Origin of the sequence: Phenylobacterium sp., from assembly GCF_035309685.1 — a bacterium.
Lineage (GTDB): Bacteria > Pseudomonadota > Alphaproteobacteria > Caulobacterales > Caulobacteraceae > Phenylobacterium.
The window spans coordinates 1-47,161 of sequence record NZ_DATGEX010000033.1 but is presented as its reverse complement, the minus strand read 5'-3'; the positions used below and the strand labels follow the sequence as shown (position 1 = coordinate 47,161).

48 protein-coding genes and 1 tRNA gene are annotated in these 47,161 nt (G+C 67.1%); 11 read left to right on the top strand and 38 right to left on the bottom strand.

Annotated features, from left to right (window positions below; translation table 11 throughout):
• From hisD to VKQ35_RS10995, 13 genes are all read right to left on the bottom strand, one after another.
• Positions 1-896: histidinol dehydrogenase (hisD, locus tag VKQ35_RS11055; protein WP_324361511.1), on the bottom strand; the 896-nt coding region annotated here is incomplete at its 3' end.
• Positions 897-945: 49 nt separating this feature from the next.
• Positions 946-1,392: a DUF2948 family protein gene (locus VKQ35_RS11050; RefSeq protein ID WP_324361509.1), complete on the bottom strand. Its 447-nt coding sequence runs from the start codon at positions 1,390-1,392 to the stop codon at positions 946-948.
• 4 nt (positions 1,393-1,396) lie between these two features.
• Positions 1,397-2,689, bottom strand: a complete 1,293-nt coding sequence (gene murA / locus VKQ35_RS11045) for a UDP-N-acetylglucosamine 1-carboxyvinyltransferase (RefSeq protein WP_324361507.1) — start codon at positions 2,687-2,689, stop codon at positions 1,397-1,399.
• Positions 2,690-3,003: 314 nt separating this feature from the next.
• Positions 3,004-3,078, bottom strand: a tRNA-Thr gene (locus tag VKQ35_RS11040).
• A gap of 97 nt (positions 3,079-3,175) precedes the next feature.
• Positions 3,176-3,748, bottom strand: coding sequence for a HupE/UreJ family protein (locus tag VKQ35_RS11035; protein ID WP_324361504.1), 573 nt, complete (start codon positions 3,746-3,748; stop codon positions 3,176-3,178).
• A 47-nt stretch (positions 3,749-3,795) separates the two neighbouring features.
• Positions 3,796-4,803, bottom strand: a complete 1,008-nt coding sequence (locus VKQ35_RS11030) for a HupE/UreJ family protein (protein WP_324361502.1) — start codon at positions 4,801-4,803, stop codon at positions 3,796-3,798.
• Complete coding sequence (locus VKQ35_RS11025; protein ID WP_324361500.1) at positions 4,800-5,660, bottom strand: peptidylprolyl isomerase; 861 nt, start codon at positions 5,658-5,660, stop codon at positions 4,800-4,802. The genes VKQ35_RS11030 and VKQ35_RS11025 overlap by 4 nt, the downstream gene beginning before the upstream one ends.
• Before the next feature lie 96 nt (positions 5,661-5,756).
• The gene (locus VKQ35_RS11020; RefSeq protein ID WP_324361498.1) at positions 5,757-6,002 is read right to left on the bottom strand and encodes a hypothetical protein; all 246 of its coding nucleotides are present in this window, start codon (positions 6,000-6,002) and stop codon (positions 5,757-5,759) included.
• Entirely contained in the window at positions 5,999-6,277 is a 279-nt protein-coding gene (locus VKQ35_RS11015) for a hypothetical protein (RefSeq protein WP_324361496.1), read from the bottom strand. Before VKQ35_RS11015 ends, VKQ35_RS11020 begins: the two co-directional genes overlap by 4 nt.
• 639 nt (positions 6,278-6,916) lie before the next feature.
• Positions 6,917-8,170, bottom strand: a complete 1,254-nt coding sequence (locus tag VKQ35_RS11010) for a cytochrome P450 (RefSeq protein WP_324361494.1) — start codon at positions 8,168-8,170, stop codon at positions 6,917-6,919.
• Positions 8,171-8,320: 150 nt separating this feature from the next.
• Positions 8,321-8,896: a hypothetical protein gene (locus VKQ35_RS11005; protein ID WP_324361492.1), complete on the bottom strand. Its 576-nt coding sequence runs from the start codon at positions 8,894-8,896 to the stop codon at positions 8,321-8,323.
• Positions 8,893-9,648 (bottom strand): HEAT repeat domain-containing protein, encoded by a 756-nt coding sequence (locus VKQ35_RS11000; RefSeq protein WP_324361490.1) that lies wholly within the window; start codon positions 9,646-9,648, stop codon positions 8,893-8,895. The genes VKQ35_RS11005 and VKQ35_RS11000 overlap by 4 nt, the downstream gene beginning before the upstream one ends.
• Positions 9,635-10,369 carry a hypothetical protein gene (locus tag VKQ35_RS10995; protein ID WP_324361488.1) on the bottom strand — a complete coding sequence of 245 codons (735 nt, stop codon included), beginning with the start codon at positions 10,367-10,369 and terminating at the stop codon, positions 9,635-9,637. Before VKQ35_RS10995 ends, VKQ35_RS11000 begins: the two co-directional genes overlap by 14 nt.
• Positions 10,370-10,624: 255 nt before the next feature.
• Here VKQ35_RS10995 and VKQ35_RS10990 point away from each other — a divergent pair, with 255 nt between their 5' ends.
• Positions 10,625-12,139 (top strand): carboxylesterase/lipase family protein, encoded by a 1,515-nt coding sequence (locus VKQ35_RS10990; RefSeq protein WP_324361486.1) that lies wholly within the window; start codon positions 10,625-10,627, stop codon positions 12,137-12,139.
• A 22-nt stretch (positions 12,140-12,161) separates the two neighbouring features.
• Here VKQ35_RS10990 and VKQ35_RS10985 read toward each other — a convergent pair whose 3' ends face one another.
• Positions 12,162-12,302, bottom strand: a complete 141-nt coding sequence (locus tag VKQ35_RS10985; protein ID WP_324361483.1) for a hypothetical protein — start codon at positions 12,300-12,302, stop codon at positions 12,162-12,164.
• A 209-nt stretch (positions 12,303-12,511) separates the two neighbouring features.
• Complete coding sequence (locus VKQ35_RS10980; RefSeq protein WP_324361481.1) at positions 12,512-12,787, bottom strand: hypothetical protein; 276 nt, start codon at positions 12,785-12,787, stop codon at positions 12,512-12,514.
• A 290-nt stretch (positions 12,788-13,077) separates the two neighbouring features.
• Here VKQ35_RS10980 and VKQ35_RS10975 point away from each other — a divergent pair, with 290 nt between their 5' ends.
• Positions 13,078-14,151 (top strand): HWE histidine kinase domain-containing protein, encoded by a 1,074-nt coding sequence (locus VKQ35_RS10975; protein ID WP_324361478.1) that lies wholly within the window; start codon positions 13,078-13,080, stop codon positions 14,149-14,151.
• Here VKQ35_RS10975 and VKQ35_RS10970 read toward each other — a convergent pair.
• Together VKQ35_RS10970 and VKQ35_RS10965 are read right to left on the bottom strand one after the other, a co-directional pair.
• Positions 14,148-14,735, bottom strand: a complete 588-nt coding sequence (locus VKQ35_RS10970; protein WP_324361475.1) for a hypothetical protein — start codon at positions 14,733-14,735, stop codon at positions 14,148-14,150. The two genes, VKQ35_RS10975 and VKQ35_RS10970, sit on opposite strands and share 4 nt — an antisense overlap.
• A 46-nt stretch (positions 14,736-14,781) precedes the next feature.
• Complete coding sequence (locus VKQ35_RS10965) at positions 14,782-14,979, bottom strand: hypothetical protein (protein ID WP_324361473.1); 198 nt, start codon at positions 14,977-14,979, stop codon at positions 14,782-14,784.
• Between the two features lie 262 nt (positions 14,980-15,241).
• Between VKQ35_RS10965 and VKQ35_RS10960 the strand changes: the two genes are divergently transcribed.
• On the top strand, positions 15,242-15,886 hold the full coding sequence (locus tag VKQ35_RS10960) for a S24 family peptidase (RefSeq protein WP_324361471.1): 645 nt from the start codon (positions 15,242-15,244) through the stop codon (positions 15,884-15,886).
• A 111-nt stretch (positions 15,887-15,997) separates the two neighbouring features.
• On the opposite strand, the gene VKQ35_RS10955 is transcribed toward VKQ35_RS10960, so the two are convergent.
• Positions 15,998-17,185 (bottom strand): right-handed parallel beta-helix repeat-containing protein, encoded by a 1,188-nt coding sequence (locus VKQ35_RS10955; RefSeq protein ID WP_324361469.1) that lies wholly within the window; start codon positions 17,183-17,185, stop codon positions 15,998-16,000.
• 216 nt (positions 17,186-17,401) lie between these two features.
• Between VKQ35_RS10955 and VKQ35_RS10950 the strand changes: the two genes are divergently transcribed.
• Positions 17,402-17,953: an SOS response-associated peptidase gene (locus tag VKQ35_RS10950; protein ID WP_324361466.1), complete on the top strand. Its 552-nt coding sequence runs from the start codon at positions 17,402-17,404 to the stop codon at positions 17,951-17,953.
• A gap of 1 nt (position 17,954) precedes the next feature.
• Here the strand turns inward: VKQ35_RS10950 and VKQ35_RS10945 are convergent, their stop codons facing one another.
• The 3 genes from VKQ35_RS10945 to VKQ35_RS10935 all read right to left on the bottom strand — a co-directional run bounded on the left by VKQ35_RS10945 (position 17,955) and on the right by VKQ35_RS10935 (position 19,715).
• Positions 17,955-18,149, bottom strand: a complete 195-nt coding sequence (locus tag VKQ35_RS10945) for a DUF3126 family protein (protein ID WP_414692332.1) — start codon at positions 18,147-18,149, stop codon at positions 17,955-17,957.
• Between the two features lie 92 nt (positions 18,150-18,241).
• Entirely contained in the window at positions 18,242-19,069 is an 828-nt protein-coding gene (cysE, locus tag VKQ35_RS10940; RefSeq protein WP_324361462.1) for a serine O-acetyltransferase, read from the bottom strand.
• 31 nt (positions 19,070-19,100) lie between these two features.
• Positions 19,101-19,715 (bottom strand): NUDIX hydrolase, encoded by a 615-nt coding sequence (locus tag VKQ35_RS10935; RefSeq protein WP_324361459.1) that lies wholly within the window; start codon positions 19,713-19,715, stop codon positions 19,101-19,103.
• 86 nt (positions 19,716-19,801) lie between these two features.
• Here VKQ35_RS10935 and VKQ35_RS10930 point away from each other — a divergent pair, with 86 nt between their 5' ends.
• Entirely contained in the window at positions 19,802-20,413 is a 612-nt protein-coding gene (locus VKQ35_RS10930; protein WP_324361457.1) for a nitroreductase, read from the top strand.
• A 31-nt stretch (positions 20,414-20,444) separates the two neighbouring features.
• Here the strand turns inward: VKQ35_RS10930 and VKQ35_RS10925 are convergent, their stop codons facing one another.
• The 4 genes from VKQ35_RS10925 to VKQ35_RS10910 all read right to left on the bottom strand — a co-directional run bounded on the left by VKQ35_RS10925 (position 20,445) and on the right by VKQ35_RS10910 (position 24,023).
• Positions 20,445-21,173: a nuclear transport factor 2 family protein gene (locus VKQ35_RS10925; protein ID WP_324361456.1), complete on the bottom strand. Its 729-nt coding sequence runs from the start codon at positions 21,171-21,173 to the stop codon at positions 20,445-20,447.
• Between the two features lie 464 nt (positions 21,174-21,637).
• Positions 21,638-22,093 (bottom strand): preQ(1) synthase, encoded by a 456-nt coding sequence (queF, locus tag VKQ35_RS10920; protein ID WP_324361454.1) that lies wholly within the window; start codon positions 22,091-22,093, stop codon positions 21,638-21,640.
• A gap of 57 nt (positions 22,094-22,150) precedes the next feature.
• Positions 22,151-22,633 (bottom strand): response regulator transcription factor, encoded by a 483-nt coding sequence (locus tag VKQ35_RS10915; RefSeq protein WP_324361452.1) that lies wholly within the window; start codon positions 22,631-22,633, stop codon positions 22,151-22,153.
• 166 nt (positions 22,634-22,799) lie between these two features.
• On the bottom strand, positions 22,800-24,023 hold the full coding sequence (locus tag VKQ35_RS10910) for a hypothetical protein (protein ID WP_324361450.1): 1,224 nt from the start codon (positions 24,021-24,023) through the stop codon (positions 22,800-22,802).
• 145 nt (positions 24,024-24,168) lie between these two features.
• Here VKQ35_RS10910 and VKQ35_RS10905 point away from each other — a divergent pair, with 145 nt between their 5' ends.
• Positions 24,169-24,558: a response regulator gene (locus VKQ35_RS10905; RefSeq protein ID WP_324361448.1), complete on the top strand. Its 390-nt coding sequence runs from the start codon at positions 24,169-24,171 to the stop codon at positions 24,556-24,558.
• A 2-nt stretch (positions 24,559-24,560) separates the two neighbouring features.
• Here the strand turns inward: VKQ35_RS10905 and VKQ35_RS10900 are convergent, their stop codons facing one another.
• A complete protein-coding gene (locus VKQ35_RS10900) occupies positions 24,561-25,064 on the bottom strand; it encodes a hypothetical protein (RefSeq protein WP_324361446.1) in 504 nt (167 codons plus the stop codon).
• Between the two features lie 298 nt (positions 25,065-25,362).
• On the opposite strand from VKQ35_RS10900, the gene VKQ35_RS10895 reads away from it, so the two are divergent.
• The 3 genes from VKQ35_RS10895 (at position 25,363) to VKQ35_RS10885 (ending at position 29,908) form a co-directional block, all read left to right on the top strand.
• Positions 25,363-26,163 (top strand): SDR family NAD(P)-dependent oxidoreductase, encoded by an 801-nt coding sequence (locus tag VKQ35_RS10895; RefSeq protein WP_324361444.1) that lies wholly within the window; start codon positions 25,363-25,365, stop codon positions 26,161-26,163.
• A gap of 370 nt (positions 26,164-26,533) precedes the next feature.
• A complete protein-coding gene (locus tag VKQ35_RS10890; RefSeq protein ID WP_324361441.1) occupies positions 26,534-27,721 on the top strand; it encodes an outer membrane beta-barrel protein in 1,188 nt (395 codons plus the stop codon).
• 249 nt (positions 27,722-27,970) lie between these two features.
• Positions 27,971-29,908: a nucleoside-diphosphate sugar epimerase/dehydratase gene (locus tag VKQ35_RS10885; protein ID WP_324361440.1), complete on the top strand. Its 1,938-nt coding sequence runs from the start codon at positions 27,971-27,973 to the stop codon at positions 29,906-29,908.
• A gap of 80 nt (positions 29,909-29,988) precedes the next feature.
• On the opposite strand, the gene VKQ35_RS10880 is transcribed toward VKQ35_RS10885, so the two are convergent.
• Positions 29,989-31,845, bottom strand: coding sequence for a phosphoenolpyruvate carboxykinase (GTP) (locus tag VKQ35_RS10880; protein WP_324361437.1), 1,857 nt, complete (start codon positions 31,843-31,845; stop codon positions 29,989-29,991).
• Positions 31,846-32,022: 177 nt separating this feature from the next.
• Entirely contained in the window at positions 32,023-34,155 is a 2,133-nt protein-coding gene (locus tag VKQ35_RS10875; RefSeq protein ID WP_324361435.1) for a S9 family peptidase, read from the bottom strand.
• 111 nt (positions 34,156-34,266) lie between these two features.
• On the opposite strand from VKQ35_RS10875, the gene VKQ35_RS10870 reads away from it, so the two are divergent.
• Positions 34,267-35,277, top strand: a complete 1,011-nt coding sequence (locus VKQ35_RS10870) for an NAD-dependent epimerase (RefSeq protein ID WP_324361433.1) — start codon at positions 34,267-34,269, stop codon at positions 35,275-35,277.
• Positions 35,278-35,280: 3 nt separating this feature from the next.
• Here the strand turns inward: VKQ35_RS10870 and VKQ35_RS10865 are convergent, their stop codons facing one another.
• Together VKQ35_RS10865 and VKQ35_RS10860 are read right to left on the bottom strand one after the other, a co-directional pair.
• Positions 35,281-36,081, bottom strand: a complete 801-nt coding sequence (locus VKQ35_RS10865; protein ID WP_324361431.1) for a DUF2334 domain-containing protein — start codon at positions 36,079-36,081, stop codon at positions 35,281-35,283.
• Positions 36,082-36,091: 10 nt separating this feature from the next.
• Entirely contained in the window at positions 36,092-37,381 is a 1,290-nt protein-coding gene (locus VKQ35_RS10860; RefSeq protein WP_324361429.1) for a nucleotide sugar dehydrogenase, read from the bottom strand.
• 216 nt (positions 37,382-37,597) lie between these two features.
• Between VKQ35_RS10860 and VKQ35_RS10855 the strand changes: the two genes are divergently transcribed.
• Positions 37,598-38,836 carry a polysaccharide pyruvyl transferase family protein gene (locus tag VKQ35_RS10855; RefSeq protein ID WP_324361427.1) on the top strand — a complete coding sequence of 413 codons (1,239 nt, stop codon included), beginning with the start codon at positions 37,598-37,600 and terminating at the stop codon, positions 38,834-38,836.
• Positions 38,837-38,860: 24 nt separating this feature from the next.
• Here VKQ35_RS10855 and epsI read toward each other — a convergent pair whose 3' ends face one another.
• The 8 genes from epsI to VKQ35_RS10815 form a co-directional block, all read right to left on the bottom strand.
• On the bottom strand, positions 38,861-39,553 hold the full coding sequence (epsI, locus tag VKQ35_RS10850) for an exosortase-associated protein EpsI, V-type (RefSeq protein ID WP_331681806.1): 693 nt from the start codon (positions 39,551-39,553) through the stop codon (positions 38,861-38,863).
• Entirely contained in the window at positions 39,550-40,380 is an 831-nt protein-coding gene (xrtV, locus tag VKQ35_RS10845) for an exosortase V (protein ID WP_324361423.1), read from the bottom strand. Before xrtV ends, epsI begins: the two co-directional genes overlap by 4 nt.
• A gap of 47 nt (positions 40,381-40,427) precedes the next feature.
• A complete protein-coding gene (locus VKQ35_RS10840) occupies positions 40,428-41,129 on the bottom strand; it encodes a CpsD/CapB family tyrosine-protein kinase (RefSeq protein ID WP_324361420.1) in 702 nt (233 codons plus the stop codon).
• Between the two features lie 18 nt (positions 41,130-41,147).
• Positions 41,148-42,509: a Wzz/FepE/Etk N-terminal domain-containing protein gene (locus VKQ35_RS10835; protein ID WP_324361418.1), complete on the bottom strand. Its 1,362-nt coding sequence runs from the start codon at positions 42,507-42,509 to the stop codon at positions 41,148-41,150.
• A 21-nt stretch (positions 42,510-42,530) separates the two neighbouring features.
• The gene (locus tag VKQ35_RS10830; RefSeq protein WP_324361416.1) at positions 42,531-43,424 is read right to left on the bottom strand and encodes an SLBB domain-containing protein; all 894 of its coding nucleotides are present in this window, start codon (positions 43,422-43,424) and stop codon (positions 42,531-42,533) included.
• Between the two features lie 3 nt (positions 43,425-43,427).
• The gene (locus VKQ35_RS10825) at positions 43,428-44,699 is read right to left on the bottom strand and encodes an outer membrane beta-barrel protein (RefSeq protein ID WP_324361414.1); all 1,272 of its coding nucleotides are present in this window, start codon (positions 44,697-44,699) and stop codon (positions 43,428-43,430) included.
• Positions 44,700-44,796: 97 nt separating this feature from the next.
• Complete coding sequence (locus VKQ35_RS10820) at positions 44,797-46,086, bottom strand: Coenzyme F420 hydrogenase/dehydrogenase, beta subunit C-terminal domain (RefSeq protein ID WP_324361412.1); 1,290 nt, start codon at positions 46,084-46,086, stop codon at positions 44,797-44,799.
• A gap of 210 nt (positions 46,087-46,296) precedes the next feature.
• The coding region (locus VKQ35_RS10815) for a calcium-binding protein (RefSeq protein ID WP_324361410.1) at positions 46,297-47,161 on the bottom strand (865 nt) is incomplete at its 5' end.

Below are 47,161 nucleotides of genomic sequence, written 5' to 3'. Positions count from 1 at the left end.
CAGGACGCGGCGGCGTCCTCGCCGGTGGAGAGTGTGTTGAGCTGTTCGGCGATTGAAGCCTCGACCTTCGCGGCGAAGGCTTCGTCGTCGGTGATCAGGATGGATTGGGCGGCCGGATCGTGCTCGGCCTGCGACAACAGGTCGGCGGCGATCCAGTCGGGCCTGTTCGCCCCGTCCGCCACCACCACGATCTCTGAGGGACCAGCGAGCGCGTCGATGCCGACCGCGCCATAGACCCGGCGCTTGGCCGCCGTCACAAAGGCGTTGCCAGGGCCCACGATCTTGTCGACCGGCCGGATCGGCCCGGCGCCATAGGCCAGCGCGGCCACCGCCTGGGCGCCGCCAACGCGCCAGATCTCATGGACGCCTGCCGCCTTGGCCGCCGCCAGCACCGCCGGCTGCAGTCGCCCGGGCGGGGTGACCATGGCGATCCGCTCGACGCCGGCGACCGCGGCTGGCACGGCGTTCATCAGGACGGTGGAGGGATAGGCGGCGCGGCCGCCCGGGACGTAGATGCCGACGGCCTCTATTGGCGTCCAGCGCCAGCCCAGCTCGACCCCGGCCTCATCTGTGAAGCGCAGGTCCGCGGGCCGCTGGCGTGCGTGATAGCTGCGGATACGTTCCGCGGCGAAGGCGATGGCGTCGCGCACCGCTTGCGGACAGGCCGCGGCGCCGCCCTCGATCTCCGCCTCGCTGACCCTGATGGACGTCTCGTCCAGCTCCACGCGGTCGAAATCCTTCGCAAAGCGCAGCAGCGCCGCCAGGCCCTCCGCGCGCACGGCGGCGATCACATCGCGCACCACCGCGTCAACCTCTTCCGGGGTCTCGCGCCGCTCTTCGATGAAGGCGGTGAAGGCCGTCTCAAAATCGGGGTCTGTAAAGCGGAAGCGGCGCATGGCGCGGCCTCTTTAGCCGCGCGCGGCCCCGAGCGCCATGCCGCGCAGTCTAGTCCTTGTGGGTCGGCGCCCTGGGCGTTGGCCACGGTTCGGAGATGTCGGCGAGCACCGCGTCGACGCACTCCACCACCGCGCGCAGATCGCCGCCGCCGGCGCAGCTGATGGTCACGATGCCGCCGGGCGCCTCGCCTTCGTCGAAGGTGACCGCCAGGACCTCGAGCACGGCGTCGCGCGCATTGCGGCGGATCCGGCGCGCCTGGACGTTCAGCACGCCGCCTAATTGCAGGCCCGAGCGCACCCGAGCGCCGCCATCGACCTCCCAGCAATAGCGGTTGAAAGCGATGGTCAGCCGCCGCGCCTTGGCCTCGTATTTGATGTCGCCGACCTTGGCGACAGCGTCCTGCATGGCGGCCGAGAGGATCGCGAGGTCGTCGGCGTCCTGGGCCAGCAGGCGGAGCGGCCCGATCTTTTGCTTCGGCTCAACCTCCTTGCCCATCGGCTTAGTCCTCGTCGCCGTCGCCGTCGCCCTTGATGCGGCGGATCTGGGCGCCGCAGGCCCCGAGCTTCTCCTCCAACCGCTCAAACCCGCGGTCGAGGTGGTAGACGCGGTTGACCATGGTCTCGCCGCGGGCCGCCAGACCCGCGATCACCAGGCAGACGGAGGCCCGAAGGTCGGTGGCCATCACCTGGGCGCCTTCCAAGGACGCCACGCCGCGGACCCGCGCCTCGCCGCCCTGCACGCTGATATCGGCGCCCATGCGCCGCAATTCCGGCGCGTGCATCAGGCGGTTCTCGAAGATCGTTTCCCGGATGACGCTCTCACCATCGGCCAACGTCATCAGCGCCATGAAAGGCGCCTGCAGATCGGTCGGGAACCCCGGATAGACGCCGGTTTCGAATTCCACCGCCTTCAGGAGCGCCCCGTTGCGGCGCACGGTCAGCCCGTCGTTGTGCGGGGTCACCTCGACGCCGGCCTCGATCATCTTGTCGATCATCGCCTGAATAAAGTCGCTGCGCGTTCCGGTCAGCCGCACCTCGCCGCCGGCCATGGCCGCGGCCAGGGCATAGGTGCCGGTCTCAATCCGGTCGGGCATCACCGCATGGGTCGCGCCGTGCAGGCGGCTGACCCCCTGGATGCGGATGGTGGAGGTCCCCGCCCCGCTGACCTTGGCGCCCATCGCATTGAGGCAGTCAGCGAGGTCGATCATCTCCGGTTCGCAGGCAGAATTGGTCAGCAGCGTCTCGCCCTCGGCCAGCACGGCCGCCAGCATGGCGTGCTCGGTGGCGCCGACGGAGGCGAAGGGGAAATCGATGACCGCGCCCTTCAGGCCGCGCGGCGCCTGGGCGTAGACGTAGCCCTCGTGCAGGTCGATCCGCGCGCCAAGCGCCTCGAGCGCCTTCAGGTGGAGGTCGACGGGCCGCGCCCCGATGGTGCAACCGCCCGGCAGCGAGACCTTGGCCTGGCCCGTGCGCGCCAGCAGCGGACCCAGCACATTGAATGAGGCCCGCATCTGCCGGACCAGGTCGTAGGGCGCGAAGCCGCTGGTGATCTCCGGCGTGCGAAGCAGGGTCTCCGGGCCGTCCTCACCGACCGATTCCACGACCTCGGTCCCCAGGCGCTGCAGCAGCTTGCCGAGGAAGCGGGTGTCGGCCAGGCGCGGCATGTTGGTGAGGCGCAGCGCCTCTTCGGTCAGCAGGCTCGCCGCCATCAGCTTGATGGCCGAGTTCTTGGCGCCGCTGATCGGGATTTCCCCCTGCAGCCGCGCGCCGCCGGTGATGGCGATGCGGTCCAATCCCAATCCTTCGAAACGGCCGCGCTTTTCGGGGAGTCGTCGAGGCGGCGCGACCCTCGATATCTAGCGTGCGCCACGGCAGGCGCAAAGGCCCGCTCAGGTCTCGTCCACGGATTTCGGTTTTGCCAGGGGCGGCGTCTTGGACGCAGCGCCCGCCTTCCGCCGCCGCAGGTTCGCGCGCAGCGCCTCGGCGAGCTTCGCCTCACGCGACGGCGGGACGGGCTTTGGACCTTTGTCAGAGGGCGGCATGGGCCAATGCAGGGTCGGGGAAAAATTGGTGGTTCCCCAAGCGTCGGAAAACGCCTGGGGAACCATGGTGCCACGACAGGGATTCGAACCCTGGACCTCAGCCTTACCAAGGATGCGCTCTACCACTGAGCTATCGCGGCGAAAGGCGAGGCGCGGCTATAGCCAACGCCGGGGGCTGCGTGAAGCCCCAATCCGCGCTCACCGCTGTCGAGTACGTGGACGCAGCGCCGCACCTCGTCAGAACGCGCGTGCGCCGTAGCGCCAGGCCCATCCGGCCAACAGCAGGCCCAGCGCGGCGAGCCAGCTGCCGCCAACACGGATGGCGATGATCATCCAGAATCGCTTCAGCGGCAGGGTCAGCGATGCGGCAAGCGCAAAGACAACGAACACGCTGGCCCCCATGCCGGCCAGCGTCAGCAGATGCCCGCCGCTGAATGCCGTCCCCGATAGATCGGCGAATCCTCGCAAGAGGCCGAGGCCAATCGCGGCCGCCGCGCTGACAGCCGGCGGCAGTCTCACATTGGCCGCGAGCAGCCCGCCGATGGCCAGGAACGCCACCGCCGTCGCCACCGACAAACCTGCCGCGGGAATGGCCACTCCGCTGAGCGCGATCAGCCCGCCCGCCAGCCACGCCAGCGGCAGGGCTGCGAGCAACAGCCGCGCCGTCGCCGCCCCTCGCAGCCCCGCGAAGAAGGCCAGCGCCACCACCGGAACCGAGTCCTCGGGGCTCAGGCCGAAGTGGTCGATCCCGTCATAGATCGGCCCCATGCCCGTCACCACGAGGTGCGCCTGAGCCACCGCTGGGATCAAGGCGACGCATGTGGCTGCGGCCAGGGAGCGAAGGAACCGCCGAGCCATTATGTGGCTCCGAACACGATCGTGGCGTACTGGATCGTCCACATCGCGCCCAGCGCCCCGATGGCGTAGCTCGGGATCAGGGCTATCGGCCGCGCCCACTCGATGGCCATCAGCCTGAAGGCTCGGCGCAGCGCCAACACCACGGCGATGAAGGCGATCTGACCAATCTCGACGCCGATGTTGAACAGCACCAGCGCCGCCAGCAGCGCGCCCTTGTCCAGGCCCAGCGTCGACAAGCCGTTGGCGAAGCCCATCCCGTGCAGCAACCCGAACGCGAAGGCGACGACCCACGGATAGCGTGTGGTCAGGCTGTCTTCGCCCCGCTGCGCGCGGATCGCCTCGGGCGCCACGAACAGGATGGAAAGCGCGATCAGCGCATTCAGCACCGGCGTCGAGAGCTGGATGTGTCCCAGCGTCGCCACGGCGAGCGTGAGGCTGTGGGCCAGGGTGAAGGCGCTGACCGTCTTCAGCAGCGACCAGCGGTCGCGCACGATCAGCAACAGACCCAGGACGAACAGCAGGTGGTCCGGGCCGGTCAGGATGTGCTCGATCCCCAGCAGCAGGAAGGCCGGGACCGTGGTTGGCGCGCCCTTGCCGAGCACCAGCCGCGCCTGCGGCGCCTCTGGGCGCACGATGGTGTCGAGGCCCGTCCGGTTCTGCAGCCTCACGCGGACAAAGACGTCGGTGATGGTGTCCCGCAGCCCCTCGATGGAGACGGTCTGACCGTCCAGTGGCGAGGCCTTGCCGCTGCGGATCACCCAGCGGCGGATCAGGAACCCGTCGGCCGCGTACTGGTCGACCGGCGTCTCCTCCAGCCAGCCGTTGGAGAGGTGCGGGACGAGGTGGATCGCCACATCGCCCATGGTGGGCTGCTTCCAGATCGCCTGGTAGACGCCGGGCCCAGTCTGATCGATCTCCAGATAAGCGGGCCGAACCTCATGGGCGGCGGTCGCCCCGGCGATCGCCAGGCCGAAGAGCATCGTCAGGGCCAACAACAGCCGCCTCATGGCCGCGTCCCCACATCCTGACGCACCACTGTGAAACGCCGTGCGATCTTATCGAACGCCTGTGCGTTCGCCCGGTCGCTGGCCGCCTGCAGATAATCGCTGCGCACCCGGTCGGCGATCTCGGACAGCGGCGCCTGGCCGCCGGCTGCGCGAGCGTCGACGTGGATCAGGTGCCAGCCGTAGGCCGAGCGGAACGGGCCGGACCAACGGCCGACGGGCGCCGAATATACCGCCTGCGATAGCTGGGTGTGACCAAACAGCCGCTCAACCTGCTCCGGCTCGAAGGCGGAAAAGTCGTAGAGGTCGGGAAAGGCGTCGCCTAACTCCGGCCCGCGCGTCGTCCCGGTCGAAAGCTTGGCGAGCACCGCCTTCGCCCGCGCCTCCGCCGCCGCGTCGCCACCCGGCCCGACGGCGAAATAGATGTGGCTGAAAGTCACTCGCGGCGGCGCGGCGTAGAGATCGCGGTGGGCGGCGTAGTAGGCCGTCAGCTGGGCGTCGGTCGGCTCCGCGGGCGCGCTCAGGTTCTGCAGCAGGAACTGCTCCTTCTGCACGATCCGCCGGCGCACGATCTCATCGTCCTGGTCGAGCTTCAGCGCCATGCCCTGCCGGAACAGGATCTCGTCGTGGACGTCGTCGCGAACCAGCCGGTCCAGGGTCCGCGGATCGGGCGGGCCGCCGAACTGGAGCGCATACTTGTGCGAGAGCTGCGCCACGTGGGCCGGCGTGATCTCGATCCGGAAGACGTTGGTGCGGGCGGCGTAGATCTGGCCGCACGCGAACAGGATCGCCCCCAGAATCACGAAATGGGTCAAGGGCTCGGACAGCAGGCGGCGCAATCCGGCGCGTGGTCCAGTCAATGCGTACAACCTCCCGGCCTTGGGGAGATCGCCCTCCGCCGACGCCCCCGTTGGTGATAGATGGCTCGAAGCCGCGCCGACAGGCCAGACGCATCTTCATTCCGCATCGCGGAAACCCGTCGCGTCACGGCCTAGGGCTTGGCCGGCCCTGGCGCGGCGACGGTCGGGAGAGCGGCAGGATTGCCCTTGCAGTCGACGCTGCCGCTCACCTGCGCGCCGGGGATCGCCACGCCGACCCCGGCCTGAAACGATGTCCGCCCGCAGCCCGCCGTTCTCCAGGTAGGCCAGCAGCGGCTTCTGGTAGTCGCGGGCCTCCCAGCGCCCGGACATCAGCGTCTTCATTCGAAGAGCGCCTGCGTCGCGTCGTGCTCGGCTTCATCCTCCGGCGTGACGTCGCTGTAGCGCTTTACGATCACGGTCATGCCGCCGGCCTTTGGCGGCGCCTTGGCCTTCTCCTTCGCCGCCGGCTTCGGCTTGCCGTGCCCACGGTCCAGCACCTCCCGGGCCGCCGCCAGCTTGGCGCTGTCCTGCCCGTCGCCCCGCATGATCGCCGCCAGGGTCTCCAGCGCCAGGTCGCTCATTTGCCGAGCCGACGCCTGCAGGACCTTCGCGGACATGGGTTTGCCAGCGCGCCCGTCGCTCGCAGCGGACAGCGGCTGCGGCCCGCGCGTCGATGTGCCTTTAGCCATCGGAACCTCCTTCAGTTGTGGAAAATGCACAGGGGCCTCAGCCCCCGGCCTTGATCTTTCCCTTACGCCGGCAGGCGAAAGCCGCATCGAACCCTTGCGGGCCTTTGTGGGAGACTTCTCGTGCGGACCTTGGAGGCCCGCGCTTGAGATCAGTTCCCAATGTCCCAGTCGATGACCGGCGGCGTGATTGACACCGACCCCCTCGCCGCGCCGCCCATGCTGCGGCCCGCCTGACCATGGCCGGGTACCCCATCGACCTCTGGTGCGGCCTGGCCATGGCCCGATGCCGCGGGAACGAAGCGGAAAGCCCTTCGCTGGCGTCGGCGTCCGCGCTCAGCAAGATCCCGCTTCAGCGGCTTCCGCCGACCCACGATGGCCTCCTGGCCCGGCATCGTCGCCTGCGTCTCGGCGGCGGGCCTGGCGAAGCGCCTCCGGACCGCGGCTGAGGCCTCGCAATGCCGACCCGCATGTCTTGGCGGCCGGGCCGCGACGGACCCACGCTGTACAACTATTCGCCGCTTCGCGCCGGGACGGCGGCGGCGGTTGGGCCCCAGGCGCCGAAGAGCCTCAGCCCGTCTGCACGATCAGCTCGCGATAGCGGTCATGGCGGCGCGGATCCTTCACCGGCGCCGTAGTGATCAGCGTCAGGTCCGGCCAGCGGTCGGCGATGGCCTCGATGGCCAGCCGCGCCTCGAACCTCGCCAGCGCCGCGCCGATGCAGAAATGCGGGCCCGCGCCGAACGACAACGGCGGCACGGCCATCTTCCGGGCGATGTCGAACCGCTCAGGGTCCGGAAACGCTTCGGGGTCGCGGTTGGCGGCGCCCAGGCCCACGCGCACCGTGTCGCCGGCCTTCAGCCGCTTGCCGCGAAGTTCGACGTCTTCCGTGCACCGACGATTGGTCGAGGTGGACTGGGTCGGGTGATGGAACCGCAGGATCTCCTCCAGCGCCGAAGCCACCAAGCCGCGGTCGGCGACCAGCGCCCGCCATTGTTCCGGATGCGACAGCAAGAGGTATAGCCCGCTGGAGATCATCCGCTCCGTCGTGGTCCCGGCCGCCGTGTAGATCGTGCTGATCGCCGACGACAGCTCCGGATCGCTCAGCGCGCCCCGCTCATCCTCCGCGGCGATCAGCGCGCTGATCAGGTCGTCGCGCGGCTCGGCCCGCCGCTGCGCGATCAGGTCGCGCGTGTAGCGGCCCACGAACCGCCCCGCCTCCAGCGCCTGCGCCCACTCCTCCTCCGAGCGCTTGGGCGCCATCAGCCGGCCGGTCAGCTCGAAGGCCGCGCGGAAACGCTCCCGATCCTCAGTCGGTATGCCGATGATCTCGCTCGCCACGATGATCGGCACGTGAAAGGCGAAATCGGTGATCAGGTCGAACCGGCCCTTGGCGCCCGCCGCGTCCAGCAGACCGTCGATCACCTCGACGATCCGCTCCCGCCGCGCCTCGACGCTGCGCCGCGAGAAGGCCGAGACCACCAGCGCGCGGACCCGGCTGTGGTCCGGCGCATCCATCTGGTTGAACGACTGCGCCAGCGTCCGGCTCAGCCCGCGCTCGGTCTCCGACGCGCCGGCGGCGTCGCCGCCCGCCCGGGCCAGCGGGTTGCCGCCGCCCCAGCCGGCCGCCGCGCTGGAGAACCGCACCGGGTCCTTCAGCACCATGGCGCAGTCGTCATAGCGGGTCAGGTACCAGACCCCATGCCGCGACCAGTGCACCGGATCCTCCGCGCGCAGCCGCGCCAGCGTCGCCACCGGATCGTTCTCGAAGTCATAGTCATAGAGGTCGGGCGCCAGGGGCGCGCTGTCAGCGGCAAGCGTCATGGCCGGATCATCCTCCGCCGCGAAGACCCCGAATGTCGACCCACCTTGCCGCGGAAGTAAAGCCGCCGGACGTCCTTGCGCACGACCTTGAGCGCGGAGCCTCAGGCTCGCTTGCGGACCGACGGCCCCAGGAGTAAGGCGCGCTGCGGCTTACGCCGCAGCCGCTTCAGGTGGCTGAACAATGAGATGTTTTGTGGCAACGAGGCTCAGGGCGCTCTCACAGATTGCCCGCGGATTACCCGACTTGCGACGCGCATACGCGATCGCTGCAAAATCATAGTGGCCAGCAAGCGCTAACGTCTGCACCGCCCGTCGCACTTGATCGAGCTCAACGATTATCGGCTCTGAATTGATGAAATGGCTGGCGACAAGTGCCAGTGCCCCCTGATTGGGAACACCAAGGTTCCGATGCAACGCATCGACTGGCGGGACGTGAGTCTCGCCGGCTGTCTTTTGAATTTTCAACCCGCCCGCAGCCAGCAATTCAATCTGCGCCGTCGCAAACACTGTCCTTGTCGGCCCCATGCCGCTGACCATGGCGAGCGCTGCGGCGACCACAGCGGCTTTCTCTTCGTCCTCAACCTCGTAGATTGAAAAGTGGTCGACCTCCTCGGCGGATGGGGTCAATTCCGCCAACATCGGGAGGGGAGGATTGGCCGCATCCACGCCGCGCTCTAACTTTGGCATCCAAACCTTGGGAGCCATGATTTTGCGCAGTGCGATCAACCCGCCGCACCCCTCAACGCACTCGTGATTGTGCGCGCCACAAGAGAGTTCGGCTCGCGCTCGACGGCCTGACGCACCTTCTCGACGAGCGCGACCTCGCCAGAAGCCACTAGGGCACGCGCTGCCACGCTGCGCACCGCCGGGTCGTCTGAATTCAATCCCTTCTCAGCGGCTAGCAGCACCACCGAGGGAATTTGCGTCTCTGCTTCGGCCGCGAAGTCGAACAAATCTAACCAAGCATCACCGGAAATCTCCGTTCCCAAATCGACCTTCAGCTCGTCTAACGATGCCGCCTGGTAGCCGCGGGGAGCGGATGGACTAAGTTCCGGCATCGAAAGTCGTGGCTCACCAGCTGAGAGCTTTCGAACCTCAGAGGCCAATAACTCGAAATCCTTGCGCAGTTGCTGGACTTCCAATGACGTTGCCACGGGAAATTCGACCCTCTCTAGAGGCTGAAAACCGTAGCTCGAGTAAGTAAAGAAATTCTCCGCGGATTTAGGAGACAATGCATTCATCTGCATCGCACCGATGGCCTGCGGATAATTCCCGACGAAGTAGGTGTTCCAGCTATTGGCGATGCCAATGCCAGCCGCGCCCATATTCGCGGATATCGTCTCCGTGACGATCCGGGTTTGAGGCAGCTTGTTGCCACTCCATCCCTCCGGAGGAGGCTCGATTGTGCGCTCGGCGGTCGCGACAGCGACCATCCCACCAGCCATTTCCATCAGGACTGCGGCGTCAACTGAGCTCATTGATGCCCCCGCTTGCCAATATCGCCGCGCGTTCAGAGACCTCCTTCAGCGCCGCTAGAGCTGCCTCGTCGTCCATCACCTCTAGATCTTTGCCAAAAACATCAATGTAAACGACCGCGACGAAGGCACCTGAGACAGGCTTGGAGGGCATCGCTGTGCCAATTTGAAATTGGATCATCTGCATTTGGACGGATTGCCACCGGCACAACTGATTGATCAGCCGCCCATCTCGCACGGTCGAGGCCCGAGGAACGGTCACCTGATATGTAACGTCAGTTGACTGATCCGGTATTTTAAGCGTCGGGAGCCACCCTCTAATTACCTCGATCGACTTCTCGTCGCTTTCCGTCGCGGTGTGGCCCTGCACGACCATCGCCGCGCGACCAACCTTTAGATTCGGGAGAAGCTTCGCCATTCGAGCGATAGCGAAATCTATCGCAGTTTGGAGATCGCCCACAGACGGAGGAGGCACCATCGGTTGCGTTGGGTTCGGGGCCGAAATGTTTATGTCTACTCGCGCCGATTGCACACCCAGAGTAACGGCATAGCCGTCGACGTTTCCTTGCACCAAGGCTTGGTTGTGGATCGGAGACAGACCCGGCGGAGGCGTCTGATAACCCGTCGGCTCCTCATCGAAAGCCGCACTCCACAGCTTCAGGGCGCCTGGCGGCGGAACGTGGAGGAACGCCACGAGCAGGACGTTTTCAAACGCTTCGACCATGCAACTCCACTTTCTGGCGCGTCCCGTCCTAGTTATCCACCCTATCAGCCCTTCGCAATGATCCCCGCCCAAGAGCCGACATCATTGAATCCCACCTGCCGTCTCTCCACCCTGAAATCCAAACCTCGATATCCGGCGCCACACTCCACCCCGCTTGACCTGGCGTCCGCGCCCCGGCTCAACTCACGGCCAACGCGCCCCGCCGCCCGCAGCGGGACCGCCCACTCGTAAAGCGGGACATCTAGGGACGACCACATGCGCATCCGCACCCTCCTCGCCGCCGCCGCGGCCACGCTCGCCCTGAGCGCCACCGCAGCCCACGCCGCCGACACCGTCAAGGTCGCCCAGGGCGAGCTGCACGGCGCGACCGCGGGCGCGGTCACCAGCTTCAAGGACATCCCCTTCGCCGCCCCGCCGGTGGGCGACCTGCGCTGGCGCCCGCCGCAGGCCCCGGCGAAGTGGTCCGGCTCACGCGACGCCACCAAGCTCGGCCCGCAGTGCTGGCAGATGCGGGCTGTGCCCAGCGACACCAACCAGTCCGAGGACTGCCTGCAGCTCAACGTCTGGACGCCGGCCAATTTCAAGCCCGGCGCCAAGATCCCGGTCATGGTCTTCATCCACGGCGGCTCCTTCACCGGCGGCTCGGGCGTCAACGCCCTCTATGACGGGACCCATTTCGCCGAGCGCGGCGTGGTGCTGGTCACCGTCAACTACCGCCTCGGGCGCCTGGGCTTCTTCGCCCACCCGGCGCTCACCGCCGAACAGCCCGCCGGCCCGCTCGCCAACTACGGCATGATGGACAACCTGGCGGCCCTGAAATGGGTGCAGGACAATATCTCAGCCTTCGGCGGCGACCCGAAGAACGTCACCGCCTTTGGCGAGAGCGCCGGCGGCATATTGATCAACGACCTGATGGCCTCGCCGAAGGCCACGGGCCTCTTCGCCAAGGCGATCTCGGAGTCGGGCTTCGGCCGCATCCCGGGCCTCCCCATGGACCAGGCCGAGAAGGTCGGCGCTGCCTACGCCGCCGGCCTGGGCGTGACGGCCAGCGGCCCCGACGCCATGAAGCAGCTGCGCGCGCTCTCGCCCCTGCAGCTCTCCAAGGCCGCCGGCCAGATCACCCCCATCCTCGACGGGACCGTCCTGCCGGAAGGCCCGGCCAAAGCCTTCGCCGCCGGGCGCGAGCAGAAGGTGCCCTACATCGCCGGCGGCAACAGCTGGGAGGCGAGCCTGTTCGCCACCGCCACCCCGCTCGACCGCGCCGGCGCGCTCAAGGACAAGATCACCGCCGCCTACGGCTCGCCGTCCAACGCCCAGCTCGCCCAGTGGGACCTCTCCACCGAATCCCTGGTGATCGAGCCCGACCGCCTGCTCGCCCGCCTGCACGTCAAGAACGGCCAGAAGGCCTGGGTCTACTACGACAGCTACATCCCGGCCTCGCAGCGCGCCACGATCCACGGCCTCGCCCACGGGGGAGAGCTCATGTACGTCTTCGGCAGCCTGCCCGACACCGAGCGCACGATCGGCACGCGGACCGTCCCCGCCGCCACCGCCGACGACCGCAAGCTCAGCTCATCGATGACCGACGCCTGGGCCGCCTTCGCCAAGAAGAGCGATCCCAGCACGCCGGCCGCCACCTGGCCCGCCTACACGCCCGCCACCGACGTCGCCGAGGAGTTCGGCGCCGACGGCGTCCACGCCCGCCCCGCCTTCCACAAACAGAGCCTGGACCTGGTCGAACAGTTCAACGCCCTGCCGGCCGGGCGCTAGGCGCGCTCCGTCCGGCCCGCCCTCAGGTCCGCGGGTCGGTGCTGACGCGCCGCGCGTGGCGCGTGGACGGCAGGCGCCGCGGGCGGAACAGGCCGCTCAGCGCGGCGATGGCGAGACAGGTGGCGGCCCACAGAAGCGCCACCAGCAGGATTGAAGGACTCACGACACACCTCATCGGGACAAACGCAACCAGGCGCGAACGTTGAGGCGCCGCGCGGCCGGTCTTGTCCGCCAGCCCGGCCGTTGCGCGAAGTCGCAACGGCGTGCACCGCGGCGCATGGTTAAGCTTTGCAGCTTGGCGCGCCGCCCGATCCGGCCACGAAAAAGGGCGGCCCGAAGACCGCCCTTTCCGTTGTCTGAAGCGCTGTCCCGCTATCGGCGGCTCACCCAGACGCCGTTTTCGTAGTAGCCGCGGCCTTCGTGCATCTCGCGCCAGTGACGCTTCTGGTCATTGTCCCACTTCTGGTGGAAGTACCAGTCGTCGGGATGAGACTGCAGCACGACGTGCGGGTAAGCGGCCCGGCTGTCGGTGTGCCAGCAGTCACCGGACGCATTGCAGACGATGCGGGCGGACGCGGTTGAGGCGACGCCCAGCGCGCCCAAGCCGACGACAGCGGCGAGCGCCGCTGCGGTACGCGTAATCTTCATGGTGGAAATCTCCAGTTCGGCCCGCCCACCGGCCAAAGGGGCCAGAGGGGTCGAGGTCGCTGGAGCCGCAACGTGGGGACCCGCCGAAAGGTTGCTTGGCCGAGGTAACGCCGGTCGCCGCATCCCTCGACATTGCCTGAATGATCGCAAATTCGTGCGGGCGCGTCAAGAACAAAATGAGAACAACGTCGCGCATTCGCAAAATCGTCCGCATGCCGCGGAACGCGCCCCGAAGTCGCGCGTTCGGGCCAAGCGTCGTGCGGCTCTCCGCGCGTCGCCATGGGGTGGCCATGTCCGTGCAATCCGAAGGTTCCGAGGCTCGGCCGCGCGGCGCATCCGCGCCCCCGGCGCAGGTCGTCCGCCTGGCGGAGGCCGAGGAGGCCTTCATGGGCCGCGAGGTCTTCTACCGCGACCTCTTGAACGCGCTTCCGGCCGCGATCTACACCACCGACGCGCAGGGCAAGATCACCTTCTACAACGAGGCGGCCGTGGAATTCGCCGGCCGCCGACCGGCGCTGGGCGACGAGTGGTGCGTCACCTGGAAGCTCTACAACCTCGACGGCTCGCCCCTGCCGCACAGCGAGTGCCCGATGGCGATCGCCCTGCGCGAGGGCCGCCCCAACCGCGGCGCCGAGGCCATCGCCGAGCGGCCCGACGGAACCCGCATCACCTTCACGCCCTTCCCGACGCCGCTGTTCGACGCCGGGGGCGGCATGGTCGGCGCGGTCAACATGCTGGTCGACATCAGCGAGCGGAAGGCCGCCGAGGATCGCCAGCGGCTGCTGGTCAACGAGGTCAACCATCGCGCCAACAATATGCTCGCCGTCGTCCAGGCCATGGTGCGCCTCGGCAAGTCCGACAGCGTCGAGGACTTCCGCGAAACGCTGAACGGGCGCATCGAGGCCCTGGCCCGCACCCACAATCTGCTGGCCAAGAGCCGCTGGATGGCCGCCGACCTGCAGCATCTGGTCAGCGAGGAGCTCGCGCCTTTCATGGATCATCAGCAACCGCGGGTGTGGATCAGCGGCTCGATCCTGCCCATGGAGCCGACTGCGGCCCAGTCGGTGGCCATGATCGTCCACGAGCTCGCCACCAACGCCGCCAAGCACGGCGCGCTCTCGACGCCCGGCGGCAAGGTGATGATCGCCTGGCGCCGGGCCGCCGGCGACCGCGTCCTCTTCAAATGGACCGAACAGGGCGGACCCGCCGTGTCGCGGCCCACGCGCCGCGGCGTCGGCTCGACCGTCATCGCCCGCGCCGCGGCCTATCTTGAGGCCCAGGTGACCACCGCCTGGACGCCCCAGGGCCTCGCCTTCGAGCTCGACATGCCCAAACGCGCGCTCAGCATCGAGGTGGACGGCTAGTCCCGCCGCGCGGGCAGGCACAGCAGATCCAGCGCCACCTTCAGCACCGCCTCGACACGTCCCGCCTCGCGCTCGCCGCCGCCGGCCTCGCGCGGCGTCAGTTCCTGGCCGCAGATGAGGTCGCAGACGCTGACCAGGTCCGACTGTCCAAACAGCCGCGCGCGCATCCCCGCCAGCTCGGCGACCGCCTGCTCCCGGCCCAGCGCCTGTTTCAGCAACAGGTTCAGCGGCGGCCCGCCGGCCAGCCCGCGGCTCGGCTGAACCTCGAGCGTCGAGCCGATGGTCGGTGCGGCGCCCGCGCGCCGCCAGCAGGCGCCGTAGCGCTCGCCCGCCGCCTGCTGCGCCGCGCTGATCCGCCCCTTGCGCGCCAGCCAGTCGAGGCCGGCCTGCCGCCGGTACGGCGTCTCGCGCGTCCCGCGCCCGGGCGCCGGCTTCTCGAACTTCGCGCCCCGCGCGCGGGCCAGCGCCACCGTCTCGGCGACGCCATCCGCCACCGCGCGCGCCTCCGCCCGCCCTTTCTCCCGGGCCTCCAGCAGCTTCAGACGCTCGCGCATCGCGCGGCCGGGGTCATAGGCGCGTCCCATGATCTCTCCTTTGAAAAGGCTCTGGCTCTTTGAAAAATCGGGAAGATCAGCGCCCGCCGCGCGCCACCACCGCGTCGGCCAGCCGGTAGACCGCCTCGCCCGCGGCCCGGTCGCCCTCGATCACCACCAGCCCGGCCGCCGTGTGGGCCAGCAGCTCGCGCAGGAATCGCGCCCGCTCCTTCGGCGCCCGGCGGCTGAGCGCGCGCGCCACCATGGCCGCGGCGTCCTCATCCACCGCGCTCATCGCGGCATCACCGGAAAGCCGCCCTGAGCCAGCACGGCGCGCACATGCGCCGCGTGCCGGGCGAACCGCGGCGTCGTCCGATCGGACGCATCGCCCGGCTTTGTCTGACTCCCGCCTCCCGTCGCTGCGACCGTTCTTGACGTAAGGGCGGGATATCGGGTGGCGAGTTGGGTCATTGAGATATCGTATCAAACATACGATTCTTGCGCCAAGGAAAATCGTAGGTTATGTGCTATCCGATATCACAGATCGGATTTTTCCTGTGGATGAGCGTTGCCAGCGCCTGCGCCAGGCCCGCATGGCCAAGGGCTTCGAGAGCGCGTCGGCCGCGGCCGAGGCGTTCGGCTGGAACCGCAACACCTATGTCTCCAACGAGAACGGCTATGCGCCCTTCTCCTACCGCCGGGCCAAGGACTATGCCGCCGCCTTCGGCGTTCGCCCCGAATGGCTCTACGACGCGGCCGGCGCCATGCTGCCCGCCGCCGAGGCCGGCTTCGTGCCGATCATCGGCCGCGTGGGCGCGAATCCCGAGGGGCTGGTGCTCTTCGCCACCGGCCAGGAGCCCGGCGACCTCGCCCCGATCCCGCCCGGCGGCACCGAGCAGGCCCGCGCCCTGCTGGTGGTCGGCCACTCCATGCGCGGCATCGCCGACGACGGCGCGCTGATCTATTTCGAGGACCAGAAGACCGCGCCCTCGCCCGACATGCTGGGCCACGTCGTCGTCGTCGAGCTCGACACCGAGGAGGTGCTGGTCAAGCGCCTGCTGCGCGGCTCGCGCGCCGGCCGCTACGACCTGGAGAGCATCGCCGGCCCCACGCGGCAGGACGCCCGCCTGCGCTGGGCGGCCCACATCACCGCCATCATCCCACCCTTCCAGGCCCGCCGGATCATCCGCGGCGCGGCGTGAGCTTCGCGAAACGCGCGTTATTGTGGCTGGCCGGATATTCAGCACGGCGCCGCTTGAGGGCGCACGCCAGGATTTGACCGGCCTCCTGTACGGCCGCAGCGACGACCAGCGTCACGAGGGAATCTTGACGTTTCCCGTCATCACCACGTTGCCGATGGTGGTGTTGGCGCCGCCGGAGGTGTCGCTTATGGGTGAGCTTACATGGTTGGATTTCATCACCAAACCCGTGACACCGGCACGCAATAGTATGGTCGGGCGCTGTTTGGGATCGACCCCGGCCACCGGGGCCTGAACCATGAAGTTGTCCGCGATCAGACCGCCCACGGTGTTCCACAGCGCTATGCCCTGCAGGTTGGGAATGACGAAGGTGTTGCCCGTGATCTTGGCGTCCGTAAACGGTGCGGCGGGGGTCCCTTGGAACCACATGCCCAGGATCGCCGCGCCGGAAAGCTGCTCCATCCGGTTGTTGCTGATACTGACCCTTGCGTTCGGCGTCGTCTGCTTTGCGTCAGACCAAAACGCCAAACAGTCTGCATGGTCGCCAACCGGCGTCTGACCCCACCGCCAGGGATTCGAACCGCGTATCGTGTTGTGATCGATCACCACGTCGGTAAGGTTCGAACCCGCGATTGCGGTCGTGCGGTGATCGTGGAAATCGTTGCGGCGTACCGTGACGTTCGCCACCGTCGCCAGAACCAGACTGCGGTGAAAGAAGGTAATCTCGCTGTCGACCAGCGAGACGTCGTGGGAATAGGAGATCGTTATCCCCCGGCCGGCTGGGCGACCAATGACATTGCCGGTCTTGTCGCCCGCCAGCGCCGTCTCGGGGACCCCGCTGACCGCCGGCCCGCCGACGATCTTCATGGCCGTGAGCGAGATATCCGACGATTTCTCGATACTGACCGCCGAGGAAAACGACACGGTCTTTTCGTCCGGCGTGAAGGCCACTGAGACACAGCTCATATGCAGCCCGGCGACCTCCTTTATGACTAACGACCGGACGGTCGCCGGATGCTCAGGGTCGGCGCAGGTGATGTTGAGGGCAGGCGAAAAGCTTCGGTCGGCAATCGTCACGTCTTGGAAGGCGCCGGACAATGCTAAGGTGTCGCCAGGTTTCACCGCGCTCAGCGCCTTCACCAGCGTTCCCGAGGTAGCCGTAATCGTCGATGCATGGGTCGCCACAGCGAACGCCAGCGCTGGCAGAAGCGCGGCGAGCCCCAGCCCGATCCGGCTTGCGGCAGTCCCGGGCCGGGAGCCTTGCGCTTCCGATGTCGAGCTTCGATCGTCCTGCATCGTCATATTCTGAGCCTGCACTGAGGCGGCGAACACAGTTTCCGCGCCGCCAGCCTATTCCACCATGTTTCTGTAGACCTGCGATATACGGTGACGAGGGGCGAGCGGACGCCGAAGGCCGACCACAGTGAGGGCGTAGCAGGCGCCGGCCGATCAACTCAATACGTATATTTTATACTGCACTGTCGACGCGGACGGCTCCGACGTCCTATCTGACGGCGCATGTGCAATGAATATCGCCTCAAACAGCCCCTCGACCGGATCATCGAGACGTTCGGCGAACTCGACATCGGCGTCCACTGGGCCGGCGGCGCGCCGAACCTGGAGCCCCGCGACTCCATCCGCCCGACCGACCCCGCGCCGATCCTCCTGGGTTCGAACCAGGGCGCCGAACTGAAGCCGTTGCGCTGGGGCTTCCAGCAGGACCGCGGCGGCCCCCTGATCAACTTCCGCTCCGACGGCCGCCGCTTCGGCCCGGGCCGCTGCCTGATCCCCGCCGACGGGTTCTACGAGTTCACCGGTCCCAAGGCGCCCAAGTCGAAGTGGCTGTTCACCGCCGCCGACGCCGAGCTCTTCTGCATCGCGGGCCTAGTGCGAGACGAGCGTTTCACCATGCTGACCATGCCGCCGGGCCCCGACATCCAGCCCTTCCACGACCGCCAGATCGTCATCCTGCCGCGCGCGCAGTGGGCGCAATGGCTCGACGCAGGCCAGCCGCAGCCGGCCTTCGCCCCTCTGCCGGCCGGCAGCCTGAATGTCGTGCAGATCCGGTGAGCTAGGGCAGGTCTTCCGACAGGATCGCCATTTCGAACATGAACGAGCCGTCGCCGTCCTCGTCCTCGAAGACCACGCCGACGAACTCCTCGCCGACATAGACCTCGGCGGAATCCTTCTGCTTCGGGCGCGGCGTCAGCACGATGCGGGCGTTGGCGAAGGTCCCCCGAAGGTGGCCCTCGATCTTGCGGATCATTCTTTCGTCCACGCCAACGCTCCTCAAGATTCTGCAGGCGGCGCGAACCTAGCCGGTCGCGCCGCTCCCGAAAACCTCTGAAGGCGAAAACCTCAGATCACGTACACCGCGTCGGCCAGCGTGTGATCCATGCTCTTGGCCGGCTCGTCGCAGGTCGGGCAGTTGACCAGCCGCGCGGGAACGCCCGCCGCCGTGCAGCCCGCGGGCACCGGCTTCAGCACCACCGAGCCCGAGGCGACCTTGGCGTAGTCGCCGATCTCGATATTGCCGAGCACCTTGGCGCCGGCGCCCAGCAGCACGCCCTTGCCGATCTTCGGGTGGCGGTCGCCGCGCTCGGCGCCGGTGCCGCCGAGCGTCACGCCCTGCAGCATGGAGACGTCGTCGCCGATCACCGCGGTCTCGCCGATCACGATGCCGGTGCCATGGTCGATGAACACGCCGCGCCCGATGCGGGTCGCCGGGTGGATGTCGACCTGGAAGAGCTCGCTCATCCGGCTCTGCAGATAGAGCGCCAGCGTGTCGCGGCCCTCGCCCCACAGCCAGTGCGCCACCCGCTGGGTCTGCAGGGCCAGGAAGCCCTTGAAGAACAGGAACGGCTGCAGATAGCCCTTGCAGGCCGGGTCGCGCTCGAACACCGCGCGCAGGTCGGCCTCGGCGATCTCCACCAGGTCGGGGCTGGAGGCATAGGCCTCCTCGGCGATCTCGCGGATGCTCATGGCCCGCAGTTCCTGATCGCCCAGCTTGCGCGCCAGCTGGTACGACAGCGCGCCGCCCAGGCTCTTGTGGTTCAGGATCACCGCCGCCAGCAGGCTGGCCAGCGCCGCCTCCTTCTGGCCGGCGGCCTCGGCCTCATTGCGCAGCGACGCCCAGACCGGCGGCGGATTGGCCGGGTCGACGACCTCCAGGCGTTGCTGGCTCATATGTTCCTCCCGCCCCATAAGGCGTGCTCCCCTATCCTAGCATGGCGCGCGCCAACGCGCCCGGCAAAGCGCCTTCAACCGCCATATGGTGGCCCCTAAGCAACATCGCCACCGTCAGCATGTCGGGAAGATATCCCGCCGTCGCCGCCGCCAGCGCCTCGCGGAACGGCACGCGGGCAAGCGCGATCGCCTCGGTCTCGTCGGCGTCAGGCGCGGCGGGCGCCGGCGAAAGCCCCAGCGCCAGATAGCCGACCATCCGCTCGTCGGTGACCGAGTTGGAAAGCTGGGCCCGCATGATCTCGCGCCAGTCGGCGGCCATCAGGCCGGTTTCCTCGGCCAGCTCGCGCTTGGCGCCCGCCAGCGGGTCCTCGGCCAGCGGCGCGCCGCCCTCCGGCAGCTCCCAGCTGTATTCGCCGAACGGGAACCGGTGCTGGCCCACCAGCACCACCGTGCCGTCGTCATGGATCGGCAGCACCGCCACCGCCAGGTTCTTGAACCGCACCAGCCCATAGGGCGACGGCCGCCCGGTCGGGGCGATGGCGATCTGGTCGGTGACCGTGATCCAGCCGCTCTCGAAGGCGACGCGCTCAGCCCCGGGCTTCCAGGGCGTCCCATGCGACGTCAGCCACGCAGGTTTGTCGCTCATATCTCGGGCTCGCCTTGCGATGCGCGCGGACGCACCCATAAAGGAAGCCGTCCTACCTGTTCCTAAACGCGATCCAGAGGCCTCCCGTGACCGCCGACCTGCCGCCTGCGCCGCAATTCGGCGATCCGATCCCGCTGACCCCGGCGCCGGAGGTGCTGAAGTTCCTGGCCACCCGCCGTTCGACCTCGGCGCTCACGCTCACCGAACCCGCGCCCAGCGCCGGCGAGATCGAGACCCTGCTGCGCCTCGCCACCCGCGTTCCCGACCACGGCAAGCTGTCCCCCTGGCGGTTCGTGATCCTACAGGGCGACGCCAAGGCCGCCTTCGCCGCCAGGCTTGAGGCCCTGGCCGTCGGCCGCGGCGACCCGACCGCCGCGGCCAAGCTCGGCAAGCTGAAGGTCCCGCCGCTTGCGGTCGCGGTGATCTCCGCGCCCAAAGCCGACAAGATCCCGCAGTGGGAGCAACTGCTGTCCGCCGGCGCGGTGGGCGCCACCCTGCTCTATGCGACGCTCGCCATGGGCTACGGCGCCAACTGGATCACCGACTGGTACGCCTATGATGAGGACGCCAAGGCGATCCTGGGCCTGTCGGGCGACGAGCAGGTGGCGGGCTTCGTGCTGATCGGCACGCCCCGCGAGCCGGCCCTGGAGCGCGAACGGCCGCAGGTCGGCCCGCTGGTCAGCCGCTGGCAGGGCTAGGCCCAGACGCTAAGGCGCCGGGGGACACGGCCTAACCCACCTTGCTCCACACGATATCCCAGCTTTCGCGCCGCTCGATGAAGCCAGTCACCTTGCCGGCCGCGTCGTACTGGAAGATCTTGCGGATGCGAGGATCGCCCTTGATGAAAAACACATCGCGCGTCTCGGCATTCCATTCCGCCGGCGGCTTGCCCGCTCGCGCGCCCATCAGCTTCCTGCCGGTCAACACAAGCCTGTAGGTCGGCTCGGAGTTCTTCAGCCGGTAGGTTCCCGCGAATTTCCGCAGGTCGCGGCCGGACAGGGCGACGGATGGCGGATCGGTCCTCTCGGCGATGACCTGTCCCTCGATCTGCCTCCAGCCATCGGCGCGCTTCTTCCACACCGTGTTCGTGAGATAGCTCGCGTGGATGGTCTGCCCGTAATAGCGCTCGATTTCGTGCTGCCGAAACAGCGCCACCGCGGTGTCGCCTTCCTCGTGATAGGACAGAAGCTCCACCTTGATCTCGCCGCCGAGACCTTTCGGCAGGGGCCGGACTTCCTTGATCATCCCGTCCTTGCCTTTGTAGCTGCCGTCCTCTTCGGCGAAGATCACCTCGGGATCGAGATGCCTGTCCCATACCTCGGGCGCGCCGTTGGTGATGGCGTCGGACAGCTGCTGCTCATACTGCGTGATGAGCGCGCGATCGTCGGCGAGCGCTGGCGTCGCGAGCGCCGCCAGGATCGCGATGGCCGATATCACCTTCATGTCTTCCCTCGCCATTGCAGGACGTCTCGTCGACGGCAGTCCAGCGGGCGGGAAAATCAGCGCCGTTCAACGCCGATGAGACCAACGGGCGCAATCGGGCTGCCGACATGCGGCGGGAGGCGGCCCCGGAGCGCCAGGCTCGCCCCCTCAATCGCCTTGCGCGCTGAGCCAGGCCCCCAAGAGCACAACGGCCTGACGGCGCGGGACGCCGTCAGGCCTGAGGTGTGACACGCCCGAGGAGAGATGGGCAGTCGACTTATAGGCTCGATTAACCGGTCTGGGAAGCCCGAAGCGGCCAATTCTAGAGCAGCCGACGCTTTTCGCCTCAGAGGAGAGCTGCTCGCTCGTAGTCGTCGCCGGATGACATCTAGGACTCGCGCGCCGCCATCAGGGGAAGGGCGTCCGGAGAGATCCTTAATCCCAGTAATCGCGCAGGCGAAAGCGCGGCGTCTGCCAATAGATTTGCTTAAATCGCGCGCTCAGCCCCGACCGCGATACGGCGCCACGCCCTGGTCGGGCAGCCACAGGCCCTCTGGCGGCGGGCCGCTCTGCCAGAACACGTCTATCGGGATGCCGCCGCGCGGGAACCAATAGCCGCCGATCCGCAGCCACTTCGGCTCCGCCACAGCCACAATCCGCCGCCCGATGGCCACCGTGCAGTCCTCGTGGAACGCCCCGTGGTTGCGGAACGCGCCCAGATAGAGCTTCAGCGACTTGGATTCGATCAGCCAGTCGCCCGGCGCATAGTCGATCACCAGGTGCGCGAAGTCCGGCTGGCCGGTCACCGGGCAGAGCGAGGTGAACTCCGGCGCCGTGAACCGCGCCAGATAGAGCGTGTCGGCCTGCGGATTGGGCACGCGCTCCAGCACGGCCGCCTCCGGGCTGTCCGGCGCGTCGACGGCGCGGCCGAGCTGGGTCAGGTGAGTGTCGTCCATCCGCGCGGCTTTAGCCCTCGGACTCCCACACGGCAACTGGCCGCAACCGAGCAACTCTCAGAGCCCTGCGGCGATCCCGATCCGGATGAGCTCGCTCAGGCTGGCGGCGCCCGTGCGGGTCATGATGGCGGCGCGGTGGCATTCGACGGTGCGCGCACTAACCCCCAGTTCGTGGGCGATCGTTTTGTTGAACTTACCGGCCATCAGCCCGCGGAGAACGCCGCGCTGTCGTGGGGTCAATTTTGCAACCCTCGCGGTGGCGGCGGAGTGCGCCGGCGCGGCCGAACGAAACGCCTGCGCCTCCAGGGCCTGCGCGACGGCGCCGGCAAGCGCGGTCCAGCCCACCGGCCGATCCAGAACGTCGGCGGCTCCAACCTTCATCGCGGCGACCGCCAGAGCGACGTCGTCGCAGCCGCAGACCACCACCGGATGATTTGGCGCGGCCACGCGCAATCGATCGAGAACGTCGATGGCGCTCCACATCGAACCGGCAAGATCGAGGACTACGCAACCGGGCTCCAGCCAGGGAGCGGCGGCCACAAGGGCCTCCGCCGACGGATGAAGACGGGTCCGAAATCCCTGTCGGCCGACCCAGAGGGGAAAGCCGGTGCGCGAAAGGCCTTCGGCGTCCGCAAGGTGGATCCAAACTGGCGCTTGGTCGGCCCTGGGCAGGCGTTCGGGCTCGCATTTGCTCAGGGAGGAGGACCTAGTCATCTCGCGCCCACTCCCCGACGCTCGCGTGGGTGGCGCCGATTTTGGCGGCGAGCGCGGCCTGTTGGGGTGCAGCGAGCTGGTACAGGAGCATCGACCGGACAACGCGACGCGCCGCTTCGACCGTCGTTTTCATCCAGCGGAGGAAAGCGGCGTCGGTGAGCCCGCGCGGGGACTCCACCGACAGGGCCTGCACACCGGAGTGCCTCAGCTGGGCAAGTGTGGCGGCGGCCGGCGGTCCAAGATCAATCCGCGCCACCACGAACAGGCAGTAGGGTCGGATCAGCGACACCACGTGCAGCATCACGCCCTGCGGTACGCCCTCGATGTCGCTTATTTCGCAAATGACCCCGCGTTTCACCAAGTCGCGGGCCTCCATCAGCAGCCCGGCGATCGCCGTTCGCCCCCGCTGGCTTGCAAGACTGATGAACGAGACCGGCATGATGAGACTTGGCGGCGCTTCGCCCGTGTCCGCCATGCGTAACGCCTCCATGCCTCGCGCCGCCGCCGCCAGGTCGATCCGCATGATATCGGCGCGAGAAAGCTTACGAACCATCTCGGCCGTTACGGCCTCGTCCGAGCCGGCGACGAGCACCCGCCGGGCGATGCGAAATCCGATTTGTCCGAACGATTTCAGCTCGACGACCGGTTCGAGACGGCAGGCGACCCGCAATTCGCGGCCGTCCGACGCGACGAACGGCGTCCAACGGTCGAGGGTTCGCCGCGGACGCGCGGAGGCCAGCGCCTCTCGCTCCATCCGTTCGCCCTTCTCCACCTCGCTGGCGCGCACCCGCGTGCCTTGAATCTCGGACGCACTGACCTTCGTGACTTGATGGACGCAGTCGTCGGCGAGGGTGGCGTCGCCTATAAAGTGGGTCAGGACGTCTCGCAGAATCTGCAGGCAGGCGGCTTGGCCGGCAAATCGGCCAACCTCCGGCTGGCAGATGAGGAAGTCCGTCTCGGAGATTCTGAGATGGTAGCCGTCAGAACCTAGCCGACGCTCAATAAATCGAGCGACATAGTCGTGGATTTGGGCCCTGCGCGTGGTCCAGCGCACGCCCAGCCTCTCGACGATGGCGTCGAGGGCGATGAGATTGACCTTCCCCTCGGTCAGAAGTCCCGCATCGCTGAATTGGTCGAGGGCGGCGGCCAGGTCGACCGACGTTATTCGCCTGGCCGCCGCGCCATTGGCGCAGGGGTCGTGTTCCGGCTGTTTCATACACTTCGTCCGGGCGCCCGCCCCGAAACGACGTTTGGTCACAAATCGCGCGAAGTTCTTCTGGCAGAGGCCCCAAATTGGGCCTGCCTGGAATACCGGCCCGACGTGGCGCCGCTTAGCACGGTCGCAGATGGCGGAGCTGCGGATGGCGTTTGCGACGGTATTGCTGGTGGACAAGGACCCCGGCGCTTCGGCGTCGGCCCGGGACATCCTGAACCGCGCAGGCTACGCGGTCGACGAGTGCTTATGCGGGCGCCGGACGCTTGCGCGTATCCTCGCCGAGCCTCCGGATGTTCTGATCACCGAAATCCTGATGCCCGACTGCGACGGCATAGAGCTGATTTCTGCCGTGACGCGGGCTCACCCCGCGGTGCGCATCATCGCCGTGGCGGCGCGCCGCTACTTCGGCGGATTGGACCTGCTCGACCTCGCGAGCAAGCTCGGTGCTGACGCCGCGCTGGACAAGCCTTTAGAGGCCGAAGGGCTCCTGGCCACTGTCGCGCGCGTGATCACTTCAGACGCGCGCTTAAGGTGAAACTATTCCTCAAGCGATCCCGCGAAACGCTTGCGCGCCAGGTCCGCCACCACGCGGAAATTGCTCACCGCGAGATCTTCGATCGCGACGCGCACGCCAGCCAGGTCCTGGTAGGCGACCGCTGTAAATCGCAGCTCATTGCCGGCGCGCGATATCCAGCCGGCCTCGATGAGTTCACTGACCTTGCGGCGAACCGTCTCCTTAGGCGTGCCGGTGGATTCGGCGACGGACCGCACATTTGTGCCGAGCGTCGGGAAGACGGGGATCTCGCCACTGAGCAACTGCGCTTGGCTGTAGGCGGCAAAGCCCTCGTGTTCCGTGGTTCGGATTGCGATCACCAGCATGATGAGGAACTTGTCGACATCGCCGCCGCAGGCCTCACGGGAAAGACTGAGAAGGTGCAGGAGGGGCCGGAGCAGGCTGCGAGCTATCGCCGGATAGTTCTCGGCGACCAGTCCCCGGATCGCCTCGAGCCCCACGGTCGTATCGCGCGATCGAACCGCCACCCAGTGGCTCCCGTTCCCGACCGCATACTCACACACCTGCGGGCCTGAGGCATCACGAAGGTGGAATGGCCCAACGCCCAGGGATTGGAGCGTTTCTCGCCCAACGGGAACATCGTCCATAACGGAGATCACCGCCTTCGGGAGTTGCGGGACCGACGAAGGTCCGCTTTGCGCAACTCTCGTTTTCCAGCGCGTCGTAGGCATTGGATGGCGCGCCGCCGCAGCCACCCCTCGTTCCGGCAAGCTTCAGATCAAGCGCGTTAGCCGCTATCAGAAATCCAAAGACCGGGAGGACGACATGGCTGGCGGCGGATTCGAAGACTTCGTGGTGGTGGTGACCGGCGCCTCGACGGGCCTGGGCCGCGCCATCGCCGTGGAAACCGCGCGCCAGGGCGCCAAGGCCGTGGTCATCAACTACGCCCGCTCCGCCGACGAGGCCCAGGAGACCGGCCGCCTGGTCGAAGCCGCGGGCGCCAAGGCCGTGCTGGTGCAGGGCGACGTCGCCTCTGACGACGATTGCAGGAAGATCGCCGCCGCCGCCGAGCCGTTCGGGCGCATCGACGCCCTCTTCAACAACGCGGGTGTGACCAAGTTCGCCAACCACGCCGACATGGACGCCATCTCCGGCCAGGACTTCCTCGACCTCTACTCGGTGAATGTCGTCGGCGCCTGGCAGATGGTCCGCGCCTGCCGGACCCTCCTGGAGGCCGCGCCGCAACCGGGTGCGGTGGTCAACACCGCGTCGATCGCCGGAGTCATCGGCATCGGCTCCTCGGTGCCCTACGCCGCCTCCAAGGGCGCGCTGACCACCATGACGCTGTCGCTGGCCCGGGCGCTCGCCCCGAAGATCCGCGTCAACGCCGTCTGCCCGGGCTTCATCGACACGCCCTGGTTCGGCAAGGGCCTGGGCGAAGCCGCCGCCGACCGCATCCGCGCCAATGCGGCGGCCAGCACGCCGCTGAAGGTGGCGTCCACCCCGGACGATATCGCCGCCTCCACCGTGTTCCTGGGCTCCAAGGCCTCGCGGCATGTCACCGGCGAGACCCTGCTGGTCGATGGCGGATCGCACCTGGGCTACAGCGCGCTCGTGCAGCGCTAAGGGCGCCCACAAGTCCCTTATGCCTGGGAGGCGTTCGGCCAGCGCCATGCTCATTTCCGAGGCAGGAGGATTTTCCCCACATTCGCCCGCCAACGCGATGGCGGACGCCTAGCTTCTGCCTCGAAATCGGGGATTCCCGGTTGGAATCGGGCGCGAGCAGCGGACGGCGATCTTGATGTCAGCTTTATGAAAATGGCGCCCAAACACATGGCGTCCCGCCTCTGCGGCGCCCAAACTTTGGTCAGCGCGGCCAAGCACGGCCGTGGCGGGCCGGCCAAGATTGATCTGCCAAGCCCCAGCACGACGATGACAGAGCACGGTCGGCTCGGGTGCGCCCTGGACAACGCGGCCGGCAAAAAGGGGATAGACCATGAACGCTACGAAATTCGCATGCCTGACGGGCGCAACGGCGCTGGCTCTCGCCGCCGCAGGCGCCGCGCGGGCAGATGACACGCCGCCGGCCGCCGCGCCGGCCGCGCCCGCTGGACCGACGGCGCTGTCGTCGCCCTCCATGTCCTCTTCGCTGGCGGCGCCCAGCGACCCGCTGAATATCGACCTCGGCCCGGCCGGCAAGATCTACGTCAGCGGTCAGGCCACGCTCTTCGCCGCCGCCGAGACCGCCGCCCCGACCAGCAGCCAGAAGAAGAAGGGCGACGTCTCCAACCTGCAGATCGAGGTGCAGAAGACCGATGGCGTCTTCCAGTTCTACGTGCAGGCGGGCGAGTACAACCTCCCCTCGCTCGGCACGCCGATGCTCACCACCACCCGGCTGACGGAAGACACCTTCCGCTATGTGCCGACCGCCTACATCAAGATCGTGCCCAACGCGGCGTTCAACGTCGAGGTCGGCATCCTGCCGACGCTGATCGGCGCGGAATACACCTTCAGCTTCCAGAACCTGAACATCGAGCGCGGCCTGTTGTGGAACCAGGAGCCGGCGATCAGCCGCGGCGTCCAGGCCAACTACACGCAAGGCCCGCTGGCGGTCTCCGTCTCGATCAACGACGGCTACTACTCGGACCACTATTCGACCGTCTCAGGCCTGGCGACCTACACGCTTTCGCCCAAGGACACGCTGGCCGTCGCGGCTTCCGGCAATTTCGACAAGACCTCGCGCTCGTCCTTCGTGACGCCGGTCGCCCAGAACAATGGGACCATCTGGAACGTCATCTACACCCACACCGAGGGGAACTGGGTGCTCAACCCCTACATCCAGTACTCGACCACGCCGAAGGACAACGCGTTCGGTCTGCCGAGCTCGGCCTCGACCTTCGGGGCTGCGGTGCTGGCCAAGTACCAGTTCAACCCGCTGTTCAATCTGGCCGGCCGGGTCGAGTACATCTCGTCCTCGGGCTCGCAGGTCGCGCTGCTCTACGGGACCAAGAGCGACGCCTGGTCGTTCACGCTCACCCCGACCCTGCAGGTCAAGCAGTACTTCGTCCGCGGCGAGTTCTCCTACACCAAGATCGGCTCAGGCACGCCCGGCTCCGAATTCGGCAAGTTCGCCAACAAGTCGGACCAATCCCGCGCCATGATCGAGACCGGCGTCCTGTTCTAGATCAGCCCTCTCAGGCTCCAACGGACGCTTCCTGGGAAGCCGCCGCTCTTTACGGGGCGGCGGCTTTTCAATTGCTTCATTGTTCAGTGGTTTCTAAGGTCCGGCGGCTTCGCGGATGCGCACCGAATGTGCGCGGCGCGCAACAGCGCGCACGGGGAACGTCGGATTCCGTCGGTTTAGGTGGACGGTCGACCTCCCAAGTCTATGTTGACGATTCGAAGGGTTCACGGAGCGCGGCGGATGGAGAGGATGGCTTTTCGAGCCCAGACCATCTTCGCCGATGTCGCCCTGGCGGCGCTCGCCTTCGGCCTCGCCTATCTGGTCGCGATCTCCGCCGGCTCCGGCGCGGGCCCGGACATGGCCGACGCCACCTCGCTCACCGTCGTCCAGCTGGTGGTGCTCTATGCGGCGCTGGCCGGTGGTTTCAGCATGCTGTTCCGCCGCGAGCTCTCGCCGTGGCGCTACGCCTCCATTCCCGACGCCCTGGTGCTGGCGCGCATCGCGCTGCTCACCGTCGGCGTCTTCCTGCTCTGGGTCTTTGTCATCGACCGGGCCCACGGCCTGCCGCGCTCGACCCTGTTCCTCGCGCCGATGTTCCAGATGGTCGGCTCCATGGGGGTGCGCATCCTGCGCCGCGCCCTGCACGAGCACGCGCTGGAAAGCTTCTCGCCGCTGAAGACGGTCAGCGACCGGATCAGCCAGTCGCCCTCCCTGCTGCTGATCGGCCCGCCGGCGCTGGCCGACAGCTATCTGCGCGACATCGCCCGCAGCCATGACCGCAGCCACACGCCGGTCGGCATCATCGGCCCCGATCCGCGCGACGTCGGCCAGCAGGTGCGCGGCGTCTGCGTCATCGAGAGCCTGGAAAACCTCGATGCGGCGCTGGCCGACCTGCGCCGCTGGAACCGCTATCCGCGCTCCATCCTGTTCCTGGAGGAACCCGGCCGCCTGAAGGGCCTCACCGCCGACCAGCTCGGCCGGCTGAAGACCGACGGCATCCGCCTCCTGCGCCTGCCCTCCATCGTCGAGCTCGCCCAGCACGACGGCGTCACCCTTCTGCCGATGCGGGACATCAATATCGAAGAGCTCCTGGCGCGCGAGCCGATCGAGCTCGACCGGGTGGCGATCGGCAACCTGATCCGCGGCCGCCGGGTGCTGGTCACCGGCGCTGGCGGCTCGATCGGCGCCGAGCTCTGCCGCCAGGTCGCCGCCTTCCACTGCGCCCACCTGACTTTGCTAGACTTTTCAGAGACTTCGCTCTTCGAAATCGACCGCGAAATGGCTGAGACCTTCCCGCGAATGTCCCGCCAGGCAGTGCTCTGCGACGTCCGCAACGCCTCGCGTGTCGCTCAGGCCTTCAACGCGGAAAAGCCCGACCTGGTCTTTCACGCCGCCGCCCTGAAGCATGTGTCCATGGTCGAGCAGCACCCCTGCGAGGGCGTGCTCACCAACGTCATCGGCACCTGGAACGTAGCCGAGGCCTCCAAAGCCTCTGGCGCCGGCCAGATGGTGCTGATCTCGACCGACAAGGCCGTCGACCCCACCAATGTCATGGGCGCCACCAAGCGCCTGGCCGAAAGCGTCATCCAGGCCCAGCAGAACGGCGGCCAGGGCGCGCGCTTCTCCGCCGTGCGCTTCGGCAACGTGCTGGGCTCCGGCGGCTCGGTGGTGCCGATCTTCAAGTCGCAGATCGAGCGCGGCGGCCCGGTCACCGTGACCCACCCGGACATGGAACGCTTCTTCATGACCATTCCGGAGGCGAGCCAGTTGGTCCTGCACGCCACCGCCACCTGCGCCGAGGGCGAGGGCCGCGACGCGCGCCTGTTCCTGCTGGAGATGGGCGAGCCGGTGCGGATCATGGATCTCGCCCGCCAGATGATCGCGCTCTCCGGCCGCACGCCCGGCAAGGAGATCGAGATCGAGATCACCGGCCTTCGTCCCGGCGAGAAGCTCACCGAAGCCCTGCTCGACGAGACCGAGCGCTCTCTCCCCTGCGCGCACAAGGTGCTGGAGGTGGTCTCCAACTCGCCGCTGCGCGTCTCCTCGGCCCACCTCGCGGAGCTGGAAGTCCTGGCCGACCGGGGCGACGTGGACGGCGTGCGCCGCGCCCTCTTCGAGCTGGTGGCGCAGATTCGCGGCGAACGCCCGGGCGCTGCGCCAACCCTGCGGGTCGTCGCCAACGGCTGACACCGGGGCGGTTTCAACGCTCAACGAAAAAGGGCCGCGGTCAGCCGCGGCCCTCTTCGTATCCGGATCGAATTGGCCGCCTACTCCGCGGCCACCATCGCCGAGTCCGCGCCGGCGTCTTCCAGCCGGGCCTTCAAGGCCTCCAGCTCGGCCCAAAGCGCGGCCGGCAGGTGATCGCCGAACCGTTCGTAGAAGGCGGGCACCAGGGCCGCCTCCTGCTTCCAGATTTCGGCGTCGACGGTCAACAGGAGGTCGAGCTGCGCCTGGCTGAGGCCCAGGCCGTTCACGTCCAGGCTGCCGGGCGCCGGCAGGCGGCCGATCGCGGTGTCCACCGCCTCGGCGCGACCTTCCAGCCGGTCGACGATCCACTTCAGCACGCGCGCGTTCTCGCCATAGCCCGGCCAGACGAACTTGCCGCGCTCGTCCTTGCGGAACCAGTTGACGAAATAGATGCGCGGCAGCTTGGCCGGGTCCTTGGCCGTGGCGCCCCGCTCCAGCCAGTGGCCGAAATAGTCGCCCATGTTGTAGCCGCAGAAGGGCAGCATCGCGAACGGGTCGCGGCGAAGTTCGCCGATCGAGTTCTCGGCCGCCGCCGTGCCTTCCGAGGACACGTTGGAGGCCATGAACACGCCGTGCGCCCAGTCGCGGGCCTCGTTGACCAGCGGCACGGCGCTGGCGCGGCGCCCGCCGAACAGGATGGCGGAGATCGGCACGCCGGCCGGGTCTTCCCACTCCGGCGCGATCACCGGGGTCTGCGAGGCCGGCACCGTGAAGCGGGCGTTCGGATGGGCCGCGGGCTCCAGGCTGTCGGGCGTCCAGTCCTTGCCGCGCCAGTCGATCAGGTGCGCCGGCGCTTCGTCGGTCAGCCCTTCCCACCAGACATCGCCGTCATCGGTGAGCGCCACGTTGGTGAAGATGCTGTTGGCGTAGAGGGCCGCAATCGCGTTCTTGTTGGTGGACTCGCCGGTGCCCGGCGCCACGCCGAAGAAGCCGGCCTCCGGGTTCACCGCATAGAGCCGACCGTCGTCGCCAAAGCGCATCCAGCAGATGTCGTCGCCGATGGTCTCGGCCTTCCAACCGGCCAGCGTCGGCTGCAGCATGGCCATGTTGGTCTTGCCGCAGGCGCTCGGGAAGGCCGCCGAGACGTAGTGAACTTCGCCCTGCGGCGAGGTCAGCTTCAGGATCAGCATGTGCTCGGCGAACCAGCCCTCGTCGCGAGCCATCACCGAGGCGATGCGCAGCGCGAAGCACTTCTTGCCCAACAGCGCATTGCCGCCATAGCCGGAGCCGTAGGACCAGATCTCCCGGGTCTCGGGGAAGTGGACGATGTACTTGATCTCGTTGCAGGGCCAGGCGACGTCGGCCTGCCCCGCCGCCAGCGGCGCGCCCACCGAGTGTACGGCCGGCACAAAAAAGCCGTCCTCGCCGAGCTGGTCGAGGGCGGCCTGGCCCATCCGCGTCATGATCTTCATGGATACGGCGACGTAGGCCGAATCGGTGATCTCCACGCCGATCGCGCTGATCTTCGAGCCCAGCGGCCCCATGCAGAACGGCACGACGTACATCGTGCGCCCCTTCATGCAGCCCTTGAACAGGTCCTTCAGGTCCGAGCGCATCTCGGCGGGGTCGAGCCAGTTGTTGGTCGGGCCGGCGTCCTCGGGATTTTCCGAACAGATGAAGGTGCGGCTCTCGACGCGCGCCACATCACGCGGGTCGGAGGCGGCGTAGAAGGAATTGGGCCGTTTGGCGGGATTGAGCTGTTTCAGCGTCCCGGCCGCGACCAGTTCCCCGGTCAGCTCGGTCCATTCGGCTTGCGATCCGTCGCACCAGCGCACCCGGTCCGGCTCGGTCAGCGCGGCGATTTCGCGAACCCACTGTAGCAGCTTCGCGTGTTTCGTCGGCGCGGGCTCAAGTCCCGGGACGATGCGTTGGCTCATACTGACGCTCCTCGGCCCCACACACCGCGCGGAATCACTGCCCGTCGCGGTCATTTTCGAACAGTCTCTTAAAGGCTGATCGCCCGCCTGCATACAGCGCGCCAGCGATTCCTGACCGTCTCAACCCCATAGCGCAAAGTTACGGCCCTTGGTCGCATCCAGACGCAGCCAAGGCGATCACTTCGCCGTGGTCATCGCCGCCGGCGACGGCGATGGCGGCCCGTCCTTCAGGTAGTGCGCCAGCCAGGTGTCGACCTCGGCGTAGAAGTGGCGGCTGTCCTCGGGCTTCAGGATCCAGTGCCAGGCGTCGGGCCACACCAGCAGCCGGCTCGGCACTTTCATCCGCTGCAGCGTCGACCAGTTTTCCAGGGTGTTGTTGATCGGCACCCGGAAATCCCGCTCGCCGATGGAGAGCAGCATCGGGGTCTTCCAGTTCTTAGCGTAAGTGATCGGGCTTTGGTCTTTCCAGACCGGATTGCCCTCCCAGGGCGGCCCGCCGTTGGTGACCTCGCGGCCGTAGATGCCATCCGACGTGCCCCATTGGGTCAGGAGATCCACTTCGCCCGCGTGGCTGACCAGGCACCTGTAGCGGGTGGTCGTGGCCTCCAGCCAGTTGACCAGGTGGCCGCCGTAGCTGGCGCCGAGCGCGCACATCTTGGTCCCGTCGATGTAGGCATAGCGCTTCAGCGCCTCGTTCACCGCCTGGTCGATTTCCAGGCCCGGCCCCTTGAGAGGATCAAGCTTGATCGCCTGGGCGAACTTCTCGCCATAGCCGGTCGAGCCCGTGTAGTCGCTCATCAGCATCACGTAGCCGGGCTGGACCAGCAGGTGGTAGTTCCAACGCAGGCTGATCTGGTCGGCGTTCATGCTGGCCGCGCCGCCGTGGATGAACACCAGCAGCGGATACTTCTTCGACGGATCGAACCCCGGCGGCAGGAAGATCATGTTGTGGATCTTGCGCCCGCCGGCGCTCACGAAATCGAAGTGGATCGGCGCCGCCCAGTCGAGGTTCGCCGCCTCGGCCGTATCCACATTGGTCAGGTTCTCATGCTTCTTCGCCGCCGGGTCGATGCGGACGATCTCCTGCGGACTCACCGAGCTCGAGAAGGTGGCGATCAGCAGCGGCTTGGCGGCCTTCTGCGGGATCGTAAGCGCGCCATAGCCGCCGGTCGCGGGCTCCATCACCAGCGCCGGTTTCCCGCCCGCGGTCGGCACGCTGTAGAGGTTGGTTTTCCCTGACTCCGGAACCAGGATGTAGGCGGTCTTGCCGTCTGGGGTGATCTGGAACCGCTCCGGCTCCCGGTCGAAATCCTTGGCGACCTGGGTGATCTCGCCGCCTGCGGGCCAGGCCACCTTCGAGAAGCGCGCCAGGTTGTAGACCTCGCCTTCGACGCGCGGATTGTAGTTGAAGTAGAGCGTCTTGCCGTCAGCGCTGAAGGTGGGTTCGCGGAAGCCGCCTTTTTCGGACGTGACGGGCGTCGCCTCGCCGCCGTCGGCCGGCAGGCGCCAGAGCTGGTAGTTCACCTCGCTGAAGGCGGCGTTCCAGTGTTCCACCGTGGCGGAGAACAAGACCTCCTTGCCGTCCGGACTCCACACCGGCGACAGCGAGATGCTGGTCTCGCCCTCGGGGCCGGAGAAGCCCGGCGTGTGCGCCAGCTTGGTCGGCGACAGGATGTCCTTCGGCTTGGCGCCCGGCTCCAGACCCACGACCTCGACGGTCGGCAGACGCTCGTCGAGCCACTCGTTCCAATAGCGGATCGGGAAGTGCTCATAGGTGCGGACGTTGTATTTGCGCGCCTTCTTGTCGGCCGCGGCCTTCTTGTTGGCCTCGTCGGTAAGGGCGCCCGGCCAGACCATGGTCTCGAACAGGATCGCCTGGCCGTCCGGCCGCCATTTGGGATTGGCCGCCGCGGTCGACAGGCTGGTGATCCGTCGCGCCTCGCCGCCGCCCGCGATGTCCAGCACATAGACCTGATCCACCTCGTCGCCCTCGCGCTTGGTGGTGAAGGCGATCTTCGTCGAATCCGGCGACCAGGAGACGCCGCCCTCGCCGGCCTTGGTGTTGGTCAACCGCTTGGGCGTCCCGCCGGCGGTGGGGACGAGCCACAGATCGCTCACCGACTTGTCCGGTTCATAGGACGGCTCGACCACCGAATAGATCACCCACTTGCCGTCAGGGCTGACCACCGGCGCGCCGACCCGTTTCATCATCCAGATCGCTTCGTGGGTGACCGGAGCCTTGGCCACAGCCACGGCCGGCGCGGCGCCGCAGAGCAAGGCAGCGGCCAGCGCGAGGTAGGAAATCTTCATGACACCCCCGTATCTGAACGTCAGAAAGCCTAGCGGTAGCCGTGCGCTGCGTCGTCGAGATTTCAGCGCCGACCACGCGAGCAGGGCGAAAATGAGAGGGTTCGAGGCGCCATGAAGGTCCTGGTCACCGGCTCGGCCGGGTTCATCGGCTTCCACCTGTCACGCCGCCTCCTGGCGCGCGGCGATGAGGTCGTCGGTCTCGACATCATGAACGCCTACTACGACCCGGCTCTGAAGGCGGCGCGCCGCGCGATCCTGGAGAAGGACGAGATCTATCGGCACGCGCAAATCGATCTCGCCGACCGCGACGGGCTTTCGGCCCTCTTCGCCGAGTTCCAGCCCGACGCGGTGGTCAACCTCGCCGCCCAGGCCGGCGTCCGCTACAGCCTGGAAAGCCCGCGCACCTACGTCGACTCCAATGTCGTGGGTTTCCTGAACATCCTGGAAGGCTGCCGCGCAACGCAGCCGAAGCATCTGGTCTACGCCTCGACCAGCTCGGTCTATGGCGCGAACGGCAACATGCCCTTCAACGTCCACAATCCGGCGACCCATCCGATCACCCTCTACGCGGCGACCAAGCTCGCCAACGAGGGCATGGCGCACTCCTATTCGCACCTGTTCGGCTTCCCCTCGACGGGCTTCCGCTTCTTCACCGTCTATGGCCCGTGGGGCCGCCCCGACATGGCGCTCTTCAAGTTCACCGAGGCGATCCTCGCGGGGCGCCCGATCGACGTCTACGGCTTTGGCAAGATGCAGCGCGACTTCACCTATGTGGAGGACATCGTCAGTGGCCTGGTCGCCGCCGTCGACCGCCCGACCCAGGTGAATCCCGCCTGGGACCCGCAGAACCCCGATCCGGCCACCAGCGGCGTCGCCCCCTGGCGCGTGCTCAACCTCGGCAACAGCCAGAAGGTCGAGCTGATGCGCTATATCGAGGTGCTGGAGGAGAAACTCGGCAAGAAGGCCGAGATCAACCTGCTCCCCATGCAGCCCGGCGACGTCGCCCGCACCGAGGCCGACGTCGAGGAGACCAAGACCGCCCTGGACTATGCGCCCTCCACCTCCATCGAGTTCGGGATCGGCGCCTTCGTGGATTGGTACCTGGACTACTACCGACCCTGAGGCCTACGTGCGGCCGGCCTCCGCTCGGTGATCGTAGAGGTCGCCGAGCGTGTGAAAGGTGACATCTGGAAGCCGTTGGAGACCATCTAGCACCGCGTCCAGGTGCGCTTCGCCGTCCGGCTGGGCAAAGACCTGGTGGTGGAACAGCACGCCCAGCGCCGACATGTGCCGCCTCGAGCGACCGATCTCAGCCATGACGTCATCGGCGGAGCCGACGATGTAGTCGCCATCGTCGATGCCAACCGCCACGGAAAGCTCGAATAGCCCACAGTCGGGCCGAACCCGCTCATGCCAGGGCACGCCAGGGCGTCCAAGATTGGTCAGACCCAGCGCGCGCCCTACGGCATAGGCGGCGCGATGTTTCGGCGTCGCATAGCTTGAGGCCGACAGCACCGAGAAGCCGGTCGCGCGGATAGCCTTCAGGGTGTTGCGGTCGTAGCGGTGCCGCGGCGGCGTGAACACCCGCAGGGCCTCGCCGGCGCCCAGGCGCGCCTGTAGCAGCGCCTTACCCTGTTCGATGTCCGCCAACTGCTGCGCGTAGGTCCGTTCGGGGCCGAACTCATAGTATTCGGTCTTCCCGCGGACCTGCATCTCATGGCGCAGGCCGTGCTGGCCGAATTCGATCAGGTTCGGCGCCTTCGCACGCTCGGCCAGCATGAAGGCAGCGGCCTCCGGCGTGAACTGCTCAGGGATGATCTGGTAGCTGACCGGCAAGCCGCGGGCTGCAAACCGGCCAACGAAGCTCGTCAGCGCCGGTGTCAGCGCCCCTACGTCGTCGTCGCGCAGAAAGATCCGTGTCGTCACGGCCAATCCTTCAGAGACGCAAGTCCGCCGCGCCCAGCGGCAACATGCTCTTGACGTCGAACAGCACCGCGCCCGGCTTGCCCAGCGCGCGGATCTTCTCCGCGCCCATCTCGGCGAACTGGCTGTGCGCGACGGAGAGCACGATGGCGTCGTAGGCGCCGGCCTTTGGCGCAGCGATCACGTCGAGGCCGTATTCGTGCTTGGCTTCGGCGGCGTCGACCCAAGGGTCCCAGACATCGACGGTGGCGGCGTATTCCTTCAGCTCGCCGATAATGTCGACGACGCGGGTATTGCGCAGGTCCGGGCAGTTTTCCTTGAAGGCCAAGCCCATCACCAGGATTCGCGAACCCTTGGGCGCACCGCCGCGGCGGATCAGTTCCTTGATCAGTTCGCGCGCCACATAGCCGCCCATCAGGTCGTTGATCCGCCGGCCCGCCAGGATCACCTGAGGATGATAGCCAAGCTGCTGAGCCTTGTGGGTCAGGTAATAAGGATCGACCCCGATGCAGTGGCCGCCCACCAGGCCTGGGCGGAAGTTCAGGAAATTCCACTTCGTGCCCGCCGCCGCCAGCACCTCGCTGGTGTCGAGCCCCATGCGGCGGAAGATCAGCGCGAACTCGTTGATCAGCGCGATGTTGAGGTCGCGCTGGGTGTTCTCGATCACCTTGGCGGCTTCGGCCACGCGGATGGAACTGGCGCAGTGGGTGCCGGCCGGCACCACCTGGCCGTAGAGCGCGTCGACGAAGGCGGCGGCCTCCGGCGTCGAGCCGGCCGTCACCTTCATAATGTTCGCCAGCCGGTGGTTCGGATCGCCCGGATTGGCCCGCTCAGGGCTGTAGCCGGCGTAGAAGTCGCGGTTGTAGGTGAGGCCCGAAACCTTCTCGACCACCGGGATGCAGTCGTCCTCGGTCGCGCCGGGATAGACCGTGGATTCATAGACCACCACGCCGCCCTTGGAGATCGCCGCGCCCACCGTGCGGCTGGCCGCCAGCAGCGCGGTCAGGTCGGGGCGCTTGTGGTCGTCGATCGGCGTCGGCACCGTCACGACAAAGACGTTGCAGGCCTTCAGGTCCTCGGCGTTCGAGCTGAAGCTGAGACGCTTGGCCGCCTTCAGCTCGTCCGGCGTGACCTCCAGCGTGCGGTCCTCGCTGCGCGACAACTCGGCGACTCGTCCGGCGTTGATGTCGAACCCCAGCACATCGAAATGCTCAGCGAACGCCACGGCCAGCGGCAGGCCGACATAGCCAAGACCCAGGACCGCGATGCGGACCGGCGAGTTCGAAAACGGGTTTTGCAGCATGGGTGAGTGACTACCAGCTAGACCGGATGACGGGAAGATCGGCGGGCGGCCGAGGCGCCGAGTTTTGCAACGCCGCCAGGGTGAGTGAGAAGTCCTTCAAACTTGTTGCCGCGCCCCTGGCGGTAGCTGATGGACGGAGTCTTAGTTTATTGGTGGCACTTCTATGAAAGGTAGGGAGCTTCAAGTGAAGATGGCGGCAGGGCAGAACGAATGAAGGTGGATTCTGGCGTCGCGCCGATCACCATTTCGATCGGCCTGCTCTGGCACTCAGTGAATTCCGGAAATCTGGGGGTCGGCGCCTTGACCGTCAGCAACATAGCCCTCGCCCGCCGCGCAGCCGCCGCTGCCGGCCTTGAGCCCCGCTTCCACATCCTGGGCTTCGTCGATCCGGCCGTGCCGCACTATGTCTCGGGGCCCGACATCGACGACCTCGCCATCAACACCCGGGCTATGCTTCCGGGTGGAACCTATTGGCGGACCCTGGCGGATCTCGACTGCGTGCTCGATATCGGCGGCGGCGATAGCTTCGCCGACATCTATGGGCTGAAGCGGTTCGGTTTCCTTTGGCTCAGCAAGATAATGGCGATCGCCAGGCGGGTGCCGCTGGGCCTCAGTCCGCAGACGATCGGCCCGTTTAACCGTCAGCCGCAGACCTTCCTGGCGGCGCATGCAATGCAGCGCGCGGCGTTCGTGATGGCTCGAGACCCGCTGTCCCTGGATGTCGCACGCAGGATGGCCCCTGAGACGCCGGTGTCACAGGCAGTCGATGTCGCCTTCGCCTTGCCCTTCGAGTCGCGCCAGAAGGCCAACGCCACCGTGGTCGAGGTCGGCCTCAACGTCTCCGGACTGCTGTTCAACGGGGGCTATAGCGGGGCCAACGAGTTCGGCATGCAGGTGGACTATGCCGCCTACACGCGCCGGCTGATCGCCGCTCTGCTCGAGCGGCCGAACGTCTCGGTGAAACTCATCTGCCACGTGAACAGCGATGTGCTGCCGCAAGACGACGACGGGCGGGTCGCCGATCGCCTTGCCACGGAGTTTCCCGAGGCCGAGCGGGTCCCGAACTTCACCTCGCCGTCGGCAGCCAAGTCCTACATCTCCGGCCTCGATTTCCTGGTCGCCGGGCGAATGCACGCGTGCATCGCGGCCTATTCGAGTGGCGTGGCGGTCGTGCCGGTCGCCTACAGCCGCAAGTTCATCGGCCTGTTCGAAGGCCTGCTGGGCTATCCGCACATCGTTCCGGTGACCGGGCTGGACACCGATACCGCGCTCAAGTTCACCCTCGACAGCTTCGACGACCGCGAAAAGCTTCGCGCCGACTTGGCACACAGCCGCGGAGAGATCGACGCCTTGCTCGACAACTATTGTGCGGAACTGACGGACCTATTCCTTAAGGCGATCAAGAAAAACGTGGATGAGCGGGCCCTAGTCGACGCCGAGTTGGAGAAATCCTGATGGAACCTAGTTGGTGACGGCCTCCTAGACGCCCACTTCGCTCGCCAGCGCCGAACCCACCAGGGGCGGCCGGTTGGTCGGAGCGACAGCGAGCACAAGGCCGGCAATGAAGCCGTCGAGCACGTCGAACGCGGACGGATCCGGGCGCAGCGATGAGAACCGGAACAGCGCGCCGTCCGGAACGAAGCCCTGCATCGCCGTCTTCAGCTGCGCCTTCCTCTGATCGTTGCTGGTCGCCGGCAGGAACTCGCCGACCCGGGTCCAGTAGACGATGCGCTCATGCCGATCTTCGAGTTCGGCGAGAACGCGCCGGCCGGGGATCACCGCGTGCGGGCTTAAGGGGATGGCGGCGGTCTGAGCCGAGGCCAGATGGAAGCCAACCGCCGGATAGCAGGCCTCCGGCCTGTGCAGCTGCAAAAGGTCGCTTTGCGTGTCGCCGTAGGCGATCAGCATCATGATCTGCTCGCCCGTCTCGGCCTGCGTGTAGATGCGGCTCACGATCTCGTTGTAGAGCCGCGCCGCAAGCTTGCCCTCCGTCGCCGGCGTCACCAGCGAGTTCTCGCCTTGGCTCGACCAGACGCCGAAGGAGACCGGCACGATATCGGCCATCTTACGGTGGCCCAGCAGATTGAGCTTGTGGTGCGGCTTAAGCTGGTAAGCCAGCGCCGCGGCCGCGGCGCCAGCGCCTCCCATGATGAAATCCCGGCGCGCGATCATGCGGCGGCCTTGCGGCGGGCGTGCAGGAACCTCGACACCAGACTGTCCACGGCGAAGACCAGCAACAGGGCGATGGCGAACAGGAACAGCCCCGCGGTGACATGCAGGAAGCTTTGGGCGACGCCGTCGCCCAGGAAATAGGTGAGTAGAACCAGAATGATGATCCGGATGATGTTCGCCAGGATCGCGATCGGGATCACCAGGCTAACCAGGAAGATCGAATAGCGCCAGGACGCGTTACGGGCGAGGTAGATGTAGAACAGGCTGATGGCGATCAGGCCGATCAGCGAGTTCATCCCCGAGCAGGCGTCCTCTACCAGCAGCTGGTACTGCGCGACCATCAGGGTGACGCCCTCGCGGATGATCGGCAGGCCCGCTGCCTGGAGGATGGTCGTGGCGGCGTAGGAGACGAACTCCTTCAAGGGCGCCGTCAGGCTGTCGATAGCCCAGCCCGGCGGCGGGATCACAAAGCCGAGATAGAGGATGGGAAACCAGTTCCGCAACATCGCGCGCACGCCGACGTAGGCGTGCAGGAACGAGAGGCAGACGCCGTAGAGCCCCGCGACCTCCAGGACCATGAATTCGTAGGCGCGCCCGAACACATAGAGGGCAAGGGAAAACGCCAGGCCGAGCGCCGTCAGCCAGGACGCGCCCGGCTGGGCGTCCTTTTTCAGCTGGTCGCTCTGCCGCCAAGCGAGCCACAGGCCGGTGGCGAGCACGATCGGGCCGTGGGCGCCGATCTCCGTCGACCAGACCTGCTGGCCCAGTGTGATCAGAGTCGGGATTCCAAGGGCGGCCAGCGCCAGCACCAGCGGCCAGTGCTTCAAGGCAGGCGCAATGGATGGGCGGCTTGTGGGCGTGCTTTGAGCCGTCATCAGTCCTCGGTCAGGACTGTGCCGATGACGCGGCCGTAGTCGTTCTCAAGCTGATCGGCCAGGACCCGGATGTCGCTCACCAGGGTCTTGTCTTTCCGCGCGACGATCAGGCTGTAGCCGGCGACGGTGCTGACGCGATGCGCGTCGGAGCAGCTGTTCGCCGGCGGCGTGTCGACGATCGTCATGTCGAACTCCCGCAGGCAGAAACTCATCAGCGAAGCGAAGCGCTCTGAGGCCAGCAGCTCTTGCGGGTTCGCTGTCGCGCCCCCGGCGAAGAGGATCGACAGGTTCGGCAACACGTCCTGCTGAATATGCTCGGCAAAGCCCTCGTCACCCGCCAGGCATTGCTGCAAGCCGGTCACCGGCCGCGACGGCCGAAAGATCTTGTCCAGCGCCGGCTCGCGCATGTTGGCGTCGATCAGCAGGGTGTTCACCCCGATCTGCGACAGGGCCACGGCCAGGTTCGCGGCGACGAAGGTGCAGCCCACGGCCGGCGTCGGACCGCAGACGACGATGGATCTCCGCCCCTCGCCGACATGGCGGGCCATGATGTGCGTCCGCAGGCCACGAAAGGCCTCCGTCCGCGTATTGACCTCGTCGTCGAGCGCCACTAGCCCAGGCGCGAGCGTGAACGAGATATCATCATCGCCGGCGCGAACCGGCTCCGCCGGGTTCTTGCTGGCTGCAGCTGTGGCTGCCATTGGCCCTCCCAAGGTCCGTCAGGCCGCCGCCGTGCGGGCGCGACTTGGCTTAAGCGCTTTGCCCGCCCGCGCCGGCTTCACCTTGCGGTCCGAGCGGTGGGTCGAGATCACCGCCAGCAGCGGCGCATTGATGGCGTGGTCGAGATCTTCGCTGCCGCGCACGCGTCGGCGTAGCAGTTCCAGGAGCAACGACAAGAACAAGCCCAGCGCAGCCCCAAGTCCGACCGACCCGAAGGAGATCAGCGGCACGTTGGGGAACGACGGATCGTGCGGGGTGACGGCTTCGCTCAGCACCGTGATACCCGAGTCGGCCACCGCGGCTTCCTGACGAAGCTCGCCAGCCCGCTGCAGCGACTTTTCCATCTGCTCGCGGTGGAGATTGACCTCCGCCTGGAGTTCATTGAGGCGCTCGATTTTGTCGCGGTTGGCGATCACCCGGGTGGTCTGCTGGCGGACGGCTGCGTCCAGCGCGCCGGCGCTCGAACTCATAGCCCGCACGGCAGCGGCTGAAGCGTTCCGCGCCGCAGCCTGATCGTCGGCCACCACCTTTGCGAGCGTCGCGCGCTGGCTCTTGAGCTGGATCATCTGAGGGTGGTTCGGCCCGAGCGTCTTCGACGACTGGGCAATCTCAGCGTCCAGTTGCGCCAGTTGCAGGGCCGCCGGCGAACTCTGCGCCGCTTGCGGCGCAATCATCGGTGCGTTCAGGCCCGGCTGAGCGGCCAGCGCCCGTAGCCTCGCGGTCTCCACATCGGTCTTCTCGTCCTGCATAACGATGCCGGCTTCACGTTCGTACTGGGTCTTGGCCGCGTCAGCCTTGCCGAGCAGGTCGCGTTCCTTCACTGCCTGCTGGGTATACCAATCGGCGTTGCGCGCCGCGTCGCGGCGACGTGCGTTGAGCGTCGACTCCACATAGGCGTCGCGCAGGGCGTTGGCCATCGAGCGCGCCTCGTCCGGCGTCGCCGCGCGGAATGTGATCTCAAGAATGTTGGTGCCGAGGACCACATCAACCTTTGTGCGGTCGATGATCCGCTGCGCCATGGCGCGGCGCAGGTCGTTATCCTGCCCGCTAGCACCGTTGTACTGACGAATGGCTTCGGGATTTGCGAGCCATCCAAGCTGGTCTACCGCCTGGCCGGCCACCCCGATGTCGCGGATCAGCTCAGTCTGAGTTGTGATAAACGTCCGCATCGCTGCGTTTTGCATCATCTCGCCAGTGACAGGATCCGGCTTCAGGGTGTTGAGCATCACCCGCGTCTTTCCCTCATAGCTCGGAGGGACGATCAGCATCGCGATGACCGCGCCAACCACCGTCGCGATGGTGGTCAAGAGCGTGAGCATACGGCGCGCCCACAGAATTCTGATGAACTGGATGATGCTCATGTGGCTTTCCTGACGGACGGCTTAGAAGAGGCGCTCGCCGATGGTAAGCACGTCGCCGGGCTCCACCTTGGCGTCACCGTTCAACTTGATGACCTTGTCGCCCCGCCGGACCTTGACCTTGTTTTCCGACCCCGAGTCCGTCAAGCCGCCCCCGCGGGCGATCGCTTGGGCGATGGTCATGTCGCTGCGCAACGGATAGGTGCCCGGCGCCTTGACCTCACCCGAAATGTAAAAGATCTCCGCCTGCGGACTGAAAATCTTGTCTCCGGGTCTCACCAGCGGATCGCTCGCCGGATCGCCCGACGAGAGCTTGGAGATCAGATAGCGCTTCTCCGGACCCGTGTCCGAACGCACGACGATGTAGTCGGCCGCGTCAGGGCGTACGCCGCCGACCCGCGCCAAAATCTCCGACAGATGGAAGTCGCGGCTGAGCGGGATCAGACCCGGTTGGCTGAAAGAGCCCAGGACCGTGGCATAGCGACTGGCGTAGCCCACCACATCGACATTCACGACAGGATCGGCATAGAAGCCGCCCGCCTTGAGGGTCTTGGCGATCTCCGTACCCAGTTCGCGGGGCGTCTTTCCGGTCGCGGTAATTCGGCCGCCCAGATTCGTCTGAATGGTGCCATCGGCGTCGATCCGTGCGCGCACCTTGTCGTTCGTTCCCAGGACGTTGTATTCGATGACATCCTGCGGCCCGAGCGGATACTGCGACGATTCCGCGACCGCCGTGGGGCCCTCGGGCGGGACAGCTGCCGCCGTCGGCGGCGTGGGCGCCTCAACTGGCGCAGAACCGGGTGGCGCGGCCTGCTGCGTCTGAGCCGCGGCAAAGGATGGCGCCAGAATTGCGAGGCAGACGGCCGCCACCCGCCAGATGTCGCTCGATACCTTCATGTCACGTGCGCCTTCGATCATCCTTTAGAATCTCACCTCAGTCCCGAGGCTCACCTTGTTGTCGCTATATTCGAATAGCGCGTTGTTTGCGTCACGCGTCTCACGGCCGCCTGTCAGCAGGAACGACAACCGTTTGGTCAGGTTGTAGCGCGCAGTCGCCTCGATGAGCTTGACGTGGGCGTCTGTCAAAGTTGTGGCCGCCAGCGCCGCCGGGAAATCTCCATGCACAATGATATTGCGATCCTGGCCGTCGAGCCCCAGTTCGATGCGTGACCCGAGATTGTACTTCACTCCGACAATATACTCGGTGTGCACCTCGAAAGACCCACCGGGAATCAGGGACGGCTTCACTTCTTTGTCGAACCCGGCATGCGCCGAAAGCCGGCTAGACGCGCGGAAGGTCACATCGCCCGTGTAGGTCAATCCGGTGAAATCGCGCGCTGATGGCGTTGCCGGCCCGGCGAGCAGCACCGGCTGTTCAATCTCCGCCTTGGTGTAGGAGACTGTGGCGGTCGCCTCGATGCGGCCGCCAAGCTTCCGCTCCAGGCGCAGCCCGACCGAGCGCGCCTTGTAGCCTGAGGGGCCCACCAGCGCCAGGAGGCCGACCTGCGAATAGTCCGTCTCCACATCTGCGGCGGTCAGTGCAATCGTACCGGTCGAAGGACGTGAATAGATCAGGCTGCCCGTGAGCTGGGTCGATTGATAGTTGCCGTTGCTCTGTGTCGGGGCGTCATTGGTGGCCCAGGATCGCGAGGCGTCGAGGTTCAGGCCGAGGCCGGGCGCCCGCAGACAGGTCAGGCCGAAATCGACCTTTTTGATCTCCTGCAGATCCTGCACCGTCGTCGCGAGGGCGGTGTTCAAAAGCTCGCTCCGACCGCGGAAATAGCCGCCCGTCAGCACGCTGCCGCAAGGCCCCAGCTTGTTGCCGACGCCGGCGTTGAGATCGGCCTTCGCATGGTCGAGACGGGTGTTCTCCTGGTGCGCCACGTAGCCGACGTTCCCATCGAGGAACAGCGCCTGGCGGCCTACGGGAAGCACGAGGTTGGCGTTCAGGGTCGGCGAATAGGTGGTGTCGGCGAGGTGGAGGCCCTCCTGCGCCGCCAGCGTCGGGGATGCCCGCACGACATTGCTGTCGTACTCGGCGTTGGCGCTGAGCAGGAACTGCGCCATTCGAGCTTGCCGGGCCTGCGCCATCTGGCCCGGCGCCAACGGCCCGGACTCCGATTGCGCATGGGCGGCTGACGCCACAGCGGCCGTCCCGACAAGCGCCAGCACTGTGAGTCGTCTGTGTTTCATGCCCGCGCCTCTGCCGGTTTCCCGACGCAACCCTCTGATTATCCCTACCGCACACTAACGAAGTGATACGCTGACCTCGCCGCCTTCGCTACGCACATCAGCGACGACTGAGCTTGCCGTTAAGAGCTCGCCTGAGCGTACCCAGGAAATTCCGCAACGCCTCACGCATCGGCGCGAGGCGCGCGGCTTGAGCGACCCGCAGATTCATCATTTTCGGGGTGGGCCGACCCAATAGCCGCACTGCCGCGGTCCGGGCGCGGATCAGCCGTTTGCGGCGCGCCTGGCTCGGCTGCATCAGGTCGATCTCGGCGAGGTCGAGAGGCTCGATCACCAGCCTGCCGGCGACCAGCGCCGCATCGAGAACCTCCTGGCCGCGGGCCGTGCGCGCCACTACCAGACTGCGCCCCTCCATCTCCTCAAAGCTCGGGTAGCCGCTTTCGCCGCCATACCAGGCATCGGCGCAGGCGATATCGGCCACTCCGCCCACGGCGTCCGGGCAGATCTTGCAGCGGAATTGCACCTCGTGGGACAGGAACCCGCCCCAGCTCGCTTCATAGGTCATCTCGGCGATGCGCCCGTCGCGGGTCTCCGCGGCCGCCTTGCCGGGCCAGCCGTTGCCGCGGTAGCGGAACGCCAGGAGGTCCTCGGGCGCGACCTCCAGGGCCGCCAGGACGCGGCCGACCGCGGCGCGGCTGGGGATGCCTGCGCAAAAGAAGGCCAGCATCAACGGAACCTTCGCCGCGACCCGGGCGTCGACCTCACCCAGGCGCCGGAGCGCCGAGACATCGCAGGGCTTGCCGATGAAGATGAAGGCGCCGGGTTCGTCCAGCAGCCGGTCGATGTCGCTGAGCGGCGAAGACGAGACGTAGCGCGAGCCCGCGCCGGCCAGCACTTCGGCCGGCGTACGCGAAACCGAGACCATGTTGCCGGCGGGGTCGGCGGGATTGGCGGTCACATGGACGACCCGGTCGGCCAGCCCGGACCGCAGGGCGTGGATCGCAATCGCGGTGATCGCGCCGCCCGAGGATCCCTGGAACCGCACGGCCGGATCGGTGGCGAAGCCGGTCGCGACGGTCCTGTAGGGGCCCCAGTAGGGATGCACCTCGCCCGCCCGCGGCCAGGCCGCGACGACGGCGCCGGGACAAGCCTGGGCGATCGTCCGCTCCTCGTCCGCGGAGACCGGCCCGCTCTGCACCGGACGATTGTAGCCGGGCGCAGCCGAGCCCATCTCGATCCCCCGGGACACCGAGGCGCAAAGGCCGCACCCCGTGCACAGCTCGCCGGCCAGCACGCGCGTGACTGTGGGAGAAGCGCCGGCTGTCATCGGTGAAGCGTGGCTCGCGGGCTCGGCGGAAAGGTCGTCTGGTCGGTCGTCACGTGCGTTCACCGCTGCTTCCATGATCGGCGCCGGCAAACTGCAGGCCGTCCCCGTACTTCGCGCACCCCGGTTCGCGCAATAGCCGGCAGGTGTGAAGATACTTTTGCGAGACCCAGCGTAGGTCCCACGGGCGCGGCCAACGGTTCAGACGCGCCAACGCCCGCCCGGCGGTCGCCGGACGGGCGTCGATCTGTTGGGGCAAGGTGCGCCGAGGCGGCGCTAGCCCACCATGATCCAGTCGCTGTGCAGCGTCGAGAGCGTGACGTGCTGCAGCACCATGGTGTCGCCGCCGCCCAGGTCAATGACGGTGTTCGCCCCCACCTGGGAGACCGTATAGTGACTGTCGGTCACGTGCACCCGGTCGCCGTCGGCGTAGGAGAAGTCGGTGACGACGTCCGCGCCACCACCATGATTGAACCGGAAAACGTCTGCGCCCGCGCCGCCGGTAAGCGTATCGTTGCCCGCCCCGCCGTCGAGGGTGTCGTTGCCGGCCATGCCACTCAGCTTGTTGGCGCCGGCGTTGCCGATGATGACGTTGTTCAGCTCATTGCCGGTTCCAGCCCAGCTGTTGGTAGCGTCGGAGCTGATCGTCAGGTTCTCGAGGTTCGCCCCCAGCACATAGTCGCCCTTGGCGATGACCGTGTCAGTGCCGCCGCCGGCGTTCTCGATGATCGTCGCCGACGAGTTGGGTACGATGTAGGTGTCGTTGCCCGCACCGCCGATGAGGTGGTCAGCGCCGCCGCCCCCATTGATGGTGTCATCGCCGGCGCCGCCGGTAAGCGTCTCCGCGGCCGATCCACCGACCAGCGACACGCCATGGACGGTGGCGATGGCCGCTGCGGGCGCGGCCACAACCGCTGCCGCCGAGGCGGCGGCGGCGCCAATCTGGGCCGCCGGGGCCGCCACCTGGCCAGCGGCGGCGACAGCGCCGCCCGCGAGGTTATCGATAGGTGGTGGTGCGACGGAGGGTGATCCGAAGAGGCTGTCGACCTCGGTGATCCATCCGGCCTTGAGGGCGGTCATGGAGACGCCGGTGAGGGTGATGTGGTCGCCGGTTGCGAGGGTGACGACGGTGTCGGCGCCG

Excerpts from the sequence above, each read along its gene's own strand:
- VKQ35_RS10990 (WP_324361486.1), top strand. The coding sequence starts at position 10,625 with ATGCGCATCCGCACCCTCCTCGCCGCCGCCGCGGCCACGCTCGCCCTG.
- VKQ35_RS10880 (WP_324361437.1), bottom strand. The coding sequence starts at position 31,845 with ATGAGCCAACGCATCGTCCCGGGACTTGAGCCCGCGCCGACGAAACAC.
- VKQ35_RS10965 (WP_324361473.1), bottom strand. The coding sequence starts at position 14,979 with ATGAGCGCGGTGGATGAGGACGCCGCGGCCATGGTGGCGCGCGCGCTC.
- VKQ35_RS10830 (WP_324361416.1), bottom strand. The coding sequence starts at position 43,424 with ATGATCGAAGGCGCACGTGACATGAAGGTATCGAGCGACATCTGGCGG.
- VKQ35_RS10825 (WP_324361414.1), bottom strand. The coding sequence starts at position 44,699 with ATGAAACACAGACGACTCACAGTGCTGGCGCTTGTCGGGACGGCCGCT.
- VKQ35_RS10935 (WP_324361459.1), bottom strand. The coding sequence starts at position 19,715 with ATGAGCGACAAACCTGCGTGGCTGACGTCGCATGGGACGCCCTGGAAG.
- VKQ35_RS10840 (WP_324361420.1), bottom strand. The coding sequence starts at position 41,129 with ATGGCAGCCACAGCTGCAGCCAGCAAGAACCCGGCGGAGCCGGTTCGC.
- VKQ35_RS11015 (WP_324361496.1), bottom strand. The coding sequence starts at position 6,277 with ATGTCCGCGAAGGTCCTGCAGGCGTCGGCTCGGCAAATGAGCGACCTG.
- VKQ35_RS10835 (WP_324361418.1), bottom strand. The coding sequence starts at position 42,509 with ATGAGCATCATCCAGTTCATCAGAATTCTGTGGGCGCGCCGTATGCTC.
- VKQ35_RS11000 (WP_324361490.1), bottom strand. The coding sequence starts at position 9,648 with ATGAGCTCAGTTGACGCCGCAGTCCTGATGGAAATGGCTGGTGGGATG.
- VKQ35_RS11050 (WP_324361509.1), bottom strand. The coding sequence starts at position 1,392 with ATGGGCAAGGAGGTTGAGCCGAAGCAAAAGATCGGGCCGCTCCGCCTG.
- VKQ35_RS10980 (WP_324361481.1), bottom strand. The coding sequence starts at position 12,787 with ATGAAGATTACGCGTACCGCAGCGGCGCTCGCCGCTGTCGTCGGCTTG.
- cysE (WP_324361462.1), bottom strand. The coding sequence starts at position 19,069 with ATGAGCCAGCAACGCCTGGAGGTCGTCGACCCGGCCAATCCGCCGCCG.
- VKQ35_RS10950 (WP_324361466.1), top strand. The coding sequence starts at position 17,402 with ATGTGCAATGAATATCGCCTCAAACAGCCCCTCGACCGGATCATCGAG.
- VKQ35_RS10870 (WP_324361433.1), top strand. The coding sequence starts at position 34,267 with ATGAAGGTCCTGGTCACCGGCTCGGCCGGGTTCATCGGCTTCCACCTG.
- VKQ35_RS11030 (WP_324361502.1), bottom strand. The coding sequence starts at position 4,803 with ATGAGGCGGCTGTTGTTGGCCCTGACGATGCTCTTCGGCCTGGCGATC.
- VKQ35_RS10975 (WP_324361478.1), top strand. The coding sequence starts at position 13,078 with ATGTCCGTGCAATCCGAAGGTTCCGAGGCTCGGCCGCGCGGCGCATCC.
- VKQ35_RS11020 (WP_324361498.1), bottom strand. The coding sequence starts at position 6,002 with ATGAAGACGCTGATGTCCGGGCGCTGGGAGGCCCGCGACTACCAGAAG.
- VKQ35_RS10995 (WP_324361488.1), bottom strand. The coding sequence starts at position 10,369 with ATGGTCGAAGCGTTTGAAAACGTCCTGCTCGTGGCGTTCCTCCACGTT.
- VKQ35_RS10890 (WP_324361441.1), top strand. The coding sequence starts at position 26,534 with ATGAACGCTACGAAATTCGCATGCCTGACGGGCGCAACGGCGCTGGCT.
- queF (WP_324361454.1), bottom strand. The coding sequence starts at position 22,093 with ATGGACGACACTCACCTGACCCAGCTCGGCCGCGCCGTCGACGCGCCG.
- VKQ35_RS10905 (WP_324361448.1), top strand. The coding sequence starts at position 24,169 with ATGGCGTTTGCGACGGTATTGCTGGTGGACAAGGACCCCGGCGCTTCG.
- epsI (WP_331681806.1), bottom strand. The coding sequence starts at position 39,553 with ATGATCGCGCGCCGGGATTTCATCATGGGAGGCGCTGGCGCCGCGGCC.
- VKQ35_RS10945 (WP_414692332.1), bottom strand. The coding sequence starts at position 18,149 with ATGATCCGCAAGATCGAGGGCCACCTTCGGGGGACCTTCGCCAACGCC.
- VKQ35_RS10875 (WP_324361435.1), bottom strand. The coding sequence starts at position 34,155 with ATGAAGATTTCCTACCTCGCGCTGGCCGCTGCCTTGCTCTGCGGCGCC.
- VKQ35_RS10970 (WP_324361475.1), bottom strand. The coding sequence starts at position 14,735 with ATGGGACGCGCCTATGACCCCGGCCGCGCGATGCGCGAGCGTCTGAAG.
- VKQ35_RS10885 (WP_324361440.1), top strand. The coding sequence starts at position 27,971 with ATGGCTTTTCGAGCCCAGACCATCTTCGCCGATGTCGCCCTGGCGGCG.
- VKQ35_RS10860 (WP_324361429.1), bottom strand. The coding sequence starts at position 37,381 with ATGCTGCAAAACCCGTTTTCGAACTCGCCGGTCCGCATCGCGGTCCTG.
- VKQ35_RS10925 (WP_324361456.1), bottom strand. The coding sequence starts at position 21,173 with ATGGCGAGGGAAGACATGAAGGTGATATCGGCCATCGCGATCCTGGCG.
- VKQ35_RS10955 (WP_324361469.1), bottom strand. The coding sequence starts at position 17,185 with ATGACGATGCAGGACGATCGAAGCTCGACATCGGAAGCGCAAGGCTCC.
- VKQ35_RS10910 (WP_324361450.1), bottom strand. The coding sequence starts at position 24,023 with ATGAAACAGCCGGAACACGACCCCTGCGCCAATGGCGCGGCGGCCAGG.
- VKQ35_RS11010 (WP_324361494.1), bottom strand. The coding sequence starts at position 8,170 with ATGACGCTTGCCGCTGACAGCGCGCCCCTGGCGCCCGACCTCTATGAC.
- VKQ35_RS10895 (WP_324361444.1), top strand. The coding sequence starts at position 25,363 with ATGGCTGGCGGCGGATTCGAAGACTTCGTGGTGGTGGTGACCGGCGCC.